General features: G+C 75.8%; 51 protein-coding genes and 1 riboswitch (1 of these 52 running past the window's edge). Of the genes, 26 read left to right on the top strand and 25 right to left on the bottom strand.

Annotation, left to right across the window (positions count from 1 at the left end; translation table 11 throughout):
• From IE245_RS08790 to IE245_RS08770, 5 genes are all read left to right on the top strand, one after another.
• Positions 1-326, top strand: the end of a protein-coding gene (locus IE245_RS08790) for an SDR family NAD(P)-dependent oxidoreductase (RefSeq protein WP_189946207.1). Its footprint begins 490 nt before the window's first position; only the last 326 of its 816 coding nucleotides appear in the window; its start codon lies off the left edge, out of view; the stop codon is at positions 324-326.
• A 72-nt stretch (positions 327-398) separates the two neighbouring features.
• Positions 399-592: riboswitch (cobalamin riboswitch) on the top strand.
• A 29-nt stretch (positions 593-621) separates the two neighbouring features.
• The gene (locus IE245_RS08785) at positions 622-1,320 is read left to right on the top strand and encodes an energy-coupling factor ABC transporter permease (protein ID WP_189946206.1); all 699 of its coding nucleotides are present in this window, start codon (positions 622-624) and stop codon (positions 1,318-1,320) included.
• A complete protein-coding gene (locus IE245_RS08780) occupies positions 1,320-1,676 on the top strand; it encodes an energy-coupling factor ABC transporter substrate-binding protein (RefSeq protein ID WP_189946205.1) in 357 nt (118 codons plus the stop codon). Before IE245_RS08785 ends, IE245_RS08780 begins: the two co-directional genes overlap by 1 nt.
• 6 nt (positions 1,677-1,682) lie before the next feature.
• A complete protein-coding gene (gene cbiQ, locus IE245_RS08775) occupies positions 1,683-2,432 on the top strand; it encodes a cobalt ECF transporter T component CbiQ (RefSeq protein WP_189946204.1) in 750 nt (249 codons plus the stop codon).
• The gene (locus IE245_RS08770) at positions 2,429-3,271 is read left to right on the top strand and encodes an energy-coupling factor ABC transporter ATP-binding protein (protein ID WP_189946203.1); all 843 of its coding nucleotides are present in this window, start codon (positions 2,429-2,431) and stop codon (positions 3,269-3,271) included. The genes cbiQ and IE245_RS08770 overlap by 4 nt, the downstream gene beginning before the upstream one ends.
• A 22-nt stretch (positions 3,272-3,293) precedes the next feature.
• Here IE245_RS08770 and IE245_RS08765 read toward each other — a convergent pair whose 3' ends face one another.
• A complete protein-coding gene (locus IE245_RS08765; protein WP_189946202.1) occupies positions 3,294-3,815 on the bottom strand; it encodes a hypothetical protein in 522 nt (173 codons plus the stop codon).
• Between the two features lie 140 nt (positions 3,816-3,955).
• On the opposite strand from IE245_RS08765, the gene IE245_RS08760 reads away from it, so the two are divergent.
• The 3 genes from IE245_RS08760 (at position 3,956) to IE245_RS08750 (ending at position 8,099) form a co-directional block, all read left to right on the top strand.
• Positions 3,956-5,980 carry an NADPH-dependent 2,4-dienoyl-CoA reductase gene (locus IE245_RS08760; protein WP_189946201.1) on the top strand — a complete coding sequence of 675 codons (2,025 nt, stop codon included), beginning with the start codon at positions 3,956-3,958 and terminating at the stop codon, positions 5,978-5,980.
• Between the two features lie 48 nt (positions 5,981-6,028).
• Complete coding sequence (locus IE245_RS08755; protein ID WP_189946200.1) at positions 6,029-6,571, top strand: PadR family transcriptional regulator; 543 nt, start codon at positions 6,029-6,031, stop codon at positions 6,569-6,571.
• Between the two features lie 136 nt (positions 6,572-6,707).
• Positions 6,708-8,099: an FAD-dependent oxidoreductase gene (locus IE245_RS08750; RefSeq protein ID WP_189946199.1), complete on the top strand. Its 1,392-nt coding sequence runs from the start codon at positions 6,708-6,710 to the stop codon at positions 8,097-8,099.
• A gap of 52 nt (positions 8,100-8,151) precedes the next feature.
• Here IE245_RS08750 and IE245_RS08745 read toward each other — a convergent pair whose 3' ends face one another.
• The gene (locus IE245_RS08745; RefSeq protein WP_189946198.1) at positions 8,152-9,492 is read right to left on the bottom strand and encodes a DUF2252 domain-containing protein; all 1,341 of its coding nucleotides are present in this window, start codon (positions 9,490-9,492) and stop codon (positions 8,152-8,154) included.
• Between the two features lie 181 nt (positions 9,493-9,673).
• On the opposite strand from IE245_RS08745, the gene IE245_RS08740 reads away from it, so the two are divergent.
• Positions 9,674-10,456 (top strand): GntR family transcriptional regulator, encoded by a 783-nt coding sequence (locus IE245_RS08740; protein ID WP_189946197.1) that lies wholly within the window; start codon positions 9,674-9,676, stop codon positions 10,454-10,456.
• 19 nt (positions 10,457-10,475) lie between these two features.
• On the opposite strand, the gene IE245_RS08735 is transcribed toward IE245_RS08740, so the two are convergent.
• Positions 10,476-12,011, bottom strand: coding sequence for an amino acid permease (locus tag IE245_RS08735; protein ID WP_189946196.1), 1,536 nt, complete (start codon positions 12,009-12,011; stop codon positions 10,476-10,478).
• 91 nt (positions 12,012-12,102) lie between these two features.
• The gene (locus IE245_RS08730) at positions 12,103-13,137 is read right to left on the bottom strand and encodes a hypothetical protein (RefSeq protein WP_189946195.1); all 1,035 of its coding nucleotides are present in this window, start codon (positions 13,135-13,137) and stop codon (positions 12,103-12,105) included.
• Between the two features lie 411 nt (positions 13,138-13,548).
• Here IE245_RS08730 and IE245_RS08725 point away from each other — a divergent pair, with 411 nt between their 5' ends.
• The 5 genes from IE245_RS08725 (at position 13,549) to IE245_RS08705 (ending at position 18,378) form a co-directional block, all read left to right on the top strand.
• Positions 13,549-15,006, top strand: coding sequence for an FGGY family carbohydrate kinase (locus tag IE245_RS08725; protein WP_189946194.1), 1,458 nt, complete (start codon positions 13,549-13,551; stop codon positions 15,004-15,006).
• Between the two features lie 128 nt (positions 15,007-15,134).
• The gene (locus tag IE245_RS08720; RefSeq protein ID WP_189946379.1) at positions 15,135-16,550 is read left to right on the top strand and encodes an FAD-dependent oxidoreductase; all 1,416 of its coding nucleotides are present in this window, start codon (positions 15,135-15,137) and stop codon (positions 16,548-16,550) included.
• Complete coding sequence (locus IE245_RS08715; RefSeq protein ID WP_189946193.1) at positions 16,547-17,497, top strand: FAD-dependent oxidoreductase; 951 nt, start codon at positions 16,547-16,549, stop codon at positions 17,495-17,497. The genes IE245_RS08720 and IE245_RS08715 overlap by 4 nt, the downstream gene beginning before the upstream one ends.
• Positions 17,498-17,554: 57 nt before the next feature.
• Entirely contained in the window at positions 17,555-18,037 is a 483-nt protein-coding gene (locus IE245_RS08710) for an NUDIX hydrolase (RefSeq protein ID WP_189946192.1), read from the top strand.
• 62 nt (positions 18,038-18,099) lie between these two features.
• Entirely contained in the window at positions 18,100-18,378 is a 279-nt protein-coding gene (locus tag IE245_RS08705) for a hypothetical protein (RefSeq protein ID WP_189946191.1), read from the top strand.
• Between the two features lie 9 nt (positions 18,379-18,387).
• On the opposite strand, the gene IE245_RS08700 is transcribed toward IE245_RS08705, so the two are convergent.
• On the bottom strand, positions 18,388-19,665 hold the full coding sequence (locus IE245_RS08700; RefSeq protein ID WP_189946190.1) for a cytochrome P450 family protein: 1,278 nt from the start codon (positions 19,663-19,665) through the stop codon (positions 18,388-18,390).
• A 241-nt stretch (positions 19,666-19,906) separates the two neighbouring features.
• On the opposite strand from IE245_RS08700, the gene IE245_RS08695 reads away from it, so the two are divergent.
• Positions 19,907-21,205, top strand: coding sequence for a D-alanyl-D-alanine carboxypeptidase family protein (locus IE245_RS08695; protein WP_189946189.1), 1,299 nt, complete (start codon positions 19,907-19,909; stop codon positions 21,203-21,205).
• 30 nt (positions 21,206-21,235) lie between these two features.
• Here the strand turns inward: IE245_RS08695 and IE245_RS08690 are convergent, their stop codons facing one another.
• A complete protein-coding gene (locus IE245_RS08690; protein WP_229851150.1) occupies positions 21,236-21,811 on the bottom strand; it encodes a CGNR zinc finger domain-containing protein in 576 nt (191 codons plus the stop codon).
• Positions 21,812-21,868: 57 nt separating this feature from the next.
• Between IE245_RS08690 and IE245_RS08685 the strand changes: the two genes are divergently transcribed.
• Positions 21,869-23,113, top strand: a complete 1,245-nt coding sequence (locus IE245_RS08685; protein WP_229851149.1) for an MFS transporter — start codon at positions 21,869-21,871, stop codon at positions 23,111-23,113.
• Here IE245_RS08685 and IE245_RS08680 read toward each other — a convergent pair.
• Entirely contained in the window at positions 23,040-23,249 is a 210-nt protein-coding gene (locus tag IE245_RS08680) for a DUF5133 domain-containing protein (RefSeq protein ID WP_189946187.1), read from the bottom strand. The genes IE245_RS08685 and IE245_RS08680 overlap by 74 nt on opposite strands.
• A gap of 141 nt (positions 23,250-23,390) precedes the next feature.
• Here IE245_RS08680 and IE245_RS08675 point away from each other — a divergent pair, with 141 nt between their 5' ends.
• Positions 23,391-24,446, top strand: a complete 1,056-nt coding sequence (locus IE245_RS08675; RefSeq protein WP_189946186.1) for an NAD-dependent epimerase/dehydratase family protein — start codon at positions 23,391-23,393, stop codon at positions 24,444-24,446.
• 13 nt (positions 24,447-24,459) lie between these two features.
• Here IE245_RS08675 and IE245_RS08670 read toward each other — a convergent pair whose 3' ends face one another.
• Entirely contained in the window at positions 24,460-25,341 is an 882-nt protein-coding gene (locus tag IE245_RS08670; protein WP_189946185.1) for a glutathione S-transferase C-terminal domain-containing protein, read from the bottom strand.
• A gap of 568 nt (positions 25,342-25,909) precedes the next feature.
• On the opposite strand from IE245_RS08670, the gene IE245_RS08665 reads away from it, so the two are divergent.
• The 4 genes from IE245_RS08665 (at position 25,910) to IE245_RS08650 (ending at position 29,933) form a co-directional block, all read left to right on the top strand.
• Positions 25,910-26,365, top strand: a complete 456-nt coding sequence (locus IE245_RS08665) for an RrF2 family transcriptional regulator (RefSeq protein WP_189946184.1) — start codon at positions 25,910-25,912, stop codon at positions 26,363-26,365.
• A 165-nt stretch (positions 26,366-26,530) separates the two neighbouring features.
• Positions 26,531-27,826: an acyl-CoA dehydrogenase family protein gene (locus IE245_RS08660; RefSeq protein WP_189946183.1), complete on the top strand. Its 1,296-nt coding sequence runs from the start codon at positions 26,531-26,533 to the stop codon at positions 27,824-27,826.
• A 131-nt stretch (positions 27,827-27,957) separates the two neighbouring features.
• Positions 27,958-28,857 carry a universal stress protein gene (locus IE245_RS08655; RefSeq protein ID WP_189946182.1) on the top strand — a complete coding sequence of 300 codons (900 nt, stop codon included), beginning with the start codon at positions 27,958-27,960 and terminating at the stop codon, positions 28,855-28,857.
• A 440-nt stretch (positions 28,858-29,297) separates the two neighbouring features.
• Positions 29,298-29,933: a CAP domain-containing protein gene (locus IE245_RS08650; RefSeq protein ID WP_189946181.1), complete on the top strand. Its 636-nt coding sequence runs from the start codon at positions 29,298-29,300 to the stop codon at positions 29,931-29,933.
• Positions 29,934-29,945: 12 nt separating this feature from the next.
• Here IE245_RS08650 and IE245_RS08645 read toward each other — a convergent pair whose 3' ends face one another.
• From IE245_RS08645 to IE245_RS08615, 7 genes are all read right to left on the bottom strand, one after another.
• Positions 29,946-31,565 carry a sigma-70 family RNA polymerase sigma factor gene (locus tag IE245_RS08645; protein WP_189946180.1) on the bottom strand — a complete coding sequence of 540 codons (1,620 nt, stop codon included), beginning with the start codon at positions 31,563-31,565 and terminating at the stop codon, positions 29,946-29,948.
• 77 nt (positions 31,566-31,642) lie between these two features.
• Positions 31,643-31,933, bottom strand: coding sequence for a hypothetical protein (locus IE245_RS08640; protein ID WP_189946179.1), 291 nt, complete (start codon positions 31,931-31,933; stop codon positions 31,643-31,645).
• Between the two features lie 96 nt (positions 31,934-32,029).
• Positions 32,030-34,249, bottom strand: a complete 2,220-nt coding sequence (locus tag IE245_RS08635; protein WP_189946178.1) for an NADP-dependent isocitrate dehydrogenase — start codon at positions 34,247-34,249, stop codon at positions 32,030-32,032.
• A 42-nt stretch (positions 34,250-34,291) separates the two neighbouring features.
• Positions 34,292-35,362: a phosphatase PAP2 family protein gene (locus IE245_RS08630; protein WP_189946177.1), complete on the bottom strand. Its 1,071-nt coding sequence runs from the start codon at positions 35,360-35,362 to the stop codon at positions 34,292-34,294.
• 176 nt (positions 35,363-35,538) lie between these two features.
• Positions 35,539-36,573, bottom strand: a complete 1,035-nt coding sequence (locus tag IE245_RS08625) for a LacI family DNA-binding transcriptional regulator (protein ID WP_189946176.1) — start codon at positions 36,571-36,573, stop codon at positions 35,539-35,541.
• Between the two features lie 93 nt (positions 36,574-36,666).
• Positions 36,667-36,996: a putative quinol monooxygenase gene (locus tag IE245_RS08620; protein WP_189946175.1), complete on the bottom strand. Its 330-nt coding sequence runs from the start codon at positions 36,994-36,996 to the stop codon at positions 36,667-36,669.
• 46 nt (positions 36,997-37,042) lie between these two features.
• The gene (locus tag IE245_RS08615) at positions 37,043-37,843 is read right to left on the bottom strand and encodes an IclR family transcriptional regulator (protein ID WP_189946174.1); all 801 of its coding nucleotides are present in this window, start codon (positions 37,841-37,843) and stop codon (positions 37,043-37,045) included.
• 513 nt (positions 37,844-38,356) lie between these two features.
• Here IE245_RS08615 and IE245_RS08610 point away from each other — a divergent pair.
• The 4 genes from IE245_RS08610 to IE245_RS08595 all read left to right on the top strand — a co-directional run bounded on the left by IE245_RS08610 (position 38,357) and on the right by IE245_RS08595 (position 43,357).
• Complete coding sequence (locus IE245_RS08610) at positions 38,357-40,096, top strand: VanW family protein (RefSeq protein WP_229851148.1); 1,740 nt, start codon at positions 38,357-38,359, stop codon at positions 40,094-40,096.
• A gap of 107 nt (positions 40,097-40,203) precedes the next feature.
• Positions 40,204-41,241: a serine hydrolase domain-containing protein gene (locus tag IE245_RS08605; protein ID WP_189946172.1), complete on the top strand. Its 1,038-nt coding sequence runs from the start codon at positions 40,204-40,206 to the stop codon at positions 41,239-41,241.
• A 39-nt stretch (positions 41,242-41,280) separates the two neighbouring features.
• Entirely contained in the window at positions 41,281-41,823 is a 543-nt protein-coding gene (locus IE245_RS08600; protein WP_189946171.1) for a hypothetical protein, read from the top strand.
• A gap of 88 nt (positions 41,824-41,911) precedes the next feature.
• Positions 41,912-43,357 (top strand): glyceraldehyde-3-phosphate dehydrogenase, encoded by a 1,446-nt coding sequence (locus IE245_RS08595; protein ID WP_189946170.1) that lies wholly within the window; start codon positions 41,912-41,914, stop codon positions 43,355-43,357.
• A 78-nt stretch (positions 43,358-43,435) separates the two neighbouring features.
• Here IE245_RS08595 and IE245_RS08590 read toward each other — a convergent pair whose 3' ends face one another.
• The 10 genes from IE245_RS08590 to IE245_RS08545 all read right to left on the bottom strand — a co-directional run bounded on the left by IE245_RS08590 (position 43,436) and on the right by IE245_RS08545 (position 55,251).
• Entirely contained in the window at positions 43,436-44,152 is a 717-nt protein-coding gene (locus IE245_RS08590; protein WP_189946169.1) for a GntR family transcriptional regulator, read from the bottom strand.
• Between the two features lie 39 nt (positions 44,153-44,191).
• Complete coding sequence (locus tag IE245_RS08585; RefSeq protein WP_189946168.1) at positions 44,192-45,145, bottom strand: ornithine cyclodeaminase family protein; 954 nt, start codon at positions 45,143-45,145, stop codon at positions 44,192-44,194.
• On the bottom strand, positions 45,142-46,197 hold the full coding sequence (locus IE245_RS08580; RefSeq protein ID WP_229851181.1) for a proline racemase family protein: 1,056 nt from the start codon (positions 46,195-46,197) through the stop codon (positions 45,142-45,144). Before IE245_RS08580 ends, IE245_RS08585 begins: the two co-directional genes overlap by 4 nt.
• Positions 46,185-47,189, bottom strand: coding sequence for a proline racemase family protein (locus IE245_RS08575; RefSeq protein ID WP_189946167.1), 1,005 nt, complete (start codon positions 47,187-47,189; stop codon positions 46,185-46,187). The genes IE245_RS08580 and IE245_RS08575 overlap by 13 nt, the downstream gene beginning before the upstream one ends.
• Positions 47,190-47,211: 22 nt before the next feature.
• Positions 47,212-48,111, bottom strand: coding sequence for a dihydrodipicolinate synthase family protein (locus tag IE245_RS08570; RefSeq protein WP_189946166.1), 900 nt, complete (start codon positions 48,109-48,111; stop codon positions 47,212-47,214).
• Between the two features lie 82 nt (positions 48,112-48,193).
• The gene (locus tag IE245_RS08565) at positions 48,194-49,639 is read right to left on the bottom strand and encodes an FAD/NAD(P)-dependent oxidoreductase (protein WP_189946165.1); all 1,446 of its coding nucleotides are present in this window, start codon (positions 49,637-49,639) and stop codon (positions 48,194-48,196) included.
• Entirely contained in the window at positions 49,620-49,937 is a 318-nt protein-coding gene (locus IE245_RS08560; protein WP_189946164.1) for a (2Fe-2S)-binding protein, read from the bottom strand. The genes IE245_RS08565 and IE245_RS08560 overlap by 20 nt, the downstream gene beginning before the upstream one ends.
• Positions 49,934-51,109 (bottom strand): NAD(P)/FAD-dependent oxidoreductase, encoded by a 1,176-nt coding sequence (locus tag IE245_RS08555; RefSeq protein WP_189946163.1) that lies wholly within the window; start codon positions 51,107-51,109, stop codon positions 49,934-49,936. Before IE245_RS08555 ends, IE245_RS08560 begins: the two co-directional genes overlap by 4 nt.
• A 70-nt stretch (positions 51,110-51,179) precedes the next feature.
• Positions 51,180-53,558 carry a collagenase gene (locus IE245_RS08550; protein ID WP_189946162.1) on the bottom strand — a complete coding sequence of 793 codons (2,379 nt, stop codon included), beginning with the start codon at positions 53,556-53,558 and terminating at the stop codon, positions 51,180-51,182.
• A gap of 232 nt (positions 53,559-53,790) precedes the next feature.
• Positions 53,791-55,251, bottom strand: coding sequence for a tetratricopeptide repeat protein (locus IE245_RS08545; RefSeq protein ID WP_189946161.1), 1,461 nt, complete (start codon positions 55,249-55,251; stop codon positions 53,791-53,793).
• Between the two features lie 193 nt (positions 55,252-55,444).
• Between IE245_RS08545 and IE245_RS08540 the strand changes: the two genes are divergently transcribed.
• A complete protein-coding gene (locus tag IE245_RS08540; RefSeq protein WP_189946160.1) occupies positions 55,445-55,915 on the top strand; it encodes a GNAT family N-acetyltransferase in 471 nt (156 codons plus the stop codon).
• Positions 55,916-55,994: the final 79 nt, after the last annotated feature.

Here is a 55,994-nt window from a genome sequence, read left to right as displayed (position 1 = left end):
AGGAGGTCTCGGGCCTCGGCATCAAGGTCACGCTGGTCGAGCCGGGCGCGTACGCCACCGACTGGGGCGGCCCCTCGGCCGTCCGGTCGGAGCCGATCCCGGCGTACGACGGCGTCCGCGAGGCGCTCGGCGCCTTCACCGCGGCGCTGGACCTCGGCGACCCGGCCGCCGCCGGCCGGGCGCTGCTGGAGGTCGTCGACTCGGACGCCCCGCCGCTGCGCGTCTTCCTCGGCACCCAGGGCAACGAGATGCTGCCGCAGGTCTACGCCGACCGTCTCGAGACCTGGGCCGACTGGCAGGAGCTGTCGGTGCGGGCGCAGGGCTGAGCGTCGGGCGCCGGATCGGCGTTCCGGAGCGCGAGTGACCGACCCCGCATTGTGATGAAGCAGGTCAACACACTAATGTCACAGGGCCTTGGTGTTCGGGAAACCGGTGCAGTACCGGTGCGGCCCTCGCCACTGTGATCGGGAGGTCCGGCTCCATCCCCTCGGGGAAGCCACTGTTCCGCCGCGGGAGACCGTCGCGGGGTGGGAAGGCGGAGTCGGGCGGCACTACCGTCAGCCAGGAGACCGGCCAGGGCGCGTTGTCCATCCACGAGGTGCTGGAGAGGGTCTCCCGATCATGCATATCGCCGAGGGGTATCTGCCCCCCGTCCACGCGGCCGCCTGGGGCGTCGCATCGGCTCCGTTCGTCGTCCACGGCGTCCGCGCGCTCACCCGCGAGGTGCGCGCCAACCCCGAGTCCACCCTGCTGCTCGGTGCCTCGGGCGCCTTCACGTTTGTGCTCTCCGCCCTCAAACTGCCGTCGGTGACGGGCAGTTGCTCCCACCCGACGGGCACGGGGCTCGGCGCCATCCTGTTCCGGCCGCCGATCATGGCGGTGCTCGGCACGATCACCCTGCTGTTCCAGGCGCTGCTGCTCGCCCACGGCGGGCTGACCACGCTCGGCGCGAACGTCTTCTCGATGGCGATCGTCGGACCGTGGGCCGGGTACGGCACGTACCTGCTGGTCCGGCGGGCCGGGGCGCCGCTGATGGCGGCGGTGTTCTCCGGCGCGTTCGTCGCCGACCTCTCCACCTACTGCGTGACCAGCGTCCAGCTGGCCCTCGCCTTCCCCGACCCGGGCAGCGGCGTGGCGGGCTCGCTCGCCAAGTTCGGCGGGATCTTCGCGGTGACGCAGATCCCGCTCGCGGTGAGCGAGGGGCTGCTGACCGTCCTGGTGATGCGGCTGCTCACCCAGTCCAGCAAGGGCGACCTGCTGCGGCTCGGCGTGCTCGCCGCGCCGAAGGCGGCGGACCGGCGCGAGGAGGCGGCGGCGTGATGAGCAGGAACACGAAGATCAACGGTCTGCTGCTCCTCCTGGTGGCGGCGCTGGCCGTGCTGCCGCTGGCGCTGGGGCTCGGCGACCACAAGGAGGAACCGTTCGCCGGCGCCGACGCCGAGGCGGAGACGGCGATCACGGAGATCGAGCCGGACTACGAGCCGTGGTTCTCGCCGCTGTACGAGCCGCCGTCCGGTGAGATCGAGTCGGCGCTGTTCGCGCTCCAGGCGGCGCTCGGCGCCGGTGTCCTCGCCTACTACTTCGGGCTGCGGCGCGGGCGGCGGCAGGGCGAGGAGCGGGCGGCGGCCCGTACGGAGGGCGGCGCGCCCGCCGCGGACGCGGACAAGGACGCGTAGGCGCCGATGCTGCCGATCGACGCGGCGGCGCACAGCAGTCGCTGGCGCCGCCGCCATCCGGCGGAGAAGGCCGTCCTCGGGTTCGGCCTGACGCTGTGCGCGGTGTGCCTGCCGCCCTGGCCGGGGGCTCCGCTGGTCGCCGCGGCCACCCTCGCGGTGCTGCTCGGTCCGGCCGGCGTGCCGGGCCGGCAGCTGTGGCGGGCCTTCCGGATCCCGCTGGGCTTCTGCGTCACGGGCGCCGTTCCGCTGCTGTTCTCGGTGGGCGGGCCCGGTGGCCTCGTCGCCTGGGCGCCGGACGGTCCGGTGCACGCCGGGGAGCTGCTGCTGCGGACGGCGTCGGCCTCGCTGGGCGTGCTGCTCTTCGCCTTCACCACGCCGGTGTCGGACGTGCTGCCGCGGCTCGTACGGGCCGGGGTGCCGGCGCCGGTGGTGGACGTGGCCCTGGTGATGTACCGGATCGTGTTCCTGCTGCTCGACGCGCAGGGCAAGGTGCGGCAGGCGCAGGCGGCGCGGCTCGGGGCGACGACCCGGGCCGCGGTGTGGCGCTCGCTGGCGGGGCTCGGCGCGACCTCGTTCGTGCGGGCCTTCGACCGGGCGCAGCGGCTCCAGACCGGACTCGCCGGGCGCGGTTACGACGGCACCCTGCGGGTCCTGCTGCCCGAGGCGCCCGTCTCCCGCCCGTTCCTCGCGGCGACGGGCGGCCTCCTCGCGGGGCTCGTCGCCCTCGTCCTCGTACTGGAAGGACTTCTGCCATGACGACCCCCACCCCGGTCGTGGAGTTGGCCGGCGCGGGTTTCGCGTACGAGGACGGGCCCCCCGTCCTCACGGACGTCGGGTTCGCCGTGCACGAGGGGCGGTCGGTCGCGCTGCTCGGGCGCAACGGCGGCGGGAAGACGACGCTGCTGCGGCTGCTGAGCGGCGGGCTGCGGTGCGGGAGCGGGGCGCTGCTCCTGGACGGCACGGAGGTGGCGTACGACCGGAAGGGCCTGACCCGGCTGCGGACCTCCGTGCAGCTGGTGGTGCAGGACCCGGACGACCAGCTCTTCGCCGCCTCGGTGGCGCAGGACGTGTCCTTCGGGCCGATGAACCTGGGGCTGCCCGAGGACGAGGTGCGGCTCCGGGTGGCGGAGGCGCTGGAGGCGCTGGACATCACGGCGCTCGCGGACCGGCCGACGCACCTGCTGTCCTACGGGCAGCGGAAGCGGGCGGCGATCGCGGGGGCGGTGGCCATGCGCCCCCGGGTCCTGATCATGGACGAGCCGACGGCGGGCCTGGATCCGCACGGCCAGGAGCGGCTCCTGGAGACGCTGGGGCGGCTGCGGGCGGCGGGCACGACGGTGGTCATGGCCACGCACGACGTCGACCTGGCGCTGCGCTGGGCCGACGAGGCCGCCGTCCTCTCCCCCGCCGGTCTGCGCACCGGCCCGGCGGCCGAGCTCCTCGCGGACGAGGCCCTGCTGGACGCGGCGCGGCTGCGCCGCCCGTGGGCGGTGTCGGTCGGCCGGCTGCTGCGGGCCCGGGGGCTGCTGCCGGAGGGCGCCCCCGTCCCCCGGACGGCGGAGGAACTGGACCTGCTGCTGGACCGGGTGGGCTGAGCGGCGGGGCCGTCGGAGGCGTTCAGTCGTCGGCGGCCACGAGCAGGGTGAGGCGGCGGGCCGCGCGGTCGACGAGGACGAGTTCGTGGAACTCGCCGTGGACGCTCGCCCAGTCGTGGTACTCGTCCTCCCCGAGGCCGTTCAGGTGGTGGACGGAGTCCGCCGCCGCCAGGGGGTCGTACGCCTCGCGGCGCAGCGCCCCGGCGAGCGCGCCCGGGAGGGGCCCGTACCGCTCGGCCCAGGTCTCCAGGAGCCGGGCGGCCCCGTCCCGGCCGATGGACCCGTACGCCTCGGGGGTGACGAGGCGGAGCCAGTACGGGCCGTGGCGGGTGCCTTCGGGGTCCACTCCGCCGCCGGCGTAGTCGTCGCGGAACTGCTCGTGGGCGACGAGCGCGGCGAGGAGGTCCCGGTCGGGGACGGACGGGTCGGGGAGGCGGAAGCGTTTCGCGTCGAGCCAGCGGAAGGCGTGCGCGTGCCGTTCGGCGAAGGCGAAGTGCCGGAAGTTCACGAAGGCGCCGGACTCGTGCGGGAGCGTCTCTTTCACGCCTTTGAGCCTAGACACGCCACGCCCTGGCCCCTACCGAGTAGTAACCATCACACCCCGATCTTTCTGCAACTAGTTGCACAAGCGGCTTCGCGTCGCCTACAACAGGATCCGACGATCCCTGCGCGAGGAGGCGCCCCGTGACCGAGACGACCCCGTACCCGCATCTGCTCAGCCCGCTCGACCTCGGCTTCACCACCCTGCCCAACCGGGTGATCATGGGGTCGATGCACGTCGGCCTGGAGGAGACCGAGCACGGCTTCGAGCGGATGGCGGCCTTCTACGCCGAGCGGGCCCGCGGCGGCGCCGGCCTCATCGTCACCGGTGGCATCGCGCCCAACGAGGCCGGTCGGCCGTGGGACGGCGGCGCCAAGCTCACCACCGGCGAGGAGGCCGCCGAGCACAAGCTGATCACCGACGCCGTGCACGCCGAGGGCGGCCGGATCGCGATGCAGATCCTCCACTTCGGCCGGTACGCCTACCACCCCGCCCTGGTGGCGCCGAGCGCGATCCAGGCGCCCATCAGCCCCTTCGTGCCGAACGAGCTGACCGACGCCGAGGTCGAGCAGACCGTCGAGGACTACGCCCGCTGCGCCGAGCTCGCCCGGGAGGCCGGCTACGACGGCGTCGAGGTCATGGGCTCCGAGGGCTACCTCATCAACGAGTTCATCGCCGCCGCCACCAACCACCGCACCGACCGCTGGGGCGGCTCCTACGAGAACCGGGTCCGCTTCCCGCTGGAGATCGTCCGCCGGATCCGCGAGCGGGTCGGCGCCGACTTCATCATCGTCTACCGGCTCTCCATGCTGGACCTCGTCCCCGGCGGCTCCACCCTGGAGGAGGTCGTCCGGCTCGCCCGGGAGATCGAGGCGGCCGGCGCCACCATCATCAACACCGGCATCGGCTGGCACGAGGCCCGCATCCCCACCATCGCCACCTCCGTGCCGCGCGGCGCCTACACCTGGGTGACGAAGAAGCTGATGGGCTCGGTGTCCGTGCCACTCGTCACCTCCAACCGCATCAACACCCCCGAGGTCGCCGAGGAGATCCTCGCCGACGGCCGCGCCGACCTCGTCTCGCTCGCCCGCCCCTTCCTCGCCGACCCCGCCTTCGTGAACAAGGCCGCCGCCGGCCGGGCCGAGACCATCAACACCTGCATCGGGTGCAACCAGGCCTGCCTCGACCACACCTTCAACCTCAAGATCACCTCCTGCCTGGTCAACCCGCGCGCCTGCCACGAGACCGAGCTGGTGCTCTCCCCCACCCGCCTCGCCAAGCGGATCGCCGTCGTCGGCGCCGGCCCGGCCGGCCTCGCCTGCGCGGTCTCGGCCGCCGAGCGCGGCCACGCCGTCACCCTCTTCGACGCCGCCTCCGAGATCGGCGGGCAGCTGAACGTCGCCAAGCGGGTCCCCGGCAAGGAGGAGTTCGACGAGACGCTGCGCTACTTCCGCGTCCAGCTCGCCGAGCACGGCATCGACGTCCGCCTCGGCACGTACGTCTCCGCCGCCGACCTGGACGGCTACGACGAGGTCGTCGTCGCCACCGGCGTCACCCCCCGCGACCCCGGCATCGAGGGCCAGGACCACCCCAGCGTCCTCAGCTACCTCGACGTGCTCCGCGACGGCGCGCCGGTCGGCGAGCGGGTCGCCGTCATCGGCGCCGGCGGCATCGGCTTCGACGTCGCCGAGTTCCTCACCGACGGCGGCGAGGGCGCCGGCCAGGACCCCGAGACGTACTTCCGCCAGTGGGGCGTCGACACCTCCTACGAGAACCGCGGCGGCCTGCGCGCGCCCGAGCGGAACGCGCCGCCGCGCCAGGTCCACCTGCTCCAGCGCAAGACCACCAAGGTAGGCGCCGGGCTCGGCAAGACCACCGGCTGGATCCACCGCACCGAGCTCAAGCACCGCGGCGTCGCCATGGTCGCCGGCGTCACCTACGACCGGATCGACGACGAGGGCCTGCACCTCACCGTCGACGGCGAGCCGCAGGTCCTGCCGGTCGACACCATCGTCCTCTGCTCCGGCCAGGAGCCGCGGCGGGACCTGTACGAGGAGCTGGTCGCCGCCGGCCGGGCGCCGCACCTCATCGGCGGGGCGGACGTCGCCGCCGAACTGGACGCCAAGCGCGCGATCGACCAGGGCACGCGGCTCGCCGCCACCCTGTGACCCGCTGACCCGCCCGTGCGGCGCGCGGCCCGAACCTAGGATGCGAGCATGTCCCTCCCGCACGCGATTCTCACCGCGCTGCTCGAGAAGCCGTCCTCCGGTCTCGAACTGACGCGCCGCTTCGACAAGTCGATCGGCTACTTCTGGTCGGCGACGCACCAGCAGATCTACCGGGAGCTGGGGCGCCTGGAGGAGGCGGGGCAGATCCGCGCCCTGCCCTCCCCCGTACCGGTGCGCGGGCAGCGCAAGGAGTACGAAGTGCTGCCCGCGGGACGGGAGTTCCTGCGGGAGTGGGTGGGCGCGGCGGAGGACCCGAAGCCGCTGCGGTCCGCGCTGCTGCTGCGGATGCGGGCCGCCGCGGTGGTCGGCTCGGCCGGGCTGCGGGCCGAACTGGAGCGGCACCTCGCCCTCCACCGGGCCCAGCTCGACGAGTACAGGGCCATCGAGGAACGCGACTTCCCGGCCGAGCGGCGCACCGGCGAACCCGACCGGCTGCGCCATCTCGTGCTGCGCGGCGGCATCGACCTGGAACGGTTCTGGGTGGAATGGCTGACGGCCGCGCTGACGGAGCTCGGGCCTCCGGAGGAATGAGACGCACCCGCGAAGCGCGCGCCCGTTCCGCGCCCTTCCGCCCCCGGCGCGCGCCGGTGCGCTGCCCCTCCGCCGTGGATACTGGTCGGTATCGGTATCGGTACCGGTTCATGGTCCACAGAAGGAAAGGGCGGGTATGGCCGACGACTTGGGGCGCCGCGGCACACGTCACGCGGTGGTCATCGGGGGAAGTCTCGCCGGACTGCTGGCGGCGCGGGTGCTCGCGGAGCACGCGGAGCGGGTGACGGTCGTCGAGCGCGACCGGCTGCCCGAGGGACCGGACGCCCGGCCGGGGGTGCCGCAGGGCCGGCACCTGCACGTGCTCATCGAAGGCGGCCAGCGGGCGCTCGACGAACTGCTGCCCGGCTTCATGGACGAACTGCGGGAGCTGGGCGCGCCGAAGGTGGCGATGCCGACGGACATGGTCCAGTGGCAGGCGGGCCAGTGGTTCACCCGCTCCCCCGCCTCCGCGCACTTCTACAGCGGCCCGCGGCCCCAGCTGGAGTGGCTGGTGCGGCAGCGGGTGCTCGCCGACCCGCGCATCGAACTCGTCGAGGGCACCGAGACGGTGGGCCTGACCGGCACCGCCGCGCGGGTGACCGGGGTACGGCTCCGGGAGCGGGGGGCGGGCGCCGGGCAGGAGCCCCGCACCCTCGCCGCCGACCTGGTGGTGGACGCCTCCGGGCGGTCGACGAAGGCGGCGGACTGGCTGGCCGGGATCGGCGCGGAGGCCCCGCACGAGGAGACCCTCGACACCGGACTCGCGTACGCCTCCCGGATCTACAAGGCGACGGACGCTGTCCCCGCCACCGACGCGCAGGGCTACTACGTCGTGCCGGGCCCCCGGCAGACGTACGGCGGGGTCATCGTGCCGCTCGGCGACGGCCACCACATGGTCACCTTCTCGGGGCTGCGCGGGGAGGCGCCGCCCACCGAGGAGGAGGCCTTCGAGGCGTACGCGAAGCGGCTGCCGCACCCGGTGCTCAGCGACTGGGTCGCCGCGGCGGAGCCGGTGACGCCGGCCCACGGCTTCCGGCGGACCGCCAACGTCCGCCGCAGGTACGACCGTCCGGGCCGCCGCCCGGCCGGTTTCCTCGCCACCGGCGACGCGCTGTGCGCGTTCAACCCGATCTACGGGCAGGGCATGACGACGGCGGCGCTCGCCGCGGTCGCGCTGCGCCGGGCACTGGCCGACACCCGGCGGGTCCCGACCACGCGGCGGGTGCAGCGGGCCCTCCTCGAGTCGTCCCGGCAGGCCTGGGAGATCTCGGCGGGCGCGGACAGGAAGATGCCGGGCGCCACCGGCGACGCGGCCCGCCTCCAGCCGGCCGACCGGTTCGCCGACTGGTACCTGGGCCGGATCCAGGAGCTGGCGGCGGGCGACCCGGCGGTCGGGGCGCCCTTCCGGGCGGTCCTGAGCCTGACGGCCCCGCTGAGCAGCCTCTTCGCCCCGTCGCTGGTCCGCGCGGTGCTCTTCTCGCCGGTGCCGGAGACCCCGGCGGAGCCGCCGCTGCGCCTGGACTCCTGACCGTCCGGCCGTCCGAAGGAGGGGGCCGGACCGCCTCGTCCGCTCCCCTCCGTCAGACGCCCGGGGCCGCCGTGATCATGCCGGCGGCGATGCCGGCGCCGAGGGTGGCGTAGTCGTCGGCGTTCTGCCCGGCGTAGGCGAGGGCGAAGTCGGCGACGGCGCGGTCGAAGACGTCGGAGGAGCCGAGGTAGGCGGCGATGGCGACGCGGTCGCCGGAGCGCGCGTGGGCGCGGGCCAGGGCGCGGCCGCAGAGGCGGGCGTACGCGCGCAGCAGGGCGGGGGTCATCGTCTCGACCTCGGCGGAGCCCTTCATGTCGCGCAACTGGCGCCAGTAGAAGTGGCGTTCCTCGGGCCCGGTCATCCAGCCGAGGAAGATGTCGCTGGCGGCCTGGGTGAGCCGCTGGCCGCAGACGACGCGCCGGCCCTGGTGGGGGTGGACGGTGGGCGGGAGGTACGCCTCCAGAACCGAGCGGCCGGCCTCCTTGATCTGGAGGATCAGCGGGTCGCCCTCGTCGCGGCCTTCGAGGAGGACGACGAAGCAGCGGGTGCCGACGCTGCCGACGCCGACGACCTTGCGGGCGGCGTCGCGGAAGCGGTAGCGGTCGAGGAGGACGCGGCGCTCCTCGGAGAGCGAGTTGCGGTAGTCGCCGAAGACCTTGCCGATCGTGATCCGGTCGAGGTCGGCGACGCGCTCCAGGAGCGGCGGGTCCTCGGCGATGCGGCGGACGCCGTCGCCGTCCGGGGCGGTGAGCTTGTCGAGGGCCTGGAGGCTGGTGCGGCGGCGGGCCTTGGCGAGGTTGCGGGTGAGCCGCTCGCGTTCGCGGGGGCGGACGAGGGCGGTGAGGTCGTCGGCGGCGATCCGCTCGTACCAGACGGCGAGTTCCCCGAGGCCTGCGAGGCGGTGCATGGTGAGGCGGTACGCCTCGGCGGCGGCGAGCGCGGCGCGGTGGGCCTTGGGGCGCGGGCCGCCGTTCTGGAGGGCGGCGACGGCGACGCTGGCGGCGAGGCGCTTGACGTCCCACTCGAAGGGGCCGGGGAGCGTCTCGTCGAAGTCGTTGACGTCGAAGAGGAGCGTCCGTTCGGGGGAGGCGTAGACGCCGAAGTTCAGCAGATGGGCGTCGCCGCAGAGCTGGACGGTGAGTCCGGTGTTGCGGGTGGCTCCGAGGTCGGCGGCCATGACGGCGGCGGCGCCGCGCAGGAACGCGAAGGGGGAGGCGGCCATCCGCCCGTACCGGACGGGGGCGAGGTCGGGCAGGCGGTCGGCGGCCTGCTTCTCCAGGACGGTGAGCGGGTCGGGGCGCTGCGAGCTCGGTATCCAGCGGCCGTGGGAGGACCGCGGAACCCGCTTGCGGGCCGCGCGGCCCCGGTCGGCGCGCTCGGAGGGCGTCGTCATCCGGCCTCACCCCTCTTCCACACCGGCCGCGGCCGGCCCTGTCGCCTGGTCCCCATTACAAGGCGGCGCGCTGGTTTCGGCCACTCTGCACGGTCGCCCTAGCGAAATGGTTTAGACCAATGATAGGAATTGATCACCCATACGGCCCACGCGGTGACGCTGAGCGAAGAAGGGGTCCATCATGGCCGTACCCGATTCCGCGCCCGACTCCGAGCCCGCGGAGGGGGTGGTCCCGCGCTATCTGCGGGTGGCCGCCGCCCTGCGGGACGACCTCGTCCGCCACGCCCTCGCCCCCGGGAGCAGGCTCCCCTCGGAACGCTCGCTGGCGCAGCGGTACCACGTCAACCGGCAGACCGTCCGCAGCGCGCTCCAACTGCTGCGCGAGGAAGGGCTCGTGGTCACCGACCGCCGCGGCACCTTCGCCGCGCACGACCCGTCGCACGGCGGGGCGCCGCGGCCCGGGCCGCCGCCGGCGCCGTCCGCGGCCCGGCCGGCCTTCCCCGGCGGGCCGCGCGCGGCGGACGCCCTGGTGCGGGCCTCCCTGGGCTGGGAGCCGCCCCCGGCGGCGCTGGCCCCGCGGCTGCACCTGGCACCGGGCGAGCCGACGCTCGTCCACCGCCATCGGGTGCTGGCCCCGCAGGGCCCCGAGCTCCAGCGGGCGGTCTCGTGGTTCTCGCGGGCGGCGCTGGAGGAGATCCCGCAGCTGGCCCGCTACCGGCGGGCCCGGTACGGCGTGCGCCAGCCGGACCTGCGGCTCCTCTACCACTGGATGCACCAGGCGGGCCTGCGGGCCACCCACCGGGAGTCGGTCCGGGTCCCGCCCGGCCCCGCGGAGGCGGCGGGCGGGGCGGCCCGGCTGAGCGTCCACCGGGTGGTGAGCGACCAGCACGGGCACGTCCTGGAGGTCACGGACATCGACTTCTCGGCCCGCGAGGCGGCCTGGACGTACGAGTACAGCCTCTGAGACGCCTCCTGACGGAGCCTCAGACGATGTTCTCGGCGAGCTCCGCCTCCTCGCGGGCCGTGCCGCCGTACGGGGTCGGCGTGCCGTAGGACCGGCGGGCGGCGTACCACCAGACGGTCGCCAGGAGGAGGACGACGGCGAGGGCGATGACCGCGTAGTTCATGGTGTCCACGGTCACCGGGCTCTTCTGGGGCAGGCAGAAGAGGACGGTCACGACCGCGACCCAGCCGACGGCGATCCACCCGATCGGCCGGCTCCAGCGGCCGAGGCTCCACGGGCCGGGCGTGAAGTCGCGCCCGGCCCGCAGCCGCAGCAGGATCGGGATGGCGTAGGCGGGCGTGATGCCGATGACGTTGATCGCGGTGACCGCGCCGTACGCGGTCGGCGAGTACAGCGACGGCAGGGCGAGCACCGCGGCGGCGCCGACCGACAGCCAGACCGCCGGGACCGGCGTCTGGGTGCGGGGACTGACCTTCCGCCAGGTGGCCGACGCCGGCAGGGCGTTGTCGCGGCTGAAGGCGAAGACCATGCGGCTGGCGGCGGCCACCTCGGCGTTGCCGCAGAAGAGCTGGGCGACGATGACGACGAGGAGCAGGGCGGTGGCGCCGCCGGTGCCGAGGGCGTCGAGGAAGATCTGGGCGGGCGGCACGCCGGTCGCGCTGCCGACGGTGCCCGCGTAGTCCTGGATGGCGAAGGTGAGCCCGGCGAGCAGGGCGAAGCCGGCGATCCAGGAGACCCAGATGGCGCGGACGATGCCCTTGGCCGCCGTCACGGAGGCGTTGGCGGTCTCCTCGGAGAGGTGGGCGGAGGCGTCGTACCCCGAGAAGGTGTACTGGGCGAGGAGGAGTCCGATCGCGGCGACGTAGAACGGATTGGCCCAGCCGGTGTCGTTGACGAACTCGGTGAAGACGAAGCCGGCCGACTGGTGCCGGTCGGGGACGATCGCGAGGGCGCCGACGATCGCGGCGACGCCCGCGAGGTGCCACCAGACGCTGATCGAGTTGAGCACGCTGACGAGGCGCACGCCGAAGAGGTTGAGGGCGGCGTGGAGCAGCAGGATCGCCAGGAAGATCAGGAAGGTGGAGCCGGGCGTCGGCTCGAAGCCCCACTGGAGGTTCAGGAAGGCGCCGGTGAAGAGGGCGGCGCCGTAGTCGATGCCCGCGATGGCGCCGAGCAGGCCGAGCAGGTTCAGCCAGCCGGTGTACCAGCCCCAGCGGCGGCCGCCGAGCCGGTCGGCCATGTAGTACAGCGCCCCCGACGTCGGGTAGGCGCTGGTGACCTCGGCGAGGGCGAGGCCGACGCAGAGGACGAAGAGGCCGACGCCCGCCCAGCCCCAGAGCATCACGGCGGGACCGCCGGTGCCGAGCCCGAAGCCGTAGAGGGTCATGCAGCCGGAGAGGACGGAGATGACCGAGAAGCTGATGGCGAAGTTGCCGAAGCCGCCCATGCGGCGGGCGAGCACCGGCTGGTAGCCGAGCTCGCGCAGCCGGGCCTCCTCGTCGGGTAACGCCGGGGACGGGTGGCGCGGTGCCTCGGGTGGGGTGGCGGGGGACATCGGGGAACCTTTCCGGAAGGGGGGCGGGTCTGCTCCGAAGGGGGTGGGTCGCTCCGAAGGGGGTGGGTCGCTCCGAAGGGGGTGGATCTGCTCAGTCGGCGAGGCAGCGGGCACGAGCCCGCAGGAAGACCTCCTCGGCGAGGGCGCGGTCGCCCGGGCGCGGGGTGCGGTAGGCCCAGGGGACGGTGGTGTAGTACGGGCCGAGGGCCTCGAAGACCCGTGCCGCGTCGGCGAAGCGCAGGGCGCCGAAGAGGGCGTGCGCGAGGTGGTTGAGGTCCAGCTGCGAGGCCTCCGGCACCGCGCAGAAGAGGAACCAGGCGTCCATCGCCCGCCGGGCCTCGCGGACCGCGTCCTCGGCCACCCAGTGCAGGTCCAGGGCGTGTTCGTGTCCCCGGTCGCGCCGGTAGCGCTCCACCCGCACGTAGAGCGGCAGGGCGTGCAGGGCGGAGCCGCGCGGCGCGGCGGCGGCCACCCACTGCGCGTAGTTGACGGCCTCGGAGAGCGGGCCCCCGCCGCGCGCGTACACGAACTGCAGCATGCGGTGGTAGGCCTCGCGGTTGTACGGGTCGCGCCGCTCGGCCTCGGCGAGCAGCCCCCACGGGCCGGGCGGCAGCATCGGAGCGGGCGGCGCGGCGCGGAGCTCGGGGGCGTCCTTGCGGGGGTCGAGCGCGGCGAGGGCGAGGAGACAGACCCAGGGCACCGGGTCGGCGGAGGCGCGGTCGGCGGCCTCCCGGCAGGCGGTCCACGCCTCCTGTCGGAGGGTGCGGGCCCGGGGGTGGCCGGCGCGGTGGGCGCGGACGGCGCGCTCGACGGCGACGCGGGCGTGCATGACGCAGGCGGCGGCGCTGCCGGGCCGTTCGGCGCGCCAGGTGTGGACGACGTCGGTGCCGGCGGCGACGGTGGCGAGGACCTGGGTGCGCCGTGTCCAGGCGTCCCAGTGTCCGGCGGCGGTGCGGTCGTCCGTGCCGCCGACGGCATGGGCGTCCGGGCCGTCGGCGCCGTCCGGGCCTTCGAGGAGCCGGGCCATCTCTCCCCAGCGGCCGGTGCGCAGGTCCTGGAGCGCGTGGCGCAGGGCGTGGTCGTGGCCCGCCGGGTGGAAGACGGGCCGGAAGCCGTGCCCGGGCATCAGCCGGCGGGACGGGGTGCGGGCGGGACGACGGGCCGTCCGGCGGGCCGCACGGGGGTCCGGGCGGCGGGCCGCGCGGACCCCCGTGCGGCGGGTCTGGAACGGGGGCGGGCGGCGGGTCGGGCAGACGGGCGGGCGGTGAGCGTGGTCATCGGTCCTCGGTCGGGCGCGGTCGGTCGGCGAGCGGCGCCCGCGCGTCCGTCGGCGAGCGGCGATCACTATAGGCGCGACCGAAGGTGATCGTCCGGATCATTCTTGTGACCGTAACTATCAGGCCAACGCCATTTTTTGAAGTGTCGTCACGCAATCGCCCGTGACCTGACAGGCTCGGCCGGAGAGGGTTGACGGCGGACCCTCCACCCACCAGCCTGACCCCTTCCCTCCGGTGAACCCCACGACGGGAGCAGGCACATGACGGGCGGCCCGGTACTCGCCGTCGACCAAGGCACCTCCGGAACCAAGGCACTCGTCCTGTGCCCGGAACGAGGGGTACTCGGCACCGGCACGGCACCGGTGAGACCCCGCCATCTGCCGGGCGGGCGGGTCGAGGTCGACCCCGCCGAGCTGTACGGCTCCGTGGTCGCGGCGGGCCGCGCCGCGCTCGCCGACGCGGGCGTCCCGGTGGTCGCCGTCGGCCTCGCCAACCAGGGCGAGACGGTCCTCGCCTGGGACCCGGCGACCGGCGGACCGCTCACCGACGCCCTGGTGTGGCAGGACCGCAGAGCGTCCGGAATCTGCACAGAACTCACGGAACACCACGAGGAGTTGAAGGAGCTGACGGGCCTGCCCGTCGACCCCTACTTCGCCGCGCCGAAGATGGCCTGGATCCGTCGCCACGCCAGCGGCGCCGGAGTGGTGACGACGAGCGACGCCTGGCTGGCGCACCGGCTGACGGGCGCCTTCGTCACCGACGCGGCGACGGCCGGCCGCACCGGCCTGCTGGACCCGGCAGCCGTCGCCTGGTCCGGGCCCGCCCTCGACCTGTACGGCCTCGGCGGCGAGAAGCTGCCCCGGATAGTCGACTGCGACGAACCCGTCGGGACCACCACCGCCTTCGGGCCGCCGCTGCCGCTCACCGGACTCGTCGTGGACCAGCAGGCCGCGCTCCTCGCGCAGAGCGCGACCGCGCCCGCCGCCGCCAAGTGCACCTACGGCACCGGGGCGTTCCTCCTCGCCCGCACCGGACCGCTCCCCCGCCGCACCACGACCGGTCTCGTCGGCTGCGTGGCCTGGCGGCTGCGGGGGCGGACCGAACACTGCCTCGACGGGCAGGTGTACACCGTCGCCTCCGCCGTCCGCTGGCTCACCGACCTCGGGGTCGTCTCCGGCGCACGGGACCTGGACGCCGTGGGCGGCTCGGTGCCCGACAGCGGCGGCGTCACCTTCGTGCCCGCGCTCGCCGGGCTCGCCGCCCCCTGGTGGCGCGCCGACGCCCGCGGCACCGTGACCGGCCTGGGCCTCGACACCGGCCGCGGGCACCTGGTGCGGGCCCTCGTCGAAGGCATCGCCGCGCAGGTGGTCGACCTCGCCGAGGCGGCGGCCACGGACCGGGGCGCTCCCCTGGACGCCCTGCGCGCCGACGGCGGCCTCACCCGCTCCGCGCTGCTCATGCAGACCCAGGCCGACCTGCTCCAGCTGCCGGTGGAGGTCTCCGCGCTCCCCGACGCGACCGCCCTCGGCGCCGGCGCGACGGCCCGGCTCGGCCACGACCCGGACCTCACCGTCCCGGAGGCCGTACCGGCGTGGAAACCGTCCGCCGTGTACGAGCCGGCGATCTCGGCGGACGAGGCGGCGGACCGGCTCGGCCGCTTCCGGGCGGAGGTCGCGGCGCTCCTCGCCCGGCCGGCGGCCCCCGGGGCGACCGCGTGATCCGCCCCGGGCACCGCCGGCCGGGCGGCACGGTCGCCTCCCGCCCCGCGGGGGCACCCGGACGGGGAGCGTCACCGGGCCCGGCCGACCGGACGGAGGACGGCGGGCACGTCAGCCGGCGCGGCCCGCTGCCCGGCCGGGCGGGGGACGCGTACGACGTCGTCGTGGTGGGGGCCGGGGTCGTCGGGTGCGCGATCGCGCGCGCCCTGGCCCGGTACCGGCTGCGGGTCGCGCTGGTCGACGCGGCGGACGACGTCGGCGAGGGCACGTCCAAGGCCAACACCGCGATCCTCCACACCGGCTTCGACGCCGCCCCCGGCACCCTGGAGGCCGGGCTCGTCCGGGCGGGCCACCGGTTGCTCACCGCGTACGCCGCCGAGACGGGGATCCCCCTCGAACCGGTCGGCGCGCTCCTCGTCGCCTGGGACGAGGAGCAGCGGGCCGCCCTCCCCGGCCTCGCCGCGAAGGCCGCCCGCAACGGCCACCACGCCACCCGCGTCGTCGGCGCGGACGAACTGCGCCGCCGCGAACCGCACCTCGGCCCCGGCGCGCTCGGCGCGCTGGCCGTGCCCGGCGAGTCGATCGTCTGCCCCTGGAGCACCACCCTCGCCTACGCGACCCAGGCCGTCCTGTCCGGCGTCGACCTGCTGCTCGGCTGCCGGGTGACGGACGTCGTCCCCGGGCCCCGGAGCGGCGCCGGCGCGCCGCACCGGCTCGCCACCACGCGGGGCCCGCTCACCGCGCGGTTCCTGGTCAACGCCTGCGGTCTGCACGCCGACGGCTTCGACGCCCTGCTCGGCGTGCGGGACTTCACGGTCACGCCCCGCCGGGGCCAGCTGCTCGTCCTCGACGCGTACGCCCGCCCGCTCGTGCGGCACGTCCTGCTGCCCGTCCCCGGCCCGCTCGGCAAGGGCGTCCTCGTCACGCCCACCGTGTACGGGAACGTGCTGGTCGGCCCGACCGCCGAGGACCTCGACGACCGGACCGCCACCGGCACGACCGCCGACGGCCTCGCCGGACTCCGGGAGCAGGGCGCGCGGATCGTGCCCGCGCTGGCGGAGGAGGAGGTGACGGCCGCGTACGCCGGCCTGCGGGCCGCCACCGGACGCGAGGACTACCGGTGCGCCGCCCACGCCGGGCTGCGGTACGTCACGATCGGCGGGATCCGCTCCACCGGCCTGTCCTCCTCCCTGGCCCTCGCCGAGCACGCCCTCGGCCTCCTCGCCGAGTGCGGACTGCGGACCGGACCCGAACGGCCGCTCGCGGCGGTCCGGATGCCGAACCTCGGCGAGGCGTCCCCCCGCCCCTGCCGGGACGCGGCGGCCGTCGCCCGGGACCCCGAACTCGGCGCGGTCGTCTGCCACTGCGAGCACGTCACCCGCGGCGAGGTGCGCGCCGCGCTCGCCTCGCCCGTCCCGCCCGCCGGCCTCGCCGGCCTGCGCCGCCGCACCCGCGCCGGTACCGGCCGCTGCCAGGGCGGCCACTGCCGGCCGGCGCTGCGCGCCCTGTTCGAGGAGTACGGGAAGGGGGCGGGGGTCCGGTGAACGCACCGTCACGGGAGGCGCGGGCCGTCGACGTGCTGGTCGTCGGCGCGGGTCCGGCGGGGCTCGCCGCGGCGGCGCGGCTCGCGGCGCGCGGGGCCGGCCGCGTCGAGGTCCTGGAGCGGGATCCCGAGGCCGGCGGCGTACCCCGCTCCTGCGGTCATCCGGGTTTCGGCGCGGACGCGCGCGGACGCGCCCTCGACGGGCCCGGGTACGCGCGCCGCGCGGTGCGGGCGGCGGTGCGGGCCGGGGCCGTCCTGCGCACCGGCGTGTCGGTCGTCGGCTGGGCGGGGCCGCTCGCCCTGGAGACGGCGGCGCCGACCGGGCCGGAGACCCTCGTGGCGCGGGCGGTGGTCCTGGCGACCGGCGCCCGCGAGCGGTCCCGCCCGGCCCGGCTGCTCCCCGGCACCCGCCCCGAGGGGGTCCTGACGGCCGGGGAGCTCCACCGGACCGTCGCCCTCTTCGGCCCGCGCCCGGAGCGGATCGGCCGGCGCGCCGTGGTCGTCGGCGGCGGCTCGACGGCCGCGCACGCCGTCCGCCTGCTGCGCCGCGCCGGGGTCGCGGTCGCGGCCGTGGTCCGGGAGGAGCGGTACGCGGCGGGCCTCGGGGTCCCGGTGCTGGCGGGGGCGGCGGTGACGGAGCTGACCGGCCGGGGACGGCTCGCCGGAGTGACCGTCCGGGACCGGCACGGGGGCAGCCGCGCGATCCGCTGCGACACCCTCGTCCTCACCGGCGACTGGGTCCCGGAGCACGACCTGGCCCGTGCGGGCGGCCTCCCGCTCACGCCCGCCACCCGCGCGCCCCTGGTGGACGCGTCCCTGCGCACCGGCGTCCCGGGCGTCTTCGCGGCGGGCGGCCTCCTGCACGGCGGCACGCCCGCCGTCCGGGCCTCGGCGGAGGGCCGGACGGCCGCCGAGGCCGTGTGGACGCACCTGAACGGCGGGGCGTAGCGGGCCGGCGGGGCGCCCGGCCGTGCGGGCCGGGGGCGGGTCGGCGAGACTGGCGGCATGGCGGTCGGGCGCAGCGCGGGTCTGCTCGTCTTCCGCCGGTCCGCGGCGGAGGACGGCGGGATCGAGGTGCTCATCGGGCACATGGGCGGACCGTTCTGGGCGCGCCGCGAGGAGGCGGCCTGGTCGGTGCCGAAGGGGGAGTACGGGCCGGAGGAGGCGCCGGAGGACGCGGCCCGGCGGGAGTTCCGGGAGGAGCTGGGACTGCCGGTGCCGGAGGGCGAGTGGCTCGACCTCGGGGAGGTGCGGCAGGCCGGCGGAAAGAGGGTCACCGTGTGGGCGGTGGAGGGCGACCTCGATCCCGCGGCGGTGGTGGCGGGCACGTTCTCGATGGAGTGGCCGCCGCGTTCCGGGGTCCTGGCGGAGTTTCCGGAGCTGGACCGGGTGGGGTGGTTCACCGTGGAGGCGGCGGAAGCGCGGCTGGTCGCGGGGCAGCGGGAGTTCCTGGAGCGGCTTGTCACGCGCGTGCGCGGGCGGGCCTGAGGGGCATTGTCGGACCCGTGCGAGAGGGTGGGGTGCGTCAAGCCGTCGAGAGGGAGCCCGACATGACCACCATCACCGCCACCGAGCGCGCCGCGGCCCAGGCGTACCTGCGCCTCCTCGAATCCACCCAGGCCGTCATGACGGATCCGCGCCTCGCCCCGTACGCGGGGGTGATGCTGACGAACCCCATGGCGGAGGCCGACGAGGCGCTGCGCGCGGCGGGCCTCGCGGGGAACGAGGACCGGCTGCTGCGGCTCGTCTCCACGCTGCGGGTCTCCCCCACGCCGCCTCCCGGCGCGCCGGCCCCCGCCAGGGACCTGGACCGGGGCCGGCGCGGCTGAGCGGGGCGGTCAGCGCGCGGCGGGGCCGAGCCGGACGGGCAGGGTGCGGACGCTGTTGCCGACGAAGCCCGCGTGGCGGGTCAGTCCCTCCTCGGGGACGGCGAGGCCGAGGTCCGGGAAGCGGGTGAAGAGCGCTTCGAGGGCGACGGCCGCCTCCATGCGGGCGAGGGGCGCGCCCAGGCAGTAGTGGGGGCCGTGGCCGAGGGACAGGTGCTTGGTCGCGCCCGCCCGCGTGAGGTCGAAGCGGTCGGCGTCGGGGCCGTGCGCCTCCGGGTCGCGGCCCGCCGCCGAGTACCCGGCGAGCACGGGGGTGCCGCGGGGGATGAGCGTGCCGTCGACGGTCAGGTCGCGGGTGGGGTAGCGGAAGGGGAAGTAGCTGACGGGGCTGTCCCAGCGCAGGGTCTCCTCGACGGCGTCGGCCCAGCTCGCGCGTCCCTCGGTGACGAGGGCGAGCTGGTCCCGGTGGGCGCACAGGGCGCGGACGGCGTTGGTGACCAGGTTGAGGGTGGTCTCGTGGCCCGCGACGATCACCAGCATCAGGGTGCCGATGAGCTCCGGCTGGGCGAGCCGGTCGCCGCCCTCGTCGCGGGCGGCGATGAGGGCGCTGGTGAGGTCGTCGCCGGGGTCCGCCGTCCTGGCCTCCGCGATGGCGGTGAGCAGTCCGAGGATTTCGCGGTTGGCCGCGACGGCCCGGGCGGGCTCGGTGTCGGTGGCGACGACGAGGCTCGACAGGTGGTGCAGCCGGTCCTGGTGGGCGGGGTCGACGCCGAGGAGTTCGCAGATCACGCCGAGCGGCAGCGGGAGGGCGTAGTGGCGGCGCAGGTCGGCGACGCCGCCGTCGGCCGCGGCGGCCTCGGCGAGCCCGTCGAGCAGCCCCTCCGCCACCGCCGCCACGCGCGGCCGGAGCTCCTCGACGCGCCGGGGGGTGAAGGCGCTGCTGACGAGGGTCCGCAGCCGGCGGTGGTCGGCGCCGTCGGCGGTGGTCATGCCGGGCACGGTCGCGAAGGTGCGCAGCGGCCAGCCCTCCGGTATGCGGCCCTCGGCGAGCGCGGTGAAGTGTCGCGGCCCCTTGGCGACGTCGGGGTCGGACAGGAAGTCGCGCAGGGCGTCGTGGCCGAGGACCACCATGCCCTCGATGTCCCCGGGCAGCAGCACCGGGGCGACGGCTCCCCGGGCCCGCAGCCGCGCGTTGACGGCGTGCGGGCACCCCCCGGCCGCGTCGAGCCGGTACGGCACCGGAGCCGGCGGCGGGGCGGGGGCCTCGGTGGGTTCGGGGCGTGCGTCCATGTGCGCTCCTGACGACGGGTGAGCCGCCGGACGGACGTCGGCGGGTCGGCCGCATCCTAGGGTCAACCTGCTCGCCCGCGCGTGGAGTTGTGCCGACGGGTCCCGGGGCGGGAGCGCTCACCCGCCCGGCAGAGCGCGACCACCCGCCCGGCGGCACGACGCGCCGCCCGCCGTCGCGTTCTCTAGGCCGGGTGGCGCACTTCCCCCTGCGGGCCGCGCACCCCCTTCCTACGGTGGCTGAATGATCGTCACGTCAGCTGTTCGCCATGCCGCCGCGGGCTCCGCCGCGATGCTGCTCGTGCTCTCCGCCCCCGTGGCCGGCGCCGCGACCCCGCCCCGCGCCGCGATGGCCGCCCCCGCCGCCCTCCCCGCCCTCGGACCCGGCTCCCCCACCGAACCGACGCCTCCCGCACGGCGGTTCATGGACCGGGCCCGGCTCGACCGGGACGGGACACAGGTGCGGCCGCTGGCCGGCGCGCCGGCCGTGCCGACGCCCTCGGCGCTCTCCTGGGTGGTGGCCGACGCCGGCACGGGCGAGGTGCTCGCCGCCCGCGCCGCACACCGGAAGCTGCCGCCGGCCAGCACGCTGAAGACCCTCTTCGCCCTGACGGTGCTCCCGCACCACGAGGCGTCCGCGCGGCACACGGTGGCCGACGAGGAGCTGACGGGGATCGGCGAGGGCAGCAGCCTCGTCGGGGTGAAGGAGGGGTACACGTACCGGGTCTCCGACCTGTGGAACGGCGTCTTCCTCAGCTCGGGCAACGACGCCGTGCGCGTCCTCGCGGCGATGAGCGGCGGCTGGGAGTCGACGGCCCGGCAGATGCAGGAGAAGGCACGGTCCCTGGGGGCGATGGACACGCACGTCGTCTCCCCCGACGGGTACGACGCGCCGGGCCAGGTGTCGTCCGCGTACGACCTGGCGGTCTTCGGCCGGGCGGGGGTGCGGGACGCCGCGTTCACCCGCTACTGCTCGACCGCGTACGCCGACTTCCCGGCCGGCTCGTGGTCGTACGGCATCGCCAACACCAACCGCCTCGTCACCGGCGCGGACGGGGTGGGCCGCTACCCGGGGATCATCGGCGTCAAGAACGGCTACACCAGCAACGCGGGCAACACCCTCGTGGCCGCCGCCCGCCGCGGCGACCGCACCCTGGTGGTGTCGGTGATGAACCCGCAGTCGGGCGGCGGGCTCGCCGTCTACGAGGAGGCCCGCGACCTCCTCGACTGGGGCTTCGCGGCGGCGGGCAAGGTCGAGCCGGTGGGCTCCCTGCTGCCCCGGAAGTCCCAGGAGACCGCCGGGTCCGCGGCATCCCGGCGGCCCGCGGGCGAGAAGCGGGCCGAGGCCCGGGGCGTCTCCGTGCGCGGCGGGGCGGGTGCCCCGGCCGCCGCCCTCGGCTCCTCGACGGGCCGGGCCGGCACCGCCGCCGAGGAGTCCGCCGGAGCCGGCCCGTCGGTGGCACTGCCCCTCTCCCTCGTGGGATCGGCCTGTGCGGCGGCCCTCGCCCTGTGGGCGTGGCGGCGCCGGGTGCCGCGCACCTGATCCGCCCGGGCGGCGGCTCCCGGCGGGCGTTCAGCCCGCGCCGGGAGCCGCCGTCGCCGTCCGCGCGCGACGGTGCGCGGCGACCCGCTCGCGGGTGGCGCAGCGGCGGGAGCAGTAGCGGCGCTCGGGCCCGCTGCCGTGGGCGACGAAGACGTTCCCGCAACTCACGGAGGCGCAGGTGCGACCGGGCGGGGCCTGCCGCTCCCAGAGGAGAACCGTCAGGGACAGACAGCCGGAAGCGCGGAACCACGCCGTCCAGGGCGCGTCGTCGTCGGCGTCCGCGTGGGGGTGCCAGGGGGCCGTGCCGCCGTGCGAGGTGAGCCGGAGGGGGCCGGTGTGGGCGGCGAGCAGGGAGTTGAGGAGGACGGCGGCCTCGTCGGCGGAGCCGGCGGCGAAGACCTCCCGCAGGCGCACGGCGGCGGCGCGCAGCCCCGTGACGTCCTCGGCGGTCACCTCGACCGGCGCGGGTTCGCCATGGGCGAGGAGCACGGCGGCGACCGCCCCGGGCCCGGCCGCCGGATCGGCCAGGACGTTGACGAGGGCGGCGGTGCGGAGGGCCATGGCCACGGTGGAGTGCCGGGCGGACCTGTCGGGGAGCACGGGCATCGGCCGAATGTAACGCATATTGCGAGGTTTTGAGTTACCTCCGTAGCCTCTGCCGCCATGCTCAGCCCTTCGTTCCGCCTCTCCCCCCGCCCGTCCGTCGCCGCTCACCTGACGGGCGCGCTCGCGGCCCGGACCGGTGACGAGGCGGCCGGTCCGGCACTCGCGCTCGCCGGCTTCGCCGCCGCCGGCTCGACCTCCGGGGCCGCCGCGCTCCTCGCCTGCGTCACGGTCTCGGCGGCCCTCGGCGGCCCCGCGCTCGGCGCGCTCCTCGACCGTTCGCCCCGGCCGGGACGGCTCCTCGCCGCCGCTCTCGCCCTCTACGCGGCCGGGCTCGGAGCCGTACTCCTCGGGCTCGGCCGGCTGCCGTTCGCGGTGACGGCGCTGCTCGCGGTGGTCACGGGGCTGACGGGTCCGGCGCTCTCGGGCGGCTGGACGGCGCAGCTGCCGAGGCTCGCGCCCGCGGACCGGATGCCGCGCCTGCACGGCCTGGACTCGCTCACCTTCTCCGCCGCCGCGCTCGCCGGACCCGCCCTCGCGGGTGGCGCCGCACTGTTCCTCGGCGCGCCGGCGGCGGTGGTCGTCGCGGCGGCGCTGGTCGCGGCGGCGGTGCCCGTCGCCTGGGCGCTGCCCCCGGCCGGTCCGCCGCACGACGGGCGTCGCGGAGGCCGCGGGGTGCGGGCGGTGTTCGGGCGGGGGCCGCTACTGCGGGCCACGGTCGCCTCGGTGGGCTGCGCGACCGCGCAGGGCGTGGTGGCGGCCTGCCTCCCCGCGCTCGGGGCGGGGGCGCTGGGCGCGCCCGGCCGGGGGGCGCTGCTGCTCTCCGTCGCGGCGGCGGCCTCCGTCGCCGCGACGGCGCTGCACGCCCGGCTCCCCCGCACGGTGCCCGCGGCGCGGCTGCTGTGGGGCGCGGCGCTGGCGCAGGCGGGCGCGTGGGCGGTGGCCGCGACGGGCGGGCCGGTCGCCCTGGTGGTGGCGTTCGCGGTCGCGGGGGCCGCGGAAGGGCCGCAGCTCACCGCCTTGTTCGCGGTCCGGCACGAGGAGACGCCGGGGCGGTTGCGGGGCCGGGTGTTCACGATCGGGGCCGGTGTGAAGATCACCGGCTTCGCGGTGGGCGCGGCGGCCGCGGCGCCGGTGGCGGCCCGGTCCCTCCCGTCTGCCCTGGTGCTCGCGGCGGCGCTCTGCGCCGCCTCGGCGCTCCCCTGGGCGGGGGCCCCGGGGCGCCGGGGCGTCAGAGGGACGCGCTGGTGGCGACGTAGCGTTCGGCGGCGCGGAGGGCTTCGGCGGTCGAGCGGACGCCCATGAGGACGCACAGGGTGTAGGCGGTGTCCTCGAAGCGGCGGCGGACGGAGAGGTCGCAGGGGCCGGCCAGGACGCGCTGCTCCTGGGTGCGGTAGTGCCGGAGGAGCCGTTCGACGGTGTTGCGGTCGGGCAGCAGCATGGGTTCCTCCGTTACGACCCCGTCTCGTGCGTCGCTCCATGGTGCTCGCGAGCGGCCGCCCGCGCGACCCGCACGGTCACCCTGCGTGACGCGGCGCGGGCCGAGGTGCGGACGCCGCCCGGATGGCGGAGGGTCGAAGACATGAACACGAGTACCGGGAGTACCGGAAGCACCGGGCTGAGGGTGGTCGTCACCGGCGCCACCGGGAACGTGGGCACCAGCGTCGTACGGGCCCTGGCCCGCGAACCGGGGGTCGGCTCCGTCCTGGGCCTGGCGCGCCGGCTGCCGGAGCTCGACGTCCCGGGCGTCGAGTGGGGCGCCGTCGACCTGTCCGCCGACGGCGACGAGCCCCGACTCGCCCGGTACGTCGCCGACGCCGACGCGGTCGTGCACCTGGCGTGGCGCTTCGGGCCGACGCACGACCCCGTGACGACCTGGCGGTCCAACGTCCTCGGCACGCTGCGGGTCTGCGAGGCGGTCGCGGCCGCCCGCGTCCCCGCGCTGGTGTGCGCGTCGTCGGTGGGGGCCTACTCCCCCGGGCCGGAGAGCGGCGCACCGGTCTCCGAGGCCTGGCCGACGCACGGCTGGCCGGACGCCGCCTACAGCCGCGAGAAGGCCTATCTGGAACGCGTCCTGGACACCTTCGAGCGCGATCACCCCCAGACCCGGGTGGTGCGGATGCGGCCCGCGTTCCTGTTCAAGGAGGAGTCGGCGAGCGAGCAACGCCGCATCTTCGCCGGCCGGTTCGTGCCGGGCCGGCTCTTCCGCCCCGATCTGCTGCCCCTGCTGCCGGAGCCGTCCGGGCTCCGCTTCCAGGCCCTGCACACCGACGACGCGGCCGACGCCTACGTGCGGGCCGTGCTGCGGGACGTGCGCGGCGCGTTCAACCTGGCGGCGGACCCGGTGGTCGACGCGGCGCTGCTCGGCGAGATGTTCGGCGCGCGCCCGGTGAAGGTCCCGGCGGGCGCGGTGCGCGGCGCGCTCGCGACGGCCTGGCACCTGCGCCTCGCCCCCGCCTCCCCCGGCCTCTTCGACCTCCTGCGGCACATCCCGGTCATGTCCACGGACCGGGCGCGCGAAGAGCTCGACTGGACGCCGACGGCGAGTTCGGTGGAGGCCCTGGAGGCGTTCCTGCGCGGCGTGCGCGCCGGCGCGGGCGACGACACGGCGCCCCTGGCCGGGCGCCGCGTCGCCTGAACCCCCCGGGCCTTCAGCGGCCGGTGCCGCCCGTCCCCCAGTCGACGATCCCGATGGCCGCGCCGGCCGCCTCCCGCCCCGCGCAGCGCGCGCGGTGCCGGCGGAGGACGGCGGCCACGTCGAGGTGGCGGGCGAACTCCGGTCGGGCGGCGAGCCGTCGGGCGTACGCCCAGAGGGCGCGGTGACCGGCGATACGGCGCACGGCCCCGGCGTCGAGGTGCCAGCGGTGCACGGTGTCGAGCCGGACCAGGGCGCACCAGACGTGCACGTCGGCGAGGGTCGGCGCGTTCCCGAGGACGTACGGCCGTCCCGCGAGCCGCGCGTCGAGCTCGCCGAGCGACCCGAGGAGCGCTCCCAGCGCCTCCGCCGCGTCCCGGCGGGCGCCGGGCGCCGGGTCGAGCCCGAGCTCCCCGGCGCGCTGCGCGGCCCGGTGGATCCCGTCCTCGCAGAGCGCGGCGAGCGCGTCGATCTCCCTCCCGTGCTCCGCCGGCAACAGCTCGGGCCCGTCGCCCCGGAAACGGAGCGCCAGGTCACGGAGGATGTCGGGGACGTGGGTGCTGACGATCCGCCCGGTCCAGTCGTCGCCGAGGACCGGCGCGGCGGCGGGACCGGTGTAGAGGTGGGCGCTGGCCTCGTAGAGCGGCCGGAGCGCGTCGTACGAACCGTCCGGGGCGTCGGGCACCTCGGGCAGCGGCCGCAACGGCAGCGTGGCGTCGAGGCCCAGGAGCTCGTGGGTGACGGCGATGCCCAGACAGTCGGGGTCGGCCGGGGCGACGTGGAGGCGGTAGCGGAACGGCACGGCGTAGTGGCCGCTGGCCGCGTCGCGGCCGATCCGTCCGCGGAAGGCGGGCACGGCGGAGGCGGGCAGCAGCGAGGACGGGACGACGACGGACATGGTGCTCCCAGGGTTGACTCGGCGCCGGAACCGGACGGCCGGACGCCACGGCGGGCGGGAACGCCCGCACGGTGACGGTGACGGCGACTACGACGGCGACGGCGGAGGGGCGGTGTGGCAGGGGGAACGGGCCCCGGCCCGGGGCGCGGTCAGCCCGCGCTGCACACCCGCAGCAGGTCGATGTGACGACGCGAGGTGAGTCCGAGCGGGCGCGGCAGCGGCCGCGCCGGAGAGAGCGGCAGGGACCGCGCCGGTCCCCCGGCGGGGGCCGGACGGGGCCGACGGGCGAGGCGGTCCGGACCGCGGACCGGATCGGTCCCGGTTCCCGCGCCCCCGCCGACCCGTCGCATCATTCCCTACCCGTCCGCTCGGATTCCCGTCCCGAGTGTCGGGCGGTCCGAGGGCGCCGTCAAGGGCGCGCGCACGACGGCCGGCCGCATTCCGCCCCCGCCCCAGGACCGCTCCGCCGACCCGCCGGACGGCGCTCCGCCGCACCCGGCACCGGCGGAGTCGCGCCCTCGGCCCGGCCGCCCGACGCCCCTCGGAGCCGTACGGAATAATGCGCCGCATGCGCATTTCAGCCAGGGCCGACTACGCCGTGCGGGCCGCCCTCCAGCTCGCGGCCGCCCGGGACTCGGGGCCGCTGAAGGCCGAGGCGATCGCCGAGGGGCAGGGCATCTCGCACAAGTTCCTGGAGGGGATCCTGGGCGACATGCGCAAGGGCGGGCTCGTGGAGAGCCAGCGCGGCGGGCGGGGCGGTTACTGGCTCGCGCGGCCGGCGGAGTCCATCTCGGTCGCCGACGTGATCCGCTGCGTGGACGGCCCGCTGGTCTCGGTGCGCGGCGAGCGCCCGCCCGCGCTCAGCTACCCGGGCCCCGCCGAGTCGCTGCTGCCGCTGTGGATCGCGCTGCGGGCCAGTGTCCGCGAGGTGCTGGGCGTCTCGCTCGCGGAGGTGGCGTCGGCGCGCCTGCCGGCCGGGATCACGGAGCGGGCGGACGACCCGGAGGCCTGGACCAACCCCTGACGGGAGCCCGTCCGACCAACCCCCTCCCATCCGCGACGATCTGACACCGTCTCACCCTGCGGAACCCCTGCGCCCGCATTTCGGACGCCTCTTGGGGCCCGGGACCTCGCTCTGCCACTATCCCTAGTGATCCAGTGGGATTAGCGGGAGGGCAGGAGGGGTGGGATGAGCACACAGCAGACGACGCCGAGGGACGACACGCTCTGGCGGCGGATCGTCCGGGAACTCACCGACGACCTGGCCGTCGACGCACACGCCCGCGACCGGGCCGGCAAGGCCCCCGGCGACGAGGTCGAACGCCTCCAGGAGGCCGGTCTCCCCGCCTTCCTGACGGCGGCGGCCCCCGACCCGGCGCTCGGCGGGGGCGGGCACGGCGCCGACCTGCGGACCGCGTGTTCCGCCGTACGGGAACTGTCGGCCGCCGACAGCTCGGTCGGCAAACTCCTCGCCCACCACTACGCCCTGTCCTGGACCAGCCGCTTCCTCGCGGCGCCCACGGGGCTCCCGGCCCTCGCCGGCCGGCCGGGCGAGACCTTCCCCCGCCTCGACGCCCGCACGGCGGCCGAGGGCTGGCTGCTCGCCGGCTCGACGGAGCCCCGGCCGCCCGGGGGCGCCGACGGCCTCGCCCTCACCCGCGCCGACCGCGGCGGCTGGCTGCTCGACGGCCGCCGCGCCTTCGACTCGGCCGTGACGGTCGCCGACCGCCTGGTGGTCGCCGCCCGCCCGGCGGGCACCGGCGACCTGGTGGTCGTGCTGGTGGACCCGGCCCACCCGGGCGTGTTCACGGAACCGGCGGCGGACCGCGTCGGGCAGCGGCTGGCCGGCGCCGGCACGGTCGTCTTCGAGCACGTGCCCGTCCCCCGGAGCCGGGTCCTCGGCACCCTCCCCGCCGACGAGCACGCGGTCGCCCCCTTCACCGCGCTCGCCCCGCTGGTCCTCCGGCTGCTCCTCGTGCACGTGGCGCTCGGCACCACGGAGGGCGCGCTCGCCGAGGCCCGGGACGTCAGCCGGACGGCCCCGGCGCCGGAACCCGCCCCCCGCGTCCCCGCCCCGGAGCAGGACCGGCCCGACGACCCGTACCTGCTGCTCTCCTACGGCGAGCTCGCCACCGCCGCCCACACCGCCGCCGCCGTCGCCGAACGCGCCGCCGACGCCCTCGCGGGCGGTCTGCGGGCGGGCTGGACGCTCGGCTTCGACGAGCGCGCCGACCTCGCCGTCCTGGTCGCCGCCGCCGAGACCGTCACCGGCCGGACGGCCGTGCAGGTGACCACCCGCATCCTGGAACTCGTCGAGGGCGCCCCGCCCGCCGCGCCGGGCGCGGGCGGCGGCGGTCCCGGCCTCGACCGCTTCTGGCGCGACGCCCGCGCGCTCACCGCCCGTACGCGCCCCGCCCACCGGCTCCGCGACATCGGCGACCACTACCTCCACCACGGCCACACCCGGCTGGCCCGCAGCGCCTGACCCCGGGGACGGACGATCCGGCATGTCGGGACCTCCGGCCCTCACCCCCGACGGCCGATGGGCCCAAGCTGGGGGTGGAAGGGGCACGGCCGCCGGCCGGACCCGACACGTGCTGCCAGGGAGGACGTCGGATGAGTCGCGAGGCCCAGGAGTTCCGTACCGGAACGGAGATCGTGGCCGGGGTGGACGGATCGCCGGAGAGTCTCGCCGCCGCCGAGTGGGCGGCGCGGGAGGCCGGGCACCGGGGGGTCGCGCTGCGGCTCGTGCACGCCTGGTGCTGGGAGCCGCTCGACCTGCCGCTGGTCCAGGACAAGGACGTGCAGGAGCAGGCGGCCGAGCAGGTGGTGCGGGCGGCCGAGCGGGAGATCACCGGGCGGCACCCCGGCCTCGCCGTCACGGCCGAGGTGCTGACGGACACGCCGGTCGCGGCGCTGCTCGCCGCGCAGGAGGACGCCGGGATGCTGGTCATCGGCTCGCGCGGGCACGGGGCGGTGGCCGGGTTCCTGCTCGGCTCGTACGGACAGCAGGTCATCGCCGCCGCGACCCGGCCGGTGGTCGCCGTCCGCGCCCGCGACGACCGGGCCGCCGAACCGCCCACGGGCGAGATCCTGGTGGGCCAGCAGGGCACCCCGGAGGACAGCGAGGGGGTGCTGCGCTTCGCCTTCGAGACCGCCGACGCGCGGGGCGCCGCGATCCGGGCGGTGCGCGCCTGGAGCCTGCCGTCGCTGTACGCGTTCAGCCCGGCCTCGCTGCGGCTCGCCGACGACTCCGGCGGCCTGGTGCCGTTCGAGGAACAGGCGCTCCGCGAGGCGCTCGCCCCGTGGCGCGAGCGCTACCCGCACGTCCCGGTGACCGAGCACGTCGAACTCGGCAGCGCCGGCCAGGTCCTCCTCACCACCTCCGGGGCCGCTCAGCTCCTCGTGGTCGGCCGCCGTGCCAAGCGGGGCGCGCTGGGCGGACGGATCGGCTCGGTGGCCCACGCGGCCCTGCACCTGGCCCCGTGCCCGGTGGCCGTGGTCCCCCAGGGCTGAGAGCCGGGCGGACGCGCTGCACCCGTACGGCCGCCACGTCAAGCCGACTCGGCGGGTTGACACGGAGAGTTGACCCGCCGGGTTGACGTCGGGTGTCGGGGCGCGGGCGGGCGGAAAGCCTTGACCCCGTCGCCCCGGGGCCCCTCGCCCCGGTCCGGACGGCGGCGCAGGCGAGAGAGCGGAGCCCCATGCGGTACGACGGTCCCCCAGGTCCCGGCCCTTCCGACCCCCACGACCCCCACGAACCCCCCGGCCCCGAACCCGCCGGACCCCACGCACCCCCCGGCCCCGCCCCCTCCGCCCTGCACGGACCCGCCGGTCTCCCGCCCTCCGACCCCCACGGACACCCCCACTGCCCCGGCTCCCCCGCCGCCGGCCGCCGTCGCCGCGGCGGCCCGGTCCGGCGCCGGGCGCTCCGTCGGCCGGGGTTCGCCGCGTCGGTGCTCGCCGCGGGCACGGCCGCCACCGCCGTCACCGTCCTCCTCGGCCTGTACGCGGCCCACCCGCCCACGGCTTCCGTCCCCCGCGCGGCCAGGCCCCCCGCCGCCGAGGCCCCACCCCCGTCCCACCCCACCCGGGCCCCCGCCTCGCCCCCGGCCCGCGCCGGGGAGCGGGGCGGGCCGGCCTCCGACGGGCTCGCGCCCCAGACGGGGGCCGAGCGCGCCGCTCCGGTGGCGGTGCCGTCGCGCGCCGCCGGCTACGTCGAGGACGTCATCGCCCTCGCCAACGCCGAACGGGACCGGGCTGGTTGCGGGCCGCTGCGGCCGGAGGCGCGGCTCGCCAGGGCCGCCCAGGGGCACGCCGACGACATGGCGGCGCGCGACTACTACGCCCACGACAGCCCGGAGGGGCGCGACGGCGGCGACCGGATGACCCGGGCGGGCTACGACTGGTCGGCGTGGGGCGAGAACATCCACAAGGGGCCGAAGACCCCGCAGCGGGTGATGGACGACTGGATGGACAGCCCGGCGCACCGGGCGAACATCCTCGACTGCTCGTTCCACGACGTCGGCGTCGGCGTGGCCCTGACGGCCGACGGGCCGTGGTGGGTACAGGACTTCGGCAGGAGGAGCTGACCGGGGACGGGGTCAGTGCGCGGGCGCGGCCAGTTTCTGCACCCAGACCGTGCCGCGCGGACCGGGCGCGGCGGCCACGCCGGTGTCGCGGTAGGCGCAGTCGAGCATGTTGCGCGCGTGGCCGGCGTCGTCCCGCCAGCCGGCGACGACCGTGGCCGGGTCCTTCTGGCCCTCGGCGAGGTTCTCCGCCCAGGCCGACCAGCGGTAGCCGGCCCCGGTCATCCGGGCGTCCGCGAACTCGCCCTCGGGGCTGGCGTGACCGTAGTAGCCGCGGGCCGTCATGTCCCGGGCGTAGGCGCGGGCGGCGGCGGTCAGCCGGGGGTCGGTGCGCAGGGGGGCGCAACCGGCTTCCGCGCGGAGCCGGTTGACCAGCTCGGTGACCCGTTCCCCCGGGTCGGCCGGGGGCGGTGGGGTGGTGCGCGTCGGGGTGGGCGGGGCGGTCGTGGGCGTGCGGGTGGGCATCGCGGGACGGGTGGCGGCCGCGGTGGCGGTGCTCGGCGCGGGGGTGGGCGGGGGCGTCGTCGCCGCGGGGGTGGTGGCGGGCGGTGCGGCGGCGGGCCGGGGCGCGGGCGGCGGCTCCGTCGTCCCGGGGAGGGTGAGGACGAGCGCGCCGAGCACGGCGACGGCCGCGACCCCGGCGGCTCCCGCCGCTCCGGCGCGGCGCCCGGCCGGCCGGGACGGCGCGGCGTGACCGCCCGCGGACTCCGCCACGCCGGACGGCTCCGGGCCTCCCGACGGCTGCGGGCCGTCCGACGGTTGCGGGCCGTCCGACGGTTGCGGGCCGTCCGACGGCTGCGGCGCGGTCGCCGCGCCCGCCGGTTCCGCCGCGAACGCCGGGGGCGCACCGGCGTCGAGGAGGACGCCGGCGACGGGCGGGACCAGGCCGATGCCGACGAGGAGGCCCTCGACGGGGGCGAGGCCGCGACGGGCGTCGCCGGCCTCGCAGGCGCGGCAGTCACGCAGGTGGCGGGCTATGCGCTTGCGCCACAGCGGGGAGGGGCGGCCGTCCCAGGGGGCGAGGGCGGCGGCGAGGTCGGGGCAGCGGGGGACGGCGCCGAGGGCGCCGACGACGGCCCGGCCGGTCTCCAGGCGTTCCTTCATGCGCTGGACGCGGACGGCGGTGTGGGCCGGGGGCAGCCCGAGGGCCTCGGCGAGCTCCGCGCGGGTCAGTTCCCCGGCGGCCTCCAGCCACCACAGGGCGAGCAGCTCGCGGTCGTCCTCGTCGAGCCAGCGGGTGGCGCGGGCGACGTCGCGGCGCTGCCCGGTGAGGCCCAGGCGGAGGATGGTGAGGTCGGTGAAGTCGCCCGCCGGGTCGGCGAGGTCGACGGCCCGGTCGAGGCCGGGCACGGGCGCCTGGCTGCGTTCCCGCCAGCGGCGGCGCACCCCGTTCATGGCGATGGCGACGAGCCAGGACCGGAAGCGTTCGGGGTCGCGGAGCCCGGGCAGCCCGTCGAGGGCCCTGACCAGGGTCTCCTGCACGATGTCGTCGGTGTCGGCGTGGCCGTCGAGGGCGCGCCCCACGATGTTGTGGACGAGCGGCAGGAAGGCGCGTACCAGTTCCTCCCGCGCGTGCGGATCGCCCGCGCGCGCCGCCTCCACCAGGGCGGTGGTGCGCTGCTCGTCGCTGTGCATGGATGGTGCTCCCTCGTGCCCGGTCCTGTCCCCGTCCTGCTGGAGACGCGCGGCGCCGGGTGGGGATAACACTTTTTCTAGCCGGTCGGATGGGGGAGGCGGGGAACGGTGGCCCCGGCGCCCTCCCTCACGGCCTCCACGACCGCGTCGTGGAGTTCACGGCTCTCTCCCTCCGAGGAACAGGGGACGGGACTTCCCGACATGGTGAACCAGTCGGAGGCGCCGCTGTACTGCACGGCCACGCGTGCCTCACCGTCGGCGAAGGTCGTGTGCACGGTCAGGTCGCCCGTGACGATTCCGCCTTCGACGGTCAGCACCCCACCACGCCCGGTGTAGACACCGGCGGTCGTCCAAGATGCCCAGCTCATGCCCTCCAGGGTCACACCCGGATGGCGTACGCGCCACCGACGCGACCGCCCCGGCCGGAATCGCTCCGGCCGGGGCGGCGTGCGTCGGGTGCCGGATCAGGCGAGGGACGCGACGGCCTCGTTGAACGTGGCGGACGGGCGCATCACGGCCGCGGCCTTGGCCGGGTCGGGCTGGTAGTAGCCGCCGATCTCGGCCGGGGAGCCCTGGACGGCGTTCAGCTCGTCGACGATCTTCTGCTCGTTGGCGGTGAGCGTCTCGGCGAGCGGGGCGAAGGCCTTGGCGAGCTCGGCGTCCTCGGTCTGCTTGGCCAGCTCCTGGGCCCAGTACAGGGCCAGGTAGAAGTGGCTGCCGCGGTTGTCGATGCCGCCGATGCGACGGGTCGGCGACTTGTCCTCGTTGAGGAAGGTGCCGGTGGCGCGGTCCAGGGTGTCCGCGAGGACCTGGGCGCGGGCGTTGCCCGTGGTGGTGGCCAGGTGCTCGAAGGAGGCGGCCAGCGCGAAGAACTCGCCGAGGGAGTCCCAGCGGAGGTAGTTCTCCTTGACGAGCTGCTGGACGTGCTTCGGGGCGGAGCCGCCGGCGCCGGTCTCGAAGAGGCCGCCGCCCGCCATCAGCGGGACGACCGACAGCATCTTGGCGCTGGTGCCCAGCTCCAGGATGGGGAAGAGGTCGGTCAGGTAGTCGCGGAGGACGTTGCCGGTGACGGAGATGGTGTCCTCGCCGCGGCGGATGCGCTCCAGGGAGAACTTGGTCGCCTCGATCGGGGACAGGATCCGGATGTCCAGGCCCTCGGTGTCGTGCTGCGGCAGGTACTCGTTCACCTTGGCGATGAGCCGCGCGTCGTGGGCGCGGTTCTCGTCCAGCCAGAAGACGGCCGGGGCGCCGGTGGCGCGGGCGCGGGTGACGGCGAGCTTGACCCAGTCCTGGATCGGGAGGTCCTTGGTCTGGCAGGCGCGGAAGATGTCGCCCTCGGAGACCTCCTGCTCCAGCAGGACGGTGCCCTCGGAGTCGACGATGCGGACGGTGCCCGCCTCGGCGATCTCGAAGGTCTTGTCGTGGGAGCCGTACTCCTCGGCCTTCTGCGCCATGAGGCCGACGTTCGGGACGGAGCCCATGGTGGCCGGGTCGAAGGCGCCGTTGGCCTTGCAGTCCTCGATGACGGCCTGGTAGACGCCGGAGTAGCTGTGGTCCGGGAGGACGGCGAGGGTGTCGGCCTCCTGGCCGTCCGGGCCCCACATGTGGCCGGAGGTGCGGATCATGGCCGGCATCGAGGCGTCGACGATGACGTCGGACGGCACGTGCAGGTTGGTGATGCCCTTGTCGGAGTCGACCATGGCGAGGGCGGGGCCCTCGGCGAGCTCGGCGTCGAAGGAGGCCTTGATCTCGGCGCCGTTCGGGAGGGCGGCGAGGCCGTTCAGGACGGTGCCGAGGCCGTCGTTGGCGGAGAGGCCGGCGGCGGCGAGGTCCGCGCCGTACCGGTCGAAGGTCTTCGGGAAGAAGGCGCGCACGACGTGGCCGAAGACGATCGGGTCGGAGACCTTCATCATGGTGGCCTTGAGGTGCACGGAGAAGAGCACGCCCTCGGCCTTGGCGCGGGCGACCTGCTCGCTGAGGAAGGTGCGCAGGGCGGCGGCGCGCATGACGGACGCGTCGACGACCTCGCCGGCGATCACCTTGAGCGGCGCGCGCAGCTCGGAGGTGGTGCCGTCGGCGGCGGTGAACTCGAAGCGCAGGGTGTCGTCCTGGGCGATGACGACGGACTTCTCCGTGGAGGCGAAGTCGTTCTCGCTCATGGTGGCGACGCTGGTCTTGGACTCGGAGGTCCAGGCGCCCATGCGGTGCGGGTGGTTCTTGGCGTAGTTCTTGACCGAACCGGGGGCGCGGCGGTCGGAGTTGCCCTCGCGCAGGACCGGGTTGACGGCCGAGCCCTTGATCTTGTCGTAGCGGGCGCGGACGTCCTGGTCCTGCTCCGTCTTCGGGTCGTCCGGGTAGTCCGGGAGGGCGTAGCCCTGGCCCTGGAGCTCGGCGATCGCGGCCTTCAGCTGCGGGATCGAGGCCGAGACGTTCGGCAGCTTGATGATGTTGGCCGCGGGGGTCTTGGCCAGCTCGCCGAGCTCGGCGAGGGCGTCGCCGATGCGCTGCTCCTCCTGGAGGAACTCGGGGAAGCTGGCGATGATGCGGCCCGCGAGCGAGATGTCACGCGTCTCGACCGTGACGCCTGCCGTGGAGGCGTACGCCTGGATCACGGGCAGGAACGAGTACGTCGCCAGGGCAGGCGCCTCGTCGGTGTGCGTGTAGATGATGGTCGAGTCAGTCACCAGGTGCTCCGCTCCACGTCTGCGAATCGAGATTGCTCGACATCAAGATATCTCGTGATCGTGGTTCTCCGTAAAGGGCCCCACGAGCTCGCCTTGGTCGGGGGCTCCGGAGTCCTCCACGAAGGGGCCTCCGAGCCGGTACGCGGCGGGGCCGCCGTCCAGGTCGACGTGGCGGACGAGGGCGAGGAGGGCGAGGCCCGTGGCGGCGCCGACCCCGGCGGCGAGGGCCTGGCCGCAGCGGTGGGCGAGGCGGAGCTCGTCGGGGTCGTACGGGGCGGTGGCGGGCAGTCCGAGGGTGTCGCCGAGGAGCAGGAATCCGGCCACGAGCCCACCGGTGGCGACGAGCGCCAGCGGCAGGGTGACGGGGAGGCCGCGCAGGGCGGTGCCGCGGCGGGCGCCGGGGCGGACCTTGCCGCGGCGGGCGAGCAGGGCGATCAGTCCGCACTGGACGGCGAGGGCGAGCAGGGCGGCGGCCATGACGTCGCCCGGACGGTGGTCGCCCGCGGCGATCGAGTACGCGCCGAGGAGCACGGCCCACAGGGTCGCGGCGCCGGTGACCAGGGCCCGGGAGTGCCGGGGGACGACCAGCGGGAGGGCGAGGGCGACCCCGAAGGCGAGGGTGGCGGTGGCGCTGGGGAACCCGCTGGGCACGAGCGCCCCGACGCCGTCGACGGGCCGGGGGCGGGGGGCGTACCGCTGGAGGAGTCCGGTGACGGCGAGGGAGACGGCGACGGCTCCGGCGGCGGCGCCGGTGAGCGCGTACCGCTTGCGCACGGCGCCGATGCCGACGAGGAGGACGCAGGCGAGGACGAGGGAGAGGGTGGCGGCCCCGGCGAGCGAGGGATGGTCGCGGACGAGGGCGGCGACACGGGTGTCGGCGCGCCGGCCGGTGACGGCGGCGTCGCCCCAGCGTCGGCCGGTGGCGGTGAGCACGAGTCCCGCGTAGACGAGCGTGAGGAGCAGGATCGCTCCGAGGCAGGCACGCCGGGTCCGGGTGCGGACGCGGGTGCTGAAGGAGTCGGCGGCCTCGGCGGCCACGGCGGCGTACCACCAGGTCTCGCCGGCCTTCGGCGACCTCGGGGAGCCGCCTGTGCGCCTGTCGTAGGGAGCCATGTCCCGATTCGAACCCATGCGCGTCCGGGCCGCCTGCTGGGATCACCCGAACGACACGCCGGGGAGCGGATTCCGTCCTCACGGGGTCCGCGCCGCGCGAGGAGGGCGCCGCCGGAGGCGCGCGGGGGCGCGAACGCCCCGGGGTGGCGCGATCGTGCCGGTGGCGGCGGCCGGCGTCAGGAGGACGCGCGGACGACGAGTTCGGTGGGGAGCATCCGGCGGGGCTGGTCGTCGGGTTCGCTCGGGGAGGCGATCTCGGCCAGGAGCATGCGGGCCATGGTGCGGCCCATCTCCTCGATGGGCTGGCGGACGCTGGTGAGCGGCGGGTCCATGAGGCGGGCGACGGCGGAGTCGTCGACGCCGACGAGGGCGACGTCCTCGGGGACGCGGCGGCCGGCCTCGCGCAGCACGGCCCGGGCGCCGGCCGCCATCACGTCGGAGGCGGCGAAGACGGCGTCGAGGTCCGGGGCGCGGTCGAGGAGTTCGCGCATGGCGCGGCGGCCGCCCTCCTCGGTGAAGTCGCCGGTGGCGACCAGGGCGTCGTCGGCGGGGAGCCCGGCCTCGGCGAGGCCCTCGCGGTAGCCGTCGAGGCGGCAGCGGGCGCCGTACATGTCGAGGGGGCCGGTGACGGTGGCGATGCGGCGGCGGCCGGCGGCGGCGAGGTGGGCGACGGCGGTGCGGCCGGCGCCGGTGTTGTCGGAGTCGACGAAGGCGACGGGCTCGTCCTCGCGGCGGCGGCCGTTGAGGACGGCGGGCAGGCCGAGGGCGCGGACCTGGTCGGGCAGCGGGTCGTCGGCGTGCACGGAGACGAGCAGGACGCCGTCGACGCGCTGGGCGGCGAGGTACTGCTCGAAGCGCTGGCGCTCCTGGTCGCTGCGGATCAGGGTGAGCAGCAACTGCTTGTCGGCGTCGGCGAGTTCGCCGCTGACGCCGCGGATGATGTCGAGGAAGTACGGTTCGGCGAAGAGCCGGGCCTCGGTCTCGGGGACGACGAGGGCGACGGCGTCGGTGCGGCTTCCGGCCAGGGCGCGGGCGGCACGGTTGGGGACGTAGCCGAGTTCGGCGACGGCCTTCTCGACGGCGGCCCTGGCCTGTTCGCTCACCTTCGGGGAGCCGTTGATGACCCGGGAGACGGTGCCGCGGCCGACTCCGGCCCGGGCCGCGACCTCCTCCAGGGTGGGCCTGCCGGTCTGTCGCCCGCTCACCGCCATGCGCCGCTTCTCCCCTCGGCCCCGGGCCCGCCGCCCGCCGTCCGCCCGTACTGTGCGGCGAACCTATCAGGCGGGCGGCGGGCCCCGGCGGGATCAGACGTCGGCGGGCGCGAGCTCCGCCATCGGGCCCCAGCCCCGCTGCTCCGTCTTCACGTTGATGATCTCGGGAGTGGCGGCGACGGCACCGGCCATGGCGGCGAGTCCGGCGGCGAAGTGGTCGGAGGCGACGTGGACGGCGCCGGCCTCGTCGTCGGCGAACCCTTCCAGGAGGGTGAAGACGTTCGGGTCGTCGACGCCGCGGGACCAGTCGAAGAACAGGTTGCCCGGCTCGGCGCGGGTGGCGGCGGTGAAGTCGGCGACCAGGTCGAGCCACTGGTCGGCGAGGTCGGGGCGGACGGTGAAGCGCACGGCGATGAAGATCATGCGGTCAGGCTGCGCCGGGCGGCCCGGTGCGGGCCAGGCCGGCCGGTCAGGATTCCGGCAGGGCCGGAAAGTCCGGCACCGCGCGGGCCAGCGCGGCCCGGACCGCGCCCTGGCGGCGGGCGAAGTCCGCGGTGGGCAGGGAGACGGAGAGGGCGTGCACGATGCCGTCGCCGCGGTCGGGCACGGCGACCGCGAGGCAGGTGTACGCGAGGTCCGCCTCGCCGACGGAGACGGCGTAGCCCTGGCCGCGGACGGTGGCCATCTCGGCCTCGAAGCGTTCGGCTCCGGTGATGGTCCGCTCGGTGAAGCGGGCCATGCCGTGCTCGGCGAGGTAGCGGCGGCGCCGGGAGCGCGGCAGGGCGGCGAGGAGCGCCTTGCCGTGCGCGGTGGCGTGGGCGCGGGCCTCCGGTCCGGGGGCGAAGGGGTGGGCGGTGTCGGTGACGGGGGCGGTGGTGTCGACGACGGTGATCAGGCCGTCGCGGTAGGCGGTGTGGTACGCCTCCGCGCCGGTCGCCCGGCGCAGCCGCCCGAGGAGTTCGCCGGTGGGGGCGCCGAGGCCGTGGTGGCGGAGGTGGGCGCGGTGCAGGGCCGGGACGCGGGGCCCGGGGGCGTACCCCTCGGCGGTACGGACGAGGTGCCCGCGGGCGAGCAGCGGCCCGGCCAGGTGGTAGACGGTCGAGAGCGAGCAGCCCAGCGTCCGCGCGAGCGCCTTGGCCCCGACGGCCCGCCCGGCGTCGGCGACCAGGTCCAGCAGCTCCAGCGCCCGCTCCACCGACTGCGGCCCGACGGCGGCCCGGTGCGGTTCGGGGTGCGGGTGAGAGGGGGGAAGCGGGGCGTCGGCGGGCATCGGACCAGGGTAGCCGCGGGGGCTCCCTGGGAGGCGGGGCACCGGTGCCCGCCGGGGAGCGGGCCCGGCGGGCGCCGGGGCGGCCCGGGTGGGCCGGAGGCGGCCCGGGCAGACCGGGGGCGGCGGGCGCGGGGGCGGCCTAGGGGGCCGGAGGGCCAGCGGCCCGGCGGGAGGCCGGGGCCGCCTCGCGGGCCGGGGGGAGGCGTGCGGGCCGGGGGCTGCCCACGTAGACACCGGAGACAGCCCGGGCGGGCCGGAGACTGGCGGGCGCGGGGGCGGCCTAGGGGGCCGGAGGGCCAGCGGCCCGGCGGGAGATCGGGGGCCGCCTCGCGGGCCGGGGGCGGGGTCGGCGGGAGGCCGGAGGCGGGGTGCGCGAGCCCGGTTCCGCACCCTCCGTGACGGGGACGTCGCATGGGGTATCGCCGCAGGTCAGCACGGCTTTATGTGCATTTGGCACTCTTTCGACGTACCGTCGTGAGGATTCCCTTGTCATCGACGCACCCGGGAGAGCGTGTGCCCCGCCCCAGGACCGACCATGCCCCGACGCACGCCGCCACGAGCCGCCCACGGTGGCGGACGGCCGCGATCGCCACGGGCGTCGTCGCCGTCGCGGCGGGCGGTCTCTACGTGGCCGGTCTGGTGGCCACCGGCGACGACATATCCGCCGGCACCCGGGCCGGCGGCATCGACATAGGCGGCCTGAGCAGGGCCGAGGCCGCCGAGCGGCTGCGGGCGCAGGCCCCGGCGGCCTGGACGGCGCCCATCGCGGTGAAGGTGGGCGAGCGCACGGAGAGCGTCTCCCCGGCCGCCGCCGGACTGACGGTCGACGCGGAGGCGACGGCCGAGAAGGCCGCCGACCCGTCCAAGGACCCCTTCACCGTCATCGGCCGGCTCTTCTCCCCCGGCGACCGCGAGATCGAGCCGGTCCTCGCCCAGGACGCCGCGAAGACCGAGGCGGCCGTCACCGCGCTGGCGAAGCGGAACGACCGGGCCGTCAAGGAGGGCTCTGTCTCCTTCCGGGACGGCGAGGCCGTCGCCACCCGGCCCGTCATCGGGCAGAAGCTGGACACGGCGAAGGCCGCCGAGGCCCTGCGGGCCGCCTACCCGGCCTCCCCCGGTGCCGCCGCCCTCGCCCTGCCGGTGACGCTGACCGAGCCGAAGCTGCCCGCCGCCGAGCTGACCCGCTTCCTCGACACGTACGCCCGGCCCGCCGTCTCCGGGCCGGTGACGCTCACCGTGGGCGACGAGCGGCTGCGGATATCCCCCGAGACCCTCGGCGACCACCTCACCGTGAAGAACGACGGCGGCCGGCTGACCGGCGCCCTCGACACCACGGCCCTGCTGCGCGACCCGGACGTCGCCCGCCCGCTGGCCTCCATGACGGGCGCGCCGGTGGAGGGCACCCTGGGCGTGCGGGACGGCAGGGTCGTCGTGGTGAAGGAGGGCAAGCCGGGCCGCGAGGTGACCGAGAAGTCGCTGGCCGCCGCCGTGGACCCGCTGCTCACCCGGACCGGGGAGGCGGCCCGTACCGCCGCCGTGGCCACCAAGGTCACCCAGCCGCAGGTGAGTTCCGCCACCCTCGACTCGCTCGGCGTGAAGGAGCAGATGTCGACCTTCACCGTGAACTTCCCCACCGCGCCCTACCGGACGATCAACATCGGCCGGGCCGCCGAGCTGATCAACGGCTCGCTGGTGCAGCCGGGCGAGGTGTGGAGCTTCAACGAGACGGTCGGCGAGCGCACCGAGGAGAACGGTTTCGTCGACGGCACGATGATCCTCGACGGCCGCTACCAGGAGGCGCCCGGCGGCGGGGTGTCGGCGGTGGCGACCACCGTCTTCAACGCGGTCTTCTTCGCCGGCGTGCAGCCCGTCGAGTACGGCGCCCACTCCTTCTACATCGAGCGCTACCCGGCCGGCCGGGAGGCGACCGTCGCCTGGGGCAGCCTGGACCAGAAGTTCCGCAACGACTCCGGCAAGCCGATCTACATCGCGGCGAGCGCCACGGACTCCTCGGTGACCATCACCTTCTACGGCACCAGGAAGTACGACTCCGTGGAGGCGGAGGCCGGTCCGCGCACGAACATCACGAAGCCGGAGAAGCGCGAGGCGACCGGCGAGACGTGCGTGCCGCAGGAGCCCCTGGAGGGCTTCGACATCGCGGTCGACCGGGTCTTCAAGAACGGCGGCGAGGAGGTCAAGCGGCAGACCTTCAAGACGCACTACACCCCGCGCGACGAGGTCGTCTGCAACTGACCCCCGCCGGCCCGTCCGGGCCGGAACGGTGTCCTCCACGCCGCGGGCGGGCATGCATCCCGGGTGCGGCCGGACCGGGGCCGCTCCGAGCCCTGCCGGAGGAGTCCGTGGCGGAGCGCAGCGACCTTCCCCCCTACGCCCGGCTGCTGGCCGGTGCGGTCCAGGACGGCGTGTGTCCGGGTGCCGTGTGGGCGGTCGGCGATCCGTCCGGCACCCGCTCCGCCGGCGCGGTCGGCGTCCTCGACCCGGCCCGGCCCGAGGAGCCGGTCCGCCCGGACACCCTCTTCGACGTGGCCAGCCTCACCAAGATCCTCACGGTCTGGGCGGTGACCGGGACCCTCGTGGACGCGGGGAAGCTGGACCTGTCGGCACCGCTCGGCACCCTCTGGCCGGCGGCGGCCGGCCGGCCGGTGGGCCGGGTCACCGCGCACCACCTGCTCACCCACACAGCCGGGATGCCGCTCCGGGCCAACCTGCGCTTCCTGTACGGCTCCGATCCGCAGGACATCAGGGACGGGGTGCTCTCGGAGCCGCTGCGGCACCCGCCCGGCGCGGCCGTCGCGTACACCGACCGGGCCGCGCTCGTCCTCGGCTGGCTGGCCGAGCACCTGACCGGCCGGCCGCTGGCCGAGCTCGCGCGCGAGCGGGTCTGGGCGCCGCTGGGCATGCGGGAGACCCGCTGGGGCCCGCTGCCGCCGGCGGAGGCCGTCCGCTGCGCGCCCACCGAGTACGACGAGGAGACCGGCCGCCGGCTGCGGGGCACGGTCCACGACTTCTCCGCCCGGCTCCTCGGCGGGGCGTGCGGGATCGCCGGCGTCTTCACCACGGCCGGGGACACCGGCCGCTTCCTGCGCGGGGTGCTCTCCCCGCCGCCCGGCACCTTCTCGCCCGCCTGGACGGACGCCTCCCTGCGCGTCGGCACGGGCGTCCTCGAACCGCCGCGCGGCCTCCTGTGGCATCCGGCGCCCGGCACCGGGCCCGCGGACGACGTGTGGGCGCACTTCGGCTTCACCGGCACCGCGATGTGGGTCTCCCCCGCCCGCGCCCGCTGGGCCGTGCTGCTCACCAACCGGCTGTACGTGACCCGCGACCCGGCTCCGCTCGCGCGGGTCCGCGAGACCTTCCGGACGTACGCCTTCGCCTGAGCGGCGGGCGCTGTCGGTGGCCGCCCCTACGGTGCTGCCGTGGCGAACTCCTATACGACCCTGTGGACCAACGAGCTGTGCCGGGAGCTGGAACGCTCCGGGGAGGAGGGCCTGCGGCCGACGGTCCTCTTCGGCGGGCCCTACGCCTCGCAGCCCAGCTTCGTGCGGGCCGGGGTGCGGCCCGGCGACACCGTCTACCCGGTGCGGGCGCACCGCACCCGGCTCCATGTGCTGGGGTCGATGGAGGTGTCCCGCGTCCTCACCCACGAGGAGGCGGGCTCCGAGCTCCACGACGACGACTACGCGAAGCTCCTGTACTGGCGGCGGCTCAAGACCGGCTTCGTGACGGAGGTGCTGCTCGGCCCGCCGGGCTCGCCGCTCTCCTTCGACACCGTGGTCCCCGGCGACCTGCTGGAGCGGCTGACCTACACCTCCCGCCGGGGCGAGCGGACCCTGAAGTACGTGGAGGACGGCAGGCTGATGCGCTCGAACAGCCTCCACGGCGTCTACCGGCTGGCGCCCCGATCGGCAGCGGAGCTGCGACGGCTGGTCGCCGACCGGTTCCGGGGACCGGAAGTGTGAGCTGACGGACAGACGTTCGGCCCCCTTGTGGGGGCCGAGGAGCTGCGGGTTACCATATGAGCGCCGTCTAGCTCGAAAGATAACTCTTGTGACTGTCAATGATGACTCGTTCACCAGCTGGAAGAACCGTGAGGAGATCGCGGAGTCGATGATCCCGATCATCGGGAAGCTGCACCGTGAGCAGGACGTCACCGTCCTCGTTCACAGCCGCTCCCTGGTGAACAAGTCGGTCGTCAGCATCCTCAAGACGCACCGCTTCGCCCGCCAGATCGCCGGCGAGGAGCTCTCGGTCACCGAGACGCTGCCTTTCCTGCAGACGCTCACCACGCTCGACCTCGGTCCCTCGCAGATCGACATCGGCATGCTCGCCGCCGAGTACAAGGCCGACTCGCGCGGCCTGACGGTCGAGGAGTTCACCGCGGAGGCCGTCGCCGGCGCCACGGGTGCGAACAAGATCGAGCGCCGTGACGGCCGGGACGTCGTCCTCTACGGCTTCGGCCGCATCGGCCGCCTCGTCGCCCGCCTCCTCATCGAGAAGGCCGGTTCGGGCAACGGCCTGCGGCTGCGCGCCATCGTCGTGCGCGGCGGCGGCGAGCAGGATCTCGTCAAGCGCGCCTCCCTGCTGCGCCGGGACTCGATCCACGGCCAGTTCCAGGGCACCATCACCGTCGACGAGGCGAACGGCTCCATCGTCGCCAACGGCAACACGATCAAGGTCATCTACGCCAACGACCCCTCCGAGGTCGACTACACGGCGTACGGCATCGAGAACGCCATCCTGATCGACAACACGGGCAAGTGGCGGGACCGCGAGGGCCTCTCCAAGCACCTGCGCCCCGGCATCGACAAGGTCGTCCTCACCGCGCCCGGCAAGGGCGACGTGCCGAACATCGTGCACGGTGTCAACCACGACACGATCAAGCCGGACGAGCAGATCCTCTCCTGCGCCTCCTGCACCACCAACGCCATCGTCCCGCCGCTCAAGGCGATGGACGACGAGTACGGCGTGCTGCGCGGTCACGTGGAGACCGTCCACTCGTTCACGAACGACCAGAACCTGCTGGACAACTACCACAAGGCCGACCGCCGCGGCCGTTCCGCGCCGCTCAACATGGTGATCACCGAGACCGGTGCCGCCTCGGCCGTCGCCAAGGCGCTGCCGGAGCTGAAGGCCCCGATCACGGGCAGCTCGATCCGCGTCCCCGTCCCGGACGTCTCGATCGCCATCCTCAGCCTGCGCCTGGGCCGCGAGACCACCCGCGACGAGGTCCTGGAGTACCTCCGCGACGTCTCGCTGCACTCGCCGCTGAAGCGCCAGATCGACTTCACCACGGCTCCCGACGCCGTCTCGATGGACTTCGTCGGCTCGCGCCACGCCTCCATCGTGGACGCCGGCGCGACCAAGGTCGACGGCGACAACGCGATCCTGTACCTGTGGTACGACAACGAGTTCGGCTACTCCTGCCAGGTCATCCGCGTCGTCCAGCACGTCTCGGGCGTCGAGTACCCGACCTTCCCGGCCCCGGCGGCCTGACCCCGCCCGCGCCTCACGCGAACGGCGCGCCGCGCTCCCCGAGGGGAGGGCGGCGCGCCGTTCGCGCGTGCCGGGGCGTCAGTTCCCGCGGACGGAGCGCAGCGCGCCGGCCGCCGGCTCGACCGGCTCGTCCCGGGCCTCGGCCCAGAGCGAGCGGACGTGGCCGAGGTGGCGCATCATGCACGCCTCGGCGCCCGCCCGGTCCCGGGCGAGCATGAGGTCGAGGAGTTCGACGTGCTCCTCGGCGGAGCTGATCAGCTTGCCGGCCTCGTCGAGCCCCGTCAGGCCGTAGAGCCGGGACCGCTTGCGCAGGTCACTCACGGTCTCCACCAGCCGGTCGTTGCCGGACAGGCCGAGCAGGGTGAGGTGGAACTGCCGGTCCGCCTCCAGATAGCCGATGAGGTTGTGGTCGCGGGCGTTGGAGACGATCTCCTCGGCCAGCGGGCGCAGCGCCTCCAGTTCCTCGGTGGTCGCGGTCTCGGTGACCCGGCCGACCGTGGGCACCTCGATGAGCATGCGCAGCTCGGTGCACTGGTCGAGCTCGCGCTCGCTGACCTCGGTGATCCGGAAGCCCTTGTTGCGGACCGGCTCGACGAGGCCCTCGCGGGCCAGGTCGAGCATGGCCTCGCGGACCGGGGTGGCGGAGACGCCGAGTTCGGCCGCGAGGCCGGGGGCCGAGTAGACGGTGCCCGGCTTCAGCTCCCCGGCGGTGAGCGCCGCGCGCAGCGCGTGGCCCACCTGGTCGCGAAGCCGCTCCTGGGCCTTGATGAGACTGTGCTGCTTCAGGTCACCCACGCCGTTCCTCCGAGATCCGCGGGCGACCAGCGTACAATGTCACGTTTCTCCGCCGGTGGCCGCCCGGTGGACCGCGACGGCCACGGCGAGATCCTGCCAGGCCATCCCCACGCTCTTGAAGAGGCGGGGGGCGGGCCCGGGCGGGGGCGGGGCCGGGCCCCGGACGAGGTCGGCGAGCGTGCCGGTGAGGTGTCCGGGTCCGATCGCCCCCTCCGTCTCGGGGATCAGCAGGTCGCCGGCCTCGCGGAGGGCCGCCGAGCGGGCCTCGACCCAGACCTCGGAGCGGCGCACGAGCGCGGTGTCGGTCTCGCGGGCGTCCGGCTCGTGCGAGCCGACCGCGACGACCACCGTTCCCGGCGCCACCCGCCGTCCGTCGAAGAGGGGTGCGCGGGCGGTGGTGCAGCAGACCACCAGGTCGGCCCCGGCCACCTCGTCGGCGGTACCGGTACGGCTCTCCGGGACGCCGGTCCCCCGGGCGTGCGCGGCGAGCGCCTCGGCCCGGCGGGGATCGCGGGCGACCACGGTGACGGAGGCGAGCCTCCGCACCGCGAGGAGCGCCTCGACGTGGCCGTACGCCTGCGGGCCCGACCCGAACACCATCATCCTCAACGGCCTGTCCGGCGGCGTGAGGTGACGGACCGCCAGGGCCGAGACGGCCGGGGTGCGCAGCGCGGTGAGCGCGGCGCCGTCGAGGAGGGCGCGGGGCCTGAGGGTGGCCCCGTCGAGGAGGAGGTAGCCGCCCGTGATCCGGGGCAGTCCGAGGGCGGTGTTGCCGGGCGCCACCCCGGCGATCTTCACCCCGGCCCAGCCTCCGGCGGCGGCCGGCATGAGCAGCAGTTCGCCGGCCGGGACGGGGACGGCGGAGCGCGGCGGGCAGGTCTCGGGGTCGAGGCCGTCCCGCAGGGCCCGGGCGAGCGCCTCGACGGCGGCGGCCGGGGCGAGCGCCCGGGTGACGGCGCCGCCGTCGAGGTACGGGACCGGCGGGGAGCTCACAGGAGGAACCCCGTGCCGAGCGGGTCGTGCGGGTCGAGCGTGAAGTGCGCCGTGCCGGTGCGGTGGGCGGTGCCGGTGACCTCGGTGACGAGTCCGCGGGCGGGGTCGCCGCCGGGGACGGCGCGGCCGGTGAAGACCGTGCCGGCGACGGACTCGTGGGTGAGGACCCGGCCTTCCTCCAGGCGGCCCTCGTCGGCGAGGAGGGCGAGCCGGGCGGAGGTGCCGGAGCCGCACGGGGAGCGGTCGATCTGGCCGTCGGCGAAGACGGTGACGTTCCGCTGGCGCGGCCCCCGCGGGGTGTCGGGCAGGTCCTCGTACAGGACGACGCCGTAGACGCCGGAGAGGAGCGGCCCGTCGGGGTGCCAGGTGGCGGGGTGGCCGGCGAGCGCGGTGCGGACCTCCCGTCCCGCCCGGGTGAGTTCGGGCAGGGACGCCCTGTCCACGGTGAGGCCGAGGTCGCGGGCGGGGACGGAGGCGTAGCAGGCGCCGGCGTGGGCGAGGTCGGCCTCGACGATGCCGAGGCCGGTGGCGACGGGGACCTTGCGGGCGGCGACCCGGGCGGGCACGTTCCGGAAGGTGACGCCGGTGGTGCGGCCGGCGGTCCGGTGGACGGTGGCGGTGACCCGCCCGGAGGGCACGTCGACGCGGACCGGGACGTCCCGGTCTCCGTCGCCGGCCGGGACGAGGCCGCTGTCGACGGCCCAGGCGGCGAGCGCCATGGTGCCGTGGCCGCAGGCGGTGGAGAAGCCGTCCTTGTGCCAGAAGAGGACGCCGAGGTGGGCGCCGTCGTCGTCGGGCGGGACGACGAAGCCGCCGTACATCCCGGCGTGGCCGCGCGGCTCCTGGACGAGGAGGCGGCGCAGCGCGTCCAGGGGGCCGGGGCGGGGGGCGGTGCCGGAGCCGCCGGGGCCGACGGCGGTGGCGCACCGCTCGGCGACGGTGTCGCCGGGGGCGGGCGGCAGTCCTTCGGCGACGATCCGGAAGGGTTCGCCGGCGGTGTGGTAGTCGATGACGCGGATCCCGTCCGCGGGGAGGGCGGTCACAACAGGAATCCGGCGGGGAAGGGGTCGGTGGGGTCGAGGAAGTACTGGGCGGTGCCGGTGATCCAGGCGCGTCCGGTGACGGTCGGGACGACGGCGGGCCGGCCGCCGACGGTGGTCTCGGCGACGAGCCGTCCGGTGAACTCGGTGCCGATGAAGGACTCGTTGACGAAGTCGGTGTCGAGGGGCAGCTGTCCGCGGGCGTGCAGCTGGGCCATGCGGGCGCTGGTGCCGGTGCCGCACGGGGAGCGGTCGAACCAGCCGGGGTGGATGGTCATGGCGTGCCGGGAGCGGGTGGCGTCGGAGCCGGGGGCGGCGAGGTAGACGTGCTTGACGCCGGCGACGGCGGGGTCCTCGGGGTGGACGGGCCGGTCGCCGCCCGCGTTGATCGCGTCCATGATCGCCAGTCCGGCGGTGAGCAGGTCCTGCTTGTGGGCGCGGTCGAAGGGGAGGCCGAGGGCGTCGAGTTCCACGAAGGCGTAGAAGTTGCCGCCGTAGGCGAGGTCGTAGGTGACGGTGCCGTGGCCGGGGACCTCTGTCTTGAGGTCGAGTCCGGCGCTGAAGGCGGGGACGTTGGTGAGGGTGACGGAGCGGGCGGCGCCGTCCTCGACGCGGACGGCGGCGGAGACGAGGCCGGCCGGGGTGTCGAGGCGGACGGTGGTGACCGGTTCGACGACCGGGACCATGCCGGTCTCGACGAGGACGGTGGCGACGCCGATGGTGCCGTGGCCGCACATCGGGAGCAGGCCGGAGACCTCGACGAAGAGGACTCCGTAGTCGGCGTCGGGCCGGGTCGGGGGCTGGAGGATCGCGCCGCTCATGGCGGCGTGGCCGCGCGGCTCGTACATGAGCAGGGTGCGCAGGGAGTCGCGGTGTTCGAGGAAGTGGAGCCGCTTCTCGGCCATGGTGGCGCCGGGGATCACCCCCACTCCGCCGGTGATCACCCGGGTGGGCATGCCCTCGGTGTGGGAGTCCACCGCGTGGTAGACGTGTCGGGTGCGCATGGGCTGTGTCTCTCCCCTCGGGTCAGCGGAGGCCTTCGGCGAGGACCTTCTCGGTGGCGGCGCGGACGGCGGCCTCGACGGCGCCGGTGAGCGGCAGGCGCGGCGCGCGGGTGGGTCCGCCGGGCCGGCCGGCGATGTCCATGGAGAGCTTGATGGCCTGGACGAACTCGGTCCTGGAGTCCCAGCGGTAGAGGCTGTGCAGGGCCTTGTAGAGCGGGAGCGCGGTGGCGAGGTCGCCGGCGACGGCGGCGCGGTAGAGGGTGGCGGCGGACTCGGGGAGGGCGTTGGGGTAGCCGCCGATCCAGCCGACGGCGCCCGCGAGGGCCAGTTCCAGGAGGACGTCGTCGGCGCCGGCGAGGAGGTCGAGTCCGGGGGCGAGTTCGGCGATCTCGTAGGCGCGGCGGACGTCGCCGCTGAACTCCTTGACGGCGACGACGGTGCCGTCGGCGTGGAGCGTGGCGAGGAGGGCGGGGGTGAGGTCGACCTTGGTGTCGATGGGGTTGTTGTAGGCGACGACCGGCAGCCCCGCCCGGGCGACCTCGGCGTAGTGGGCGCGGACGGAGGCCTCGTCGGCGCGGTAGGCGTTGGGCGGCAGGAGGAGGACGGATCCGGCGCCGGCCTCGGCGGCCTGCTCGGCCCAGCGGCGGGACTCGGCGGAGCCGTAGGCGGCGACGCCGGCCATGACGCGGGTGCCGTCGCCCGCGGCGGCGACGGCGGTGCGGACGACCGCGGCGCGCTCGGCGTCGGTGAGGGTCTGGTACTCGCCGAGGGAGCCGTTGGGCACGACGCCGTCGCAGCCGTGGGCGATCAGCCACCGGACGTGCTCGGCGTAGGCGTCGAGGTCGACGGAGAGGTCCTCGCGCAGCGGCAGCGTGGTGGCGACCATGATGCCGTGCCAGGGGCGGGTGCGGGTGTCGGGCATGGTGACGTACTCCTTTGTAGTGTGTGACATTTTACTAAGGGGCGTACGGCGGCCACAAGAGTGCGGTCGCCGCGGAAAGGGGCTAGTCGACGGGGAGTTCCGCGAGCTCTCCGAGGCGTACGGGGCAGGCCAGCGGGCGTCGGTCGGCGGCGGGTCCGCCGCCGGCGAGCGCGGCCACCGCCGGACCGCACACGCGGCCCTGGCACCAGCCCATCCCGGCGCGGGTCAGCAGCTTGACGGTGCGGGCGTCGGTGGCGCCCAGCTCCTCCACCGCCTCGCGGATCCGCCCGGCCGGCACCTCCTCGCAGCGGCAGACGGCGGTCTCCTCGGGGAGCCAGCCGGTCCATCCGCCGCCGGGCCGGTGGGCGGCGCCCATCGCGTCGGCGAAGGCCCGCAGCCGGGCGCGGCGCCGGACGAGGGCGGCCGGGACGGCCCGTCCGGCGATCGAGTGGGCGGCGATCTCGCCCTCGGTGAGGGCGAGTTGCGCGCCGCCGATGCCGCCGGTCTCGCCCGCCGCCCAGACGCCGGGCACCGAGGTGCGCAGTCCGGGAGTGAGGACGAGGGCGGCGGTGCCGTCGGCGGCGGTGCGGGTGGCGCAGCCGAGGGCGGTGGCGAGGGAGAGTTCGGGGACCAGGCCGTGGCCGACGGCGAGCGCGTCGCAGGGGATGCGGCGGCCGGTGCCGGGCAGGGGACGCCAGTCGTGGTCGAGCCGGGCGACGGTCACCGCCTCGACGCGGTCGGTGCCGTGCGCCTCGACGACCGCGTGCCGGAGCAGCGGCCGGACCCGGTGGCGGAGCAACGCGCCTCCGTAGCGGGCGCCTTCGGCGAGTTTGGCCGGGTTGCGCAGCAGGGTTCCGGTGTGGCGGGCGTACGGGCCGTACCCGGCGGCCTCGACGACGGCGGGCACCCGGGCGCCCGCGGCGGCCAGCGAGGCGGCGACGGCGAGCAGCAGCGGCCCGCTGCCCGCGACCACCACCCTCCCCCGAGCTCTCGGCTTCGCTCGAGCGGGGGGCACCCCCGTCCCGGGCAGCACGAGCCCGCTCTTCAGCATGGCCTGCGCTCCCCCGGCGCCGACGACTCCGGGCAGGGTCCAGCCGGGGAAGGGGAGCTGCCGCTCGTACGCCCCGGTGGCGAACAGCACGGCGCGGGCGCGTACCGGCTGCCCGGCCTCGTCGTCGGTGCGGGAGTGGACGGTCCAGTCGGCGCCGGAGCCGGTAACGCTCCACACCTGACGGTTCGGCAGATGACGTACGCGTCCGGCTCGTTCGTAGGCGCGCAGTTCGGCCTCGCGGCCCGTGAACGCCTTCCAGTCGTGGTGCAGGGCCTGGGGGCGGGTGGCGCCGAGGGCCGGGTCGGGGTGACGGTAGTACTGGCCGCCGGGGCGGGCTCCCGCGTCGAGCAGGGTGACGGTGAGGCCGAGCGCGGCGGCGGTGACGGCGGCGGCGAGTCCGGCGGGCCCGGCGCCGACGACGGCGAGGTCGGCTGCGGGGCCGGCGCCCGCGGCGGGGTCAGACGGCGAGGTCGTCATGGCCGGTTCCCTCCTGGCTGGTGACGAGGCCGCCGGGGCGGGCGGGGACGAGGCAGGCGCGGCGGTTGGGGGTGCCGTCGACGGTGACGAGGCAGTCGAAGCACTGGCCGATCCCGCAGAAGGCGCCGCGGGGTTCGCCGCCGCGCCGGGTGGTGCGCCAGGCGAGGATGCCCGCGCCCCACAGGGCGGCGGCGACGGTCTGGCCGGCGGCGGCCGGGACGTCCCGGCCGTCGAAGCGGAAGGTGAAGGTCTCCTGGGGCGCGCCGCCGACGAGGGCGCGCGGGGTGCGGCGGCTCAACTCTGCTGCTCCTGGGTCGGGGCGTCGGCGGGGCCGAAGTCGCGCTCGGGGCGGAAGGGCGCCGGGTCGAGCGGGGGCTCGGCGCCGGTGAGGGCGGCGGCGACCAGGGCGCCGGTGGCGGGGGCCAGGCCGATGCCGGCCCCTTCGTGGCCGCAGGCGTGGTGGAGGCCGGGGACCCGCGGGTCGGGGCCGATCGCCGGCAGGTGGTCGGGGAGGTAGGGGCGGAAGCCGTGGTAGGCGCGGAGCACCTGGACGCCGGCGAGGACCGGGAAGAGCGCGGTGGCCTGGGCGGCGAGCCGGCGCAGGGCCTCGGTGGAGAGCGAGCGGTCGAAGCCGACGCGTTCGCGGGTGGCGCCGATGAGGACCGGGCCGCCGGGGGTGCCCTCGACGACGGCGGAGGACTGGAGGGCGGCGGAGCCGCTGGCCACGTCGGCGATGTAGTCGGCGGCGTAGACCTTGTGGCGGACGACCCTCGGGAGGGGTTCGGTGACGAGGACGAAGCCCCGGCGGGGCAGCACGGGGAGGTGGACGCCGGCGAGCCGGGCGGCCTCGCCGCCCCAGGTGCCGGCGGCGTTGACGACGGCGGGGGCGAGGAGTTCGCGGCGCGGGGTGCGCACCCCGCGGACGGCGCCGGCCGGGCCGCGGAGGATCGCGGTGACCTCCTCGCCGAGGTGGAGCGCGGCGCCGGAGGCGGCGAGCAGCCGGGCGGCGGCCTGGGCGGGCTGCACCTGGGCGTCCTGCGGGTAGTGGAAGCCGCCGGCGAGGCCGGGGGCGAGGTGGGGTTCGAGGTCGGCGAGCCGGTCGGCGGGGATCTCGGCGGCGGTGACGCCGGCCTTCCGCTGGCCCTCCGCGAAGGTGCGGAGGGCCTGGAGGGCGGGCTCGTCGGGCGCCACGACGAGCCCGCCCTTGGGCTCGTACTCGGTCTCCGGCGGGAGTGCCGCGGAGAGTTCGCGCCAGAGTCTCGTGGACAGCAGCGCGAGGTCGAGCTCGGGGCCCGCCTCCTTGTCGGAGACGAGCAGATTGCCTTCCCCGGCGCCGGTGGTGCCGCCCGCGACGGGACCGCGGTCGACCACGGCGACGGTGAGTCCGGAGCGCGCCGCGTAGTACGCGCAGGCGGCTCCGACGACGCCTGCGCCGATGATCACGACGTCCGGGGAGTGTCTGTTGGGCACGGCAGTAATATGTCACATTCTTCAGGCGCTGCCCAGGGGCCGGCGGCCCCTGGGCGGGACGGTCTTCCGGTCAGCTGCGCAGGGGGCCCTCGCAGCGGAAGTCCGAGGTGCCGGCGACCCGGTTGGACCAGATGCCGATCGGTCCGAAGCTGCAGTTCATGTCGGCCAGGTTGTTCAGCGCCTCGCCCGCGCGGTCGAGGAGGAAGTAGTCGACGGTCTCGGACATGTCCTTGAAGTTCTGGTCGTCGCTGCCCGCGTTCGACAGGTTCGCCGTGATCCGGCCGGTGCAGACGAAGCGGCGCTTGCCGGGCTCGCCGTTCTCGACGCAGTCCGGGGTGTTGTACGTGGCGTTGGCGAAGGCCGCCTTCACCCCGGCGACGGTCGAGTACGTGAGCTGCGCGTTGGGGACGTACGTGGTGTTCGGCACGAACAGCCGGTCGACCTGGGCGATCTGCGCGTCCAGGAAGCGGTCGTACGCCCGCTGGAGGGCGGCGTCGGAGCTGAGCCGCTCCCGCCAGGCGTCGTAGCCGGCGACGTCGTCGTTCCGCAGGCGGGTGTACATCTCGCGGATCAGGGAGGGGCGCTCGGTCCACAGGAACTCGAAGAAGGTGCCCGCGTAGCTGTAGAAGCGGAAGCCGTCGCCGTCGTAGGTGGCGTGCAGGATCTGACGGAGGCTCATCCGCGGGCCGCCGCCGGCCGTGTCGTCGATGATGCTCCGGACCAGGGACTTGCGGACGGCGATGCCGTCGTCCCGGGTGGCGCCGTCGAAGAACTCGGCGGTGCCCTCGTCCATGAAGGTGGTCCGGTCGCCCTGGTACCACGGCCCCTGGCCGAAGAAGCCGGGGACGGCGAAGCGCCCGTTGAGGTAGTGGGTGTACTCGTGGCGGAACAGCTCCTCCAGGGTGAGGGAGGAGTCCTGCGGGACGCGGCGCTGGTACGTGTAGAAGGTGGCGCCGTTCTCGATGTAGATGCCGCCGTTGTTCGTGTCGTACCCGGTCAGGATCGGGTGGTAGTTCTCGTAGTCGGCCCGGGAGCCGTACAGGACGATGTTCAGGGTGGTGTTGGGGTCGCCGGCCAGCGGCCGCTCGCTGCCGACCACCCGGTGGAACTGCGCCTTGACCTGCTTGCTCGCGTAGTACAGCTGGTCGACGGTGGCGCGGTCGAGACCGGTGCGGACCTTGAGGGCGGCGCCGGTTCCGGTGTCGTAGGTGTAGGTGTACGGGAAGATGCGGGCCTCTATGTCGGCCTTGCAGACGCCGTACGGGGCGCAGGCGTCGTAGACGTTCAGCCAGGACACGATCTTGGCCCAGGGCTGGCTGCCGGAGCCCCAGGCCCGCTCGACGGGGCCGATCATCGCGCCGAGGTCGGCGACGATCCCGTTCCGCAGGCCCGCGACCTCGCCGAAGCGCCCGTACTCGCTCAGCGCGTCGCGGGCGACCCAGGCGTTGGCGGTGCCCTTGAGGTGGGTGTGGCCGGCGAAGGCCTTGAAGACGGCACGGTAGCCGGGGTCGGCGGCGACGGCGGCGTGGAAGGCGGTGTCCCGGTTGCCGGAGTGGATCCCCAGGTAGTTGACGGACAGTCCGGCGAGGGCGGCGCCCGCCCAGGACGGGTCCAGGTTCGTGGCGGGGTGGGCCGGGTCCATGGTGGCGAGCACCTTGGCGATGAGGCCGAGCTGGTGCTGGCGCAGACCGGGGGCGCTGCCGGCGTAGAGGGCCTCGCGGAGGGTGCGGGCGTTGGACGCGGTGACGTCGAAGGTGCGGGCGGCGGAGCCGAAGGCGGCGATGGCGCGGCGGACGGCGTCGACGGTCGGGGCGTCGGTGACGTCGATCTCGTCGCGGGAGAAGTCGTGGTAGGCGACGGCGTGGAGATAGGTGAACATCTCCTCCAGGTGGGAGGAGTTGCGGCCGTCGTGGGCGGCGGCCAGGCCGGATATGCGCTGGGCGACGGCCTGCACGTGGGCGTCGGACATGACCGGGGCGAGGCGGGCGTCCCAGCTCCAGAGGAGGCCGCTCAGACAGCCGTCGGCGGTGACGGCCGGGTCGGCGAGGAAGTCCGCGAAGGCCGCCGGGGAGAGGCCGGTGACGCCGTCGAGGGTGCAGGGCACGCCGGCGACGGTGACGGCGGGGGCCGCCCGGACCGTGCCCCGCTCGGCCGTGGCCTCGGCCGCCTTCTTCGCCTGACCGGGGACGCGGGCCTTGGTGTCGCCGGTGCCGCCGGGGGCGGGAGCCGGGGCGGGCGTGGCGGTACGGGCCTCGGCGAAACGCTCCACCTCGTCGAAGGGGTTCGGCTCGGCGGCGGCGGGCGCGAAGGCTCCCGGCACGGCGGAGGCGGCGGCGCGCGGGGCGGGCGGCTCGGCGGCCTGCGTGGCCGCCTGGCCGGCGGAGGCCACGAGGGTCACCGCGATCGCGGTGGCGAGGAGGGAGGAGCGCACGACTCTGTGCTGGGACACGAGGTCTCCTGGATGCGGGTGGGGATGAGGGGGGGCGTGCGGCCGATCGGCGGAATCCGAACGCGAGTTGACGGGCAGACGGCCGTCCGCCGCACGAGCGGTAACATAGTAATGTGAAATTGCACTGACAAGCCCTGTGCACGGGTCAGTTGCGACGGCCGGGCGCCCCCCTCCGCGGGGGAACGGGGGGAGGGGGACGCCCGGCCCTCTCGTCCAGGGCCGAACCCGCCGGTCAGCGCGGCGAGTTCGGCACGGCTCCGAGCCCAGGCGCCGTCGGCCTCAGCCCCTTCGCCGCGCCCTCCGCCCGCTCGCGCGCCACCGCCGCGAGCGCCGCGTCACCGATCGCGTCGGCCAGCCGCGCCCTTCCCAGCCAGTTGTACGGGCTGTCGGGCCGCAGCCCGTCCCGCTCGCTCAGCAGGAGCCGTGCCCGGTCGTGCTCCCCGGCGGCGAGCGCCGATTCGAGGAGGGTGCGCTGGACGGCGTCGCGCTGGGCGTGGCTGCCGCCGAAGACCTGGATCCGGCGCCGCAGCGGCCAGAGCAGCTCCACCACGGCGGCGTGGTCGCCGCGCCCCTGCGCCAGCAGCGCCTCGCAGACCGGGAGACCGATCTGGGCCGTCATGGCGTGGTTGGAGAGGGCAAGCCGCTCCCCCGCGCCCTCGCCGTCGGCCAGCCAGCGGCGGCGGTCGGCCACCAGCGCCTCCGCCTCCGCGAGCCGGCCCGCCCCGACGTACGCCATCACCGCGTGGGCGTCGTTGAAGGCGTAGAACGGCGGATCGGCCCGTGCGGCCCAGGCGTCGGCGAGCCGCGCCCAGCGCTCCGGCTCCTCCCGGCCCGCGAGCCGCAGCCGCCACAACAGGGCGGCGGCGTCGAGGAGTTCCATGGCGAGCCCCGCCGACCCCTCGTGGTGGACGGCCGCGTCGTGGACGCGCAGCGCGGTCTCCTCCGCACCCGCCTCCAGGGCGTACAGCGCGTAGTGCCACCAGTTGTGCACCGTCAGGTAGTTGCCCCGCGTCCAGTCGTCCGCGCGGTCGTCGAGGAAGGCGACGCCCTCGGCGACCCGGCCCTGCATCTCGTACACGTGGGCCATCGCGTGCACCGCCCACACGTCCCCCGGGTGCCGCTCGACCGCCGCGAGCCCCGTCTCCTCCGCGCGCCGGTAGTGGCCCGACTCCTCCAGGCCGAAGGCGTACATGCCGAGCAGCGGCCCCCGGTGCTCGTCGGCCCTCCCCCACGCCGACAGGGCGCCGCCGATCCGGTCCCGCAGCCGGACGGCGTCGCCGGTGAGGAAGTCCAGCTGGTGTCCGGCGAAGAGGGCGAGGACGTCCCTCGGGTACGCGAGGGACAGCTCCTCCAGGAGGTCGCCCGCTCCGTGCAGGTCCCCGGCGAGACAGGCGCCGGCGGCGGCCAGGTGCAACCGCTCGCGCGCGGGCAGCGCGGAGGTGTCGCAGCCGGCGAGGAAGCCCTCGAAGCGGGTCCGGGCCGCCGCGGCGGCGGTGTGCTCGGTGCCGAGCACACCCAGATAGGCGGCGAAGGCCTGGGCGTCGGGCGAGCCGGGGCTCGCCGCGAGGGCGTCCGCGACGGCCGGGGTCACCTCGGGCCGGAAGAAGAGCAGGGCCTCCACGGCCCGGTCCAGATGTGCGGCCCCCTCGGGGGTGCAGGCGTACAGGGTGTTGCCGTAGCGGTCGGTCGCCAACGCGGATCCTCACCTCGGTTCCTCGGATGCTGCCGGGCGCCCGGACGGGCGGGACGCGGCCCTCCCGGCGGCACCGGAAGCGTGCCCCGGCCGCCCCCGCCCCACTCGGTCCGCGCCCCGACCGGCGTGATCCACTGTTCCCCGCACCACGGCACGCGGTGCGGGGAACACAGCACGAGGAGAGTGAACGTTCATGTCCGTCGCCGCCGACGCCGCCGTCCGGGTACGTCCGGTCCGGGAGGACGACTTCGCGCAGTGGCGCGCCCTGTACCGGGGCTACGCCGACTTCTACCGGGTCGAGCAGAGCGAGGAGGCGGCGGCGCTCGTCTGGTCGTGGCTCCACGACGCCGGCCACGAGGTGGAGGGACTGGTGGCGGAGGGGGCCGACGGACGGCTCGTGGGGCTCGCGCACTTCCGGGCCTTCGCCCGGCCGCTCTCCGCGTCGGTCGGCGGCTGGCTCGACGACCTGTTCGTGGACCCGGCGAGCCGGGGCACCGGCGCCGCCGATCTGCTGCTCGCCGCGCTGCGCGGGATCGGCGCGGAGCGCGGCTGGAGCGTCGTCCGCTGGATCACGGCCGACGACAACCACCGCGCCCGCTCCAAGTACGACCAGGTGGCCACGCGCACGATGTGGGTCACGTACGACATGGCCACCGGGGCCTGAGGCGGCTAGGGTCTGTTGTGAAAGTGCTGGTCACAGCCACTCGTTGATGGCTGCGACCAGCACGGTCGCTTCGTAGCGG

Source organism: Streptomyces roseolus (genome assembly GCF_014649855.1).
Classification (GTDB): Bacteria; Actinomycetota; Actinomycetes; order Streptomycetales; family Streptomycetaceae; genus Streptomyces; species Streptomyces roseolus.
Note: the sequence above shows the minus strand (reverse complement) of the source record. Positions and strands in the feature narration are given on the sequence as shown.

Coding starts and splice junctions, on each gene's coding strand:
- IE245_RS08740 (WP_189946197.1), top strand. CDS start 9,674: ATGGCCGTACCCGATTCCGCGCCCGACTCCGAGCCCGCGGAGGGGGTG.
- IE245_RS08660 (WP_189946183.1), top strand. CDS start 26,531: ATGAGCACACAGCAGACGACGCCGAGGGACGACACGCTCTGGCGGCGG.
- IE245_RS08540 (WP_189946160.1), top strand. CDS start 55,445: ATGTCCGTCGCCGCCGACGCCGCCGTCCGGGTACGTCCGGTCCGGGAG.
- IE245_RS08750 (WP_189946199.1), top strand. CDS start 6,708: ATGGCCGACGACTTGGGGCGCCGCGGCACACGTCACGCGGTGGTCATC.
- IE245_RS08730 (WP_189946195.1), bottom strand. CDS start 13,137: ATGCCCGGGCACGGCTTCCGGCCCGTCTTCCACCCGGCGGGCCACGAC.
- IE245_RS08675 (WP_189946186.1), top strand. CDS start 23,391: ATGAACACGAGTACCGGGAGTACCGGAAGCACCGGGCTGAGGGTGGTC.
- IE245_RS08700 (WP_189946190.1), bottom strand. CDS start 19,665: ATGGACGCACGCCCCGAACCCACCGAGGCCCCCGCCCCGCCGCCGGCT.
- IE245_RS08735 (WP_189946196.1), bottom strand. CDS start 12,011: ATGTCCCCCGCCACCCCACCCGAGGCACCGCGCCACCCGTCCCCGGCG.
- IE245_RS08695 (WP_189946189.1), top strand. CDS start 19,907: ATGATCGTCACGTCAGCTGTTCGCCATGCCGCCGCGGGCTCCGCCGCG.
- IE245_RS08665 (WP_189946184.1), top strand. CDS start 25,910: ATGCGCATTTCAGCCAGGGCCGACTACGCCGTGCGGGCCGCCCTCCAG.
- IE245_RS08565 (WP_189946165.1), bottom strand. CDS start 49,639: ATGACGACCTCGCCGTCTGACCCCGCCGCGGGCGCCGGCCCCGCAGCC.
- IE245_RS08645 (WP_189946180.1), bottom strand. CDS start 31,565: ATGCACAGCGACGAGCAGCGCACCACCGCCCTGGTGGAGGCGGCGCGC.
- IE245_RS08630 (WP_189946177.1), bottom strand. CDS start 35,362: ATGGCTCCCTACGACAGGCGCACAGGCGGCTCCCCGAGGTCGCCGAAG.
- IE245_RS08690 (WP_229851150.1), bottom strand. CDS start 21,811: ATGCCCGTGCTCCCCGACAGGTCCGCCCGGCACTCCACCGTGGCCATG.
- IE245_RS08625 (WP_189946176.1), bottom strand. CDS start 36,573: ATGGCGGTGAGCGGGCGACAGACCGGCAGGCCCACCCTGGAGGAGGTC.
- IE245_RS08745 (WP_189946198.1), bottom strand. CDS start 9,492: ATGACGACGCCCTCCGAGCGCGCCGACCGGGGCCGCGCGGCCCGCAAG.
- IE245_RS08640 (WP_189946179.1), bottom strand. CDS start 31,933: ATGAGCTGGGCATCTTGGACGACCGCCGGTGTCTACACCGGGCGTGGT.
- IE245_RS08755 (WP_189946200.1), top strand. CDS start 6,029: ATGTCCCTCCCGCACGCGATTCTCACCGCGCTGCTCGAGAAGCCGTCC.
- IE245_RS08685 (WP_229851149.1), top strand. CDS start 21,869: ATGCTCAGCCCTTCGTTCCGCCTCTCCCCCCGCCCGTCCGTCGCCGCT.
- IE245_RS08770 (WP_189946203.1), top strand. CDS start 2,429: ATGACGACCCCCACCCCGGTCGTGGAGTTGGCCGGCGCGGGTTTCGCG.
- IE245_RS08655 (WP_189946182.1), top strand. CDS start 27,958: ATGAGTCGCGAGGCCCAGGAGTTCCGTACCGGAACGGAGATCGTGGCC.
- IE245_RS08710 (WP_189946192.1), top strand. CDS start 17,555: ATGGCGGTCGGGCGCAGCGCGGGTCTGCTCGTCTTCCGCCGGTCCGCG.
- IE245_RS08705 (WP_189946191.1), top strand. CDS start 18,100: ATGACCACCATCACCGCCACCGAGCGCGCCGCGGCCCAGGCGTACCTG.
- IE245_RS08570 (WP_189946166.1), bottom strand. CDS start 48,111: ATGCCCGACACCCGCACCCGCCCCTGGCACGGCATCATGGTCGCCACC.
- IE245_RS08680 (WP_189946187.1), bottom strand. CDS start 23,249: ATGCTGCTGCCCGACCGCAACACCGTCGAACGGCTCCTCCGGCACTAC.
- IE245_RS08615 (WP_189946174.1), bottom strand. CDS start 37,843: ATGCCCGCCGACGCCCCGCTTCCCCCCTCTCACCCGCACCCCGAACCG.
- cbiQ (WP_189946204.1), top strand. CDS start 1,683: ATGCTGCCGATCGACGCGGCGGCGCACAGCAGTCGCTGGCGCCGCCGC.
- IE245_RS08725 (WP_189946194.1), top strand. CDS start 13,549: ATGACGGGCGGCCCGGTACTCGCCGTCGACCAAGGCACCTCCGGAACC.
- IE245_RS08785 (WP_189946206.1), top strand. CDS start 622: ATGCATATCGCCGAGGGGTATCTGCCCCCCGTCCACGCGGCCGCCTGG.
- IE245_RS08780 (WP_189946205.1), top strand. CDS start 1,320: ATGAGCAGGAACACGAAGATCAACGGTCTGCTGCTCCTCCTGGTGGCG.
- IE245_RS08620 (WP_189946175.1), bottom strand. CDS start 36,996: ATGATCTTCATCGCCGTGCGCTTCACCGTCCGCCCCGACCTCGCCGAC.
- IE245_RS08575 (WP_189946167.1), bottom strand. CDS start 47,189: ATGCGCACCCGACACGTCTACCACGCGGTGGACTCCCACACCGAGGGC.
- IE245_RS08670 (WP_189946185.1), bottom strand. CDS start 25,341: ATGTCCGTCGTCGTCCCGTCCTCGCTGCTGCCCGCCTCCGCCGTGCCC.